Source organism: Anaerostipes butyraticus (assembly GCF_016586355.1).
Taxonomy (GTDB): domain Bacteria; phylum Bacillota; class Clostridia; order Lachnospirales; family Lachnospiraceae; genus Anaerostipes; species Anaerostipes butyraticus.
The window spans coordinates 1-52,697 of record NZ_BLYI01000002.1; the positions used below are offsets into that span (position 1 = coordinate 1).

Genomic DNA, 52,697 nt, shown 5'->3' on the forward strand with positions numbered 1-52,697 from the left:
TATTCTATCATCTCGAAGTTTGTTTGTCAAGAACTTTTTTCAAGATTTTTTCTATCGTTCTGATCAATCTCTGTCAGCAACTTTTATAGAATATCATGTCTCAGTGACTTTGTCAAGCACTTTTTTGTTCTTTTTTATCTTTTCGATGATTTGTTTCCGTCTCTCTCAGAGACAGCTTAGTTATAATAGCACGCCAGATTCTTTGTGTCAACTACTTTTTTCAATTTTTTCATCTTTTTCTCAATTTTATTTCTTTCCTGTTACATATTGTATTATCCATACAAAAAACCGCACGTTTCAAAAACAAAACGTGCGGTTTGCCTGACTATTATGAAATATTGATTCCTGTACTGTTTTCAAGCATCTGTGTAAATGGATTGTTCTCTACAAAAATCTCCATAATGCTTCCCGGTCTTACTATCTGGGAATACTGCGTATTCAATCCAACCACCGGCATTAAGGAAATAAAGAAACATACAAACATAATAACCAGAGATCCTTTTGCAAATCCCAGGATGCCTCCTGCTGCCTTGTTGATGAATCCGATCCCCGGCAGATTGTTGATCTTATTGATAAATCGAATTATAAAAGAAAAAATAATCCGAACCACAATCGTTACCAGCACGAACGCAATAACATAGGCAATCTGATTCGTCAGAAAATTCTGAGGCTGTCTTACAATGTATTGAGAAACCGGATCCCTGAAATAATCCGCCAGGTAATATGCTATTGCGAAGGTTAAAATCCATGCAGCTAATCCAAGCGCCGCATTCAGAAATCCTTTTCGATATCCACTGACCACCTGAATCAATAAGTACAACAATAAAATAATTAAAATAATTTCTCCCATATGTAACTCTCCATTTCTACCGCAGACTGATCAGTTCCATTCCGCTTTCATAAGAAACCAAATACCTGCGGGCTTTTCCTGTTGGTGATATATCTAAAACTCTCTTATCAAAATCATGGCGAAACATCTCGTGACCGGCGAAATTCAGAATGGAACAATGATAACTTCCTATTAGAAGCAATTCTCCATCTCCCAGTGACGCTTTGTTAAATTCATAAGAGAAACCATGTGACATAATCTGCCGTCCGGCCCTGTTATATACTCTTGCCTCATACTGTTCTTCTGATTCCTTTGCCTCCACGATCAACGCTGCATAATCTTCATTAACCGCAATGCTTTTAATCGATTCATTGATCTCTATCTCTTTTTTCATTGACGGTTTACTTCCCGCCTTAAAAATCACCAGTTCATTATCTCCTATGGCACTGACTCTGGAATTTCCCATATAGCTTACTTTCGGTATCACAGTGTCTTTAAAATCAAATCCGGCAACCAGACGGTCTTCTTTTTCTTTTCCCTCATTTCCAAAATTGTAAAAAGCAATCCTGCTCTTCGTCTCAATTCCATCAACAACAAGATAGCTGACCACCAGATTCTGTCCATCCGATGATACATCAATATCCATCGGATAACCATTCTGCGTTGGAGTCGTTTTAATGCTGACCAGCTTTTCCTGTGCTGCATCATAAAGCTCAATATAGTTTCCGTCATCTCCCTGAAGCATCAGCGCGATCACTCCCTGTTCAGCAACCTCTGCATCAATAATAGGATAAGATACCGTCAGACTCTTCATATTTCCTGTATCATCCAGAAGTTTTACTTCATTTCCGCTTTTCGATGCAACCACAATATAATCTCCACAGTAAGAGCTAATTGGATTTCTGACCGAAAAAGTCTTATTCCATTCTGTCTCCCCTTTGCTGTTAAGAAAAGAAATGCCATCCTCATTATAACAAATCGTGCCATTCTCATAAGCAAATGACTGTGTTGAATCTGACATCTCTTTTGAAATTTCTTTTGTGCTGCTCATCGTATGATAAGTACGGTAACGATATATTAAAAACGTCATAATGCAGAGAATTGCCAGCCCGATAAGAAGAATTTTTCGATATTTTTTCTTTTTCTCCCGAAGCACGATTGCATTCTGGACGCTTTCACTGCTGTTAACATAAAGAGAAAAACCTGATTTCGTCTTTTGTTCCATAAAGCTCCTTCCATTCTCTGTCCATCTTTTCATTTGATAGTAATTTATTATACAATATCAGACATCTTCCGTCCAGTAGAAAGCCCGCTGACAGCCTGTCCGCCGTCCGCCGTCCTTTCACAGTTCTTCAGCTGTTCGGAATGAGCAGCTTCTGTCCCGGGTAAATATGATCCCCGTCTTCGATGCCGTTTGCATTTTTGATCTGCTCCACTTTTTTCTGTGTTCCATACATTCTCTTGCTGATTGATACCAGAGTATCCCCACGCCTTACCGTATATGTCTGAGAAGAATTGGTATTTCTTGCAGAGGCTGCTGTTGTAGCAGCTGTTTCCGATGTTTCTTTCCGGGTGCTTGTCTCTTTTTGTGTGGAAGTTTCCTCCGTATCCTGAGTGGTTTCCTCTGTTTCTTCTTCCGTTTCTAACGTTGATGGAATCTCATCATCCTCTTCTTCTTTTGAAATCTGATTTTTCACTCCATCTCCCATTGTCTGAACCGCTCCGCGCACCATATCTTTTAAATCCACCGATGTATCATTTTTTGCATAATAATACATGGTTCCTCCTACGACCAGCACCATTGCGGCGGCTGCGGCAGATGTAACTTTTCGAAGCATTCCTCTCCGATTGCTGGCTTTTGCTGTCTTGGAAATCTTTTCTCTGAACTGACGGATCACTTTTTCATCCCGTTTTGCTTCCAGCATATTTTCATAAGACTGTGCTTCCCGGATTTTCTGGTTCCGTTCTACCAGATAATCCTGCATCATAGGATTTCTTTCATAATATATATAGTATCCGTTCTGCCTAACCAGATCCTGACCTCTGTATACATAAAAAGCATCTTCCTGCTCCAGATGATCTACCATATAAAGTACTTTTCCCTCACCTGGAAAATTTTCAAAGTGGGTCTTCTTAATTTTATCATTAAGCCGGACAGAAAACCCCATTCGTGACAAAGCCCATCCTATCACTTCCAGATCAGGGAAAAATCTGTCTTTCTGCTGATAGATCTCCCTCCATACCGCATCGTCAAAAACAGCTTCATCCAAATCCAGCTCCAGATTCTGTCCCTCGATGGCTCCACGTACAAAAATCACAGTATCATTACTGATATTTTTCTTTTCACCAAATAAAATTGCTCCACGCACAAAAGTATTTCGATCCATCGCAAGAGCATTTAAAAAGGTAATCACGTAATCTTCAATATAAACTTTTGTATGACCTACCGGACTCCCAATCTGCCGGATATTTTTTGGCAACTGCTGTTCTGTCTTCACAAAAAAGCCTCCCTTTCTTCTATAATAAGGAGACTTTAGCATATTGTTTTTATTTTTTTTATCAAACCTCGTCGAAAGAATCCAACTTTTTTTCTACATACTTTCTTTCCTTTTGTATAAACTAGGAAGACAAAACAATCACAAATACAGACTGAAATCCGGAGGACTTTTATGCTATTTTCCAACAAAATCTCTTATTATCAGCCTGCGGATGCTCATGCATTCCAGGATTTTCAGGAAGATCTTCAAATCCTGATCAAAAAATATCACAAAAAGAAACAGCCTCTGGTCATCGTCTGCATTGGTACAGACCGGGCAACCGGAGACTGTCTGGGTCCGCTTGTGGGACAATATCTTCAAAATCATTCTTCTCTCTGCTCCGTATACGGCAGTCTCTCACGGCCTGTCCACGCTCAGAATCTGGAACAGACCATTCACAAAATCCACAGTCTTTACGCAGATCCTTTTATCATTGCGGTAGACGCATGTCTTGGCTGCAAAGAACATGTCGGATGCATTACGCTTTCTGCCATGCCTCTGTTCCCTGGGCAGGGAGTTTCCAAGGTTCTGCCTCCCATCGGCAATATCTCCATCACAGGCATCGTAAACCGTACTTCTGACCATAATGAAAAAATGATCCAAAATACACGTTTACAGATTGTAATAAAACTGGCTTCTTTTATTTCATCCGGATTAGAAAATATCTTTATATATCCAGCTTCATATCACCGTTTTTAATGATTCCTGCTCTTCTCATCGCTTCGGCAATAAAATATGTTAAAACAGCCGGCGCAGCCGCATACATGATAAAAATCAAAACGGCAGATCCCATGCCTTCTTCCATCATATGATAACCGGAAACTGCTCCTGACAGTCCCATTGTTCCCATAACCGCGCCAAGAGAACTATTGGGCATTTTCAGCAAAACTGTAGAAACCGCTCCTAAAATTCCACTGGATACAATCGATGGAATCCATATCCAGGGTCTTCGAAGAATATTCGGGAGCTGAAGCATGGATGTTCCGATTCCCTGGGCCAGAAACCCTCCAATTCCATTTTCTCTCAGTCCTGCTGCTGCGAATCCCACCATCTGAGCGCTGCATCCGATTGCTGCTGCTCCTGCCGCAATACCTGAAAGGTTCAGCATAGAAGCAACCGCAGCCGGATTGACCGGAAGTGTACATACAATTCCCATAAGAACAGCAACAACAATTCCCATAAGCCACGGTTCCTGCTGTGTTCCCCACTGGATCATTTTTCCTATTTCTCCAATCAGTCCTTCTATATAAGGACTGATCAGAATTCCTGCTCCTCCGCCAATTATAATCGTCAAAAACGGAGCCAAAAGCCTTGCCGGTCTGATCTGTCCCGCAATGATCCTGCCAATCTCAATTCCTATATATGCAGCTGCAAAAGCTGTCAAAGGCTGTCCCGGTCCATCCAGCACTATCTTTCCATCTGTCAGAATCGATCCATCTAGTATCTGTGTACTGTACGCACCAATCATCCCCGCTGCTGCAGCCGCTGAAGCTGTCAACGCTGATTCCCCAAGCTTATATGCCATTCCTGCGCCGATCGCCGCTCCGGCAAACACCTTAAGAGCAGCTGCACCGGTCTGCAGCATTCCACCGGCGTCTCCCCCAATCCAGTTCCCAATCTGCTGTAAAATCGTCCCTATGACAAAGGTACAAAACCATCCGGTTGTCATTCCGGACAGACCGTCTGCAAAAATTCTTCTTACTATTTTCATTCGTAATTCCTCCGCCTTTTTTTCAAGTATAACACACCATTTGCGCTTTACAAGGAAGAAAAATACTTCTATACTAAAGCCAAAGTAACTATTTATTATCATCTAGAAAGCAGGAACCTTATGTTTCGTATGTGGGGAAAAATCTTTAAAAAGAACCGCATGATTACCGATACGGTAATCTGTGTTGACAATGATTTAAATCGTACCAGGAAAGTCTACCAGGCACTGGAAGAAATGTGCTATGAATTTGACCTTCCTAAACCTCTCTGGCTGGAATCCAATAAACAGGATTTTATCCGCAGCAGCAAAACCCGATTTACGAGAGACAGTTTTATAGAAGAAATCGACTTTGATTACCTTGAAATCCAGGTAATTGAAGAGTAATTTTTTCAAAGATTATTTACAGTTCTCGCCTATTTGAGTATACTTACTGTATAAGGAAAATAAATTTCTTATAAATATGTTTTGAGAAAGAGTGGATATATGAAGCGACAAACGCTGCGCCCGGTCGGCAGTCAGGTAACAGAATATATTGCCCATCTTTATAAAGAATACGCCGGTAAATTATTCTATGCCGCATTTAAATATACTTCAGACAAGCATACAGCTGAGGAGGCGGTTCAGCGAGTTTTTGAGAAAGCTCTTATGTACCCGCAAAGTATTTTGAATGTTCCCGAAGAAGAAATTCTCTACTTTCTTTCAGCAATGCTTCGCAATGTCATGTATACCATGGCTGATGAGGAGAAAAAGAATTCCCATCTTTCTCTGGACTACGAAGATGGAAATGAATCTTACCACTTGGAAGACCCGGAAAATGCTTATTTACGATTCATTAATCTAGAATCCGTCAAAGAAAAGCTTGCAAAACTGAAGCCGCCATTGTGTGATACGATGTTATTCCATTATGTATATGGGTTTAAATACAGAGAGATTGCCAATATGTTTCATATTTCTGAACGTGCCGTGGCCAAACGAATTGCTTTAGCGAAGAAAGAATTAAGAAAGATGTTTCGAAAAGAGGATTTCTATGAAAGATAACAAGAAGAAAATTGAAGAACAGGAACAACTCCTGGATCATTTGATTGAATATGGTGGGAAACAATATATAGATGACGAAATTCAGAAATTTGACGAACTTCCGGAAATGGACATTCCTAAGGACTTCGATGACCGTATGGACAAGATGTTCAAAGATGCTTATCGGAAAGAAGTCCGCAAGGAACGACTTCATCTGGGCAAAAAAGTTGCCGCTGCCGCAGTGATCGTCATTGGAGCTGCATCTGTGACGGCTATGAATGTAAAAGCATTCCGAGAGCCTATATTAAATTTTATCTTTCGTCAAAACAGTACTCTAAAGAACAAAACTAAAGTTGATGTTAATGAGAAAGATAATAATATAGAAGATCAAATCCAGTTTGATTATATTCCCAACGGATATGAATGTACAAAAATTCAAACTTCAAATAATAATGATCATATTATATACAATTATCAAAAGGAAAACTCTTTTTTATATATTACAATTCAATTAGATCAAAAATATGACAATTATATTAACCAATCCGAATCTGGGAATTACAGCAAAATTTCTATTAACGATCAAACATTTTATTTTCTAAAAGATACGCAAAATACTCTTCTTTTTTATAATCATAACGCTATCTTTACTATTACCTCTAATGAATCACAATCGGAAATGATCAAAATAGCACAAAATGTTAATTTTAAAAAATAAGGCCAGAAGGTCTTATTTTTTTACCCTTTCTATTCAAATCAGTTTTTATGACAGTAAGGATAGAAAGGATTTTTTATGAAAAAATTTCGAAAAGCAATTGCTCTCTGTTCTCTTTGCTCCCTTGTCCTTCTGTCATCCTCCATTACTCCCGTCTCCGCAGCCAATGACTGGGATGGCTTTCAAAATGTTACCATTGGCTTATCATTCGGTACTTTAGGACGAGCTGATTTTTATACCTCTGTGATTCCCAGTGTTGGAACTTATTATTCAACCATTACAATGAAACTGCAGCGATATTCTGGCGGATCCTGGCATACTTTAGCCAGTGGTACTCATGGTGAAACTGGAAGCAATTTATTTAGCAGTTCCTACTATGTAACAAAAGGCTACACTTACCGTGTTCACAGCACTGTTACAATTTACAAATCCAAAGGCGGCGCTAAAATCAACAGCGACACCTTCACCTATAAAAACAGCTATAAATAAATCTTAATTCCACTATTAACTCTGTTTTTTTAATCCTTACTCGTCGTTCTCTTATCTAAGGCAGACTTCGTCTGTCTTTTCGACGTTTTATGGAAAATATGGATATTATTTGAATAAAAAACCTATGTTTTTTATTTTTTTTCGATTTTAGTTCCCTTTTTTCTTCTTTTTAAGGTTTATTAAATGAGAGGGATTTAAAAGAGACCCAATGAAACTATTAACCTAGCAACACACATGCCTACAATCATTACCTAGCCACTCAAATTTTTTACAGATTGGAGGCGAGAACCTAACAATTCTTTTTCTAAATATCTCTGGGTCTCCAATCCCTCTCATCATTATCATATAAAGAATTGATCCTTTCTTCAACCTGTCAAAAAAAGCATCAGCGCTTTTACAACAGCTGATGCCTTTATTGAGAATTACAAAATTTTAGGCTGATGAATAGTTATATGTATATTCTTTTCTTTTACCATTTTCTCATATGTTTTTTTAAAGATTTGAGGTTCTTTTATTATCTTTTCTTTATCATATATAAAAAAATATATATTTTTTTCACTATAATGTATCATATCTGCTGCTATCTCTTCTTTCAATTTTCCTAACTGCATCGAAGGCCTGGTACATTTAACCTCTATCACCGTCTCAGAATCAAGAGAAATATCTGTTCTAACAGTTGCATATCCCATATCCTGATTTACTTCTGTTCTTGCCATCGGATATAAAGGCTTGAGATACGCAAATAACAAATGCTGTACATCATATTCATTTTCTATCTTTAATGCAGACAATTGTTCTTTTCTAATTCCGGCCCTTTTATTGGGATCTCTTTCTATTAAATTTTCTAGAAATAAGTCATAATGCTCTAATACTTGAAGCAGAATATTACTTTCTTCGTTATCAAGAAATTGCTCTATATAAGAAATAACCCTCTCTCTTGCCACCATCATTCTTTCTTGTGTATCTTTTTTGGAATACTCATTTGGAAGATAGTATGCTCTTCTTTCAAATTCTTTTATGCCTTCCGCACTCATCCCATCTTGTTTCAAATATTGTTTAAACAAAGTTACATTCATTTCAAATGTCTGCTCATTATCAGCTTTTTTAAAAGATGCCAAAGCTTCCTCTATACTATGAAACTCATTCACCGTTTCTATTTCCTCCCCAACGCAGATAAAACAAAAATAATGGATCCAAAATATACAAAGTTCCTTCTTTCCAATCTAATACTCTGAATATATCTTCCCGTCCATTTAATAATTCCTGCAGCTTTGACAGACTCGATTTAATCGTCTGAGGAGTCGGCCCTTTACAGTCCTCTTTTAACAAATGATATATTCTTTCTTTCACATCCTCAAATTTTAATTTCATAATTGGTGGATTTTCCGCAATTGATTTTACAATTAATTCGTAAATGTCACAGCTCTCTCCCTTTTTGGTTAGAAAATGATTTCTTCGTTTTCCTCTTGTACTAGGTCCTCTTTGTATTAATGTAATGACATCTCCGTACTCAAAATTGGCTGTTGTATAGCGATATGCCTTTTCCAGAATTTCCTCTTTCACTTCTAATGAAGTATCATCAGATATCTCTAAAATAGTACAGATGTTCAAACATATATATTGCATCAACTGAGGAGAAGACAGACTTTCCACCGCAATTTTTTCAGCTATACTATCTTCAATTTTAATATTCAATATCGCAAATCCAACTTTCGCAATTTCCTTTAAATCCTGTACTTCCCATACCTCCATATTTATCAGACTAAGCCGGCCAGATAGATCCGCATTCTGACGTATTGCTTCGTCTGCTCTATGAGGTAAAGAAACGACAATGGCTTTAAATCCCCTCCGGATTGCATCTTTCAATTGTTGTGCAATTTGAAGTCGTTTTTTTACAGGTGCATAATGAAAATCATCAATGACCAAAACCAGATTTTCTTTTTTGTAATATTCGATAATCTTATCTTTTGTCAGCGAAAAAGTTTCTTTTTTTGTATCTTTCGTATCCTCATTTTTTCTTTCCGAAAAAAATTGTCCTTCATAAGATAATCCGGCTTTTGCGGCAACTAATTTCCAAAAATCTGTATCGTCATTGAAATCTGCACCTGAAATCTCTACAATCTTTTCAAATCCAATTACTTTTTCACACAGGATTGTTTTTCCCATTTTAGATGGTCCCACCAAGGATGTCAAAAACCCGGAAACTCGTATTGCCTGCTTTAATCGAAACTCATATGATAAATCTGATGTTTTAGATTTTCTTGATATATAAGTATATTCAGGAAACGCTCCCGGCCTAAATACATCTTCTGCACGTAATTCCATACTCAAACCTCCTTTTCTAAAATTATATCACATTCTAACGCATTTTTATTGGTTTTTAATGATTTTTAAAGTATTTTAACCATTTTTACATAATTTAATCATTTTTAATTGGTTTTATCTTTTTTATAATATTTTTAATTCTTCTAATAAACAGTGAAAGGCCAGGGCTTCCAACTGCCCTGGCCTTTCATCATCTGACACTATTGATTCTTTGTTGTACTACCAAATCCACCATTGCGCACCTCATTTGCGTGATCGTCTTCCGTAATCCCATACTGGAAGAAAATCCCCTGAACCATACCGCTTCCCTGTACTATCGATATGGTTCTTTCTTCGTTGGTGTCATTGGTTAATTTCACAAAAATATGTCCTTCATTATCTGAGAAATAATAATCACTGTCAATGATTCCCACTGTATTGTTCATCTGAAGGCGGTACTTAAACCCCAGTCCGCTTCTTGGAAAAATGCACAATACCCAGTCTTCTCTCATAGAAACCCTGATTCCTGTCGGAATCTTAACAGTCTCTCCCGGCTTCAGTTCAAAATCCACCGGGCTGAAGAAATCATATCCCGCTGATCCCTTCGTTGCTCTGCGCGGCAGTTCAATTCCGTCATAAATCTCCTGAATCTCTTCCGGCAGAGTATCTGGAAATTCTTCTTTCCAGCTTTCCTCAAACTGATGAAAACTTACTTTGTGAAACTTAGCAATTCTGTTCATGTCTTCTCCTAAAGTCTCTTTGAAAGTCTTTCATTCTCAAACTCTGATTTATCCTGATCCTCAGAGAATGAGAATCCCCATTTCTTTGATATCCGTATCATAGATAACGGATACATATATTTTATCAAACAAACTTTCCTCTTTCAATAGTCTGGCAGTTTTTTCAGGGAAAGAAATTCAAATCCCTTTTTCTTCAAATGCTCTATAACGGTCTCCAGAGCCTCTGCATTGGACTGGGAGACATTATGGATCAGCGGAATTGCCCCATTATGAGCATATCGATCAAAATGCTCAATGACATATTCTTTTCCTGGCTGATTGTTCACATCAAAATCTACATAGGCCATACTCCAGAATATCGTTTTATACCCCAGTTTTTTTGTAAGCTTCAGACTCTGCTCGCTGTATTCTCCCATTGGCGGCCGGATAAACGGATCCATCTCATATCCTGTCGCCTCTTTACAATATTCTGCACAGTCATAAATTTCCTGTTTGTTATCCCGGTCGGAAAGACTTGGCATACTCTTATGATGCACCGTGTGATTTCCTACCACATGTCCTTCTTTCTTCATACGCTTCACAAGATCTGGATTTTCCCGGATAAAAGGTTTGGTTACAAAAAAAGCTGCAGGCACCTTTTTTTTCTTCAATACATCCAGAATTTTAGGTGTAAAACCGTTTTCATATCCGCAGTCAAAGGTCAGATAAATCCGCTTTTTTTTCGAATCGGAAGCTTTCGGATCCATATAATACGCATCATACTTTGACAGATCAATTTTATCCGATACCTCTGGAGGCTGATTTCCTTCTCTCCGCTTCAGCCACCAGCCTTCTTTCTCCTGAGATAATGTCATCAGCGCCTCTTCCGTCGTTTTCACTTCTTCCTTTTTGCGGTCCGAAGTTTTGTCTCCGCATCCACACAAACACAGGAAAATGCCTGCAGCCGCAGCAATTCGAATCCAATGCTTCATTTTCTTGTTCCATTCTTTTTTACTATTCTATGAAGCATTTTCCTTTTTATAATTCATTGATAAAATCTTTCAGTGTCTGAATATCTTCCGGAGTCAGCTCCAGTTCCCTGGCGCTTGCAATCTGCTCCCAATGTCCTGCAATTTTCCCAGCTTCCTCTTCTTCTTTTTCCAGATTCTCCTGATTCTTCTTTTGTCTCCGGACATCTTTTTCTTTTTTCTTCATGGATTTATTCACACGATTCGGCAGTACATTTTCCAGATAATTGATCAGATTCGTCCGAATCATCCGTTTCATGTGTTCCATCTGAAACAGAGAATCTATCATAAAAATAAGAAAGCCCGCGACAGCACTGAGCATAAGACTCCTCAGCCAGAGGAAAATATCCGTCCCCTGGGCAATTCCTCTCGCGGCGCCGGCACATCCCAGCATCATACACAAAATCGCACAAAGGCCGGGGATTTGTTCCCAGACTGTGATCGATATCCCCAGAAGTCTGTGATTTTCAAAATATTGATCCACAATACAGCCTGTGTTATGCACATCCGCGTCCAGCTGATAATAATTTTCAAATTTTTTCTTCAACACCCCGATCCATCGTCTCTGAGGCCTGTCCATCTCCTCCGATGCAATCAACAGGTTATGGTAGCTTTTCCAGACCATAATTTTGGATACAATCCCTATGATCAGTGCAGCTGCCAGTCCTTGTACAAAAAAAGTTTCTCTTAAGATCTCCATACTCATCTCTCCTTTTATTTTCTTTATCTATCATTATAAAAGGAGAGGAACGGAAACTTAAGAGAAACCATCCTACAAAGTTAGACTATTCCTTGTCTAATATTCCAAGAACAAGCCGAACAATATGCAAAATTGCCATCTTTTCAAATTCTTCATAACTTCCTGCTGCTTCCTGATCTGCTTTGTCAGAAATTGCCCGCAGAATCAAAAATGGAACATGATTCAGATACGCAGCCTGTGCCATGGCTGCTCCTTCCATTTCCGCACAGTAGCCTTTAAAATTTTCGATCAGCTGATGTTTTTTCTCATTATCAGAAATAAACTGATCTCCACTTACAACTCTGCCTACAAAACACTGGATGTCCGGATTGACTTCATGACATACTTCTTTTGCAGTCTCCACCATCTCCTGATCTGCCTGAAAAACTGAAGTTTCCATCCGCGGAATCACGCCTGGTTCATAACCGAATCCAGTGGCATCCATGTCATGCTGCAGGGCGTCGCTGGAAATCACAATATCTCCTACTTCGATATCTTTGTACAGGCCTCCGGCAACACCGGTATTGATCAAATGGGTTACATGGAACCGGTCAATCAGTATCTGCGTGCACACTGCCATATTTACTTTTCCAATTCCACTCTGTACGACTACAACATCTTTTTTTCTCAGCTTTCCTTCATAAAAAGTCATGCCTGCCAGAGTATCTTCTCTTTTTTCTTCCATCTGTTCGATCAGCTGGCTGACTTCTTCTTCCATTGCTCCTATAATTCCAATTTTCATAAATTTTCCTCCCGATATGTCTTCTTATCTGTCAGCATATCATAATTCTGCTGTTTTCGTCCATTTTTTCTAAAGATTTGCACTGGAAGAATTTTCTTGACATAGAAAATTTGTGTAGTATAATGTAATTGAAATTTTAGTTAGTTGCAGCTAACCTCTATATTTCATTATCTAAGGAGGAAAGAAAAAGTAAGAAATGAAAGTTCAAAATTTAAAATTTACAAAATTAGCTGTTTCCATTATGGCTTTGTTTCTGATGCTCTCATTTGCTGCATCTACCTGTTTTGCACAAGATTCTGATGGAGGGAAAACACCCCCTTCTGTTACAATACAGCGCAATGATCCGACTGGTGATTTTGCCGTAATCCCGTCTTCCAATGCAGAAGAATGGGTAAAAAGTGTGTCCGGTGTCACAGTAAACGGCATTTCCTATTCAAAAGGATACGTAACCTGGAATCAGAGATGGAATGAATATGGCATTTACGGAGCTTATGGATGGGAATTAAAAGGCATCACGATTGGAGAAGGATGGGGAAATGATGATACCGGCGTATGCATCATCCATGCTTCCGGCTATGAAGATCTGATCTTAATTCTCAATAAGGATTCTTATACCGGTTTTGTTCACACAACACATACTGGCGGAACTGCCACCTGTCAGGAACAGGCAGTGTGCGAAATCTGCGGTCAGTCATATGGCAGTCTGGCGGCTCACACCTTTACTAAATATGTCTCTGACAACAATGCCGCATGCACAGAAGACGGAACTAAGACTGCCGTGTGCGATGTATGCCATACAGCGAAAGATACGATCACAGACGAAGGATCTGCCAAAGGTCATACGTATGATGAAGGCAAGGTGACAAAGGAGCCGACAACAGCCCAGGCCGGAGAAAAAACTTACACCTGCACCGTATGCGGAGCAGTCAAAACAGAGGAAATCCCGGTGATCGAAACACAGGATCCTGAAGATCCTTCCAGCCCGGATGACACAAAAAATCCATCTGTTCCTGAGCCTCCTAAGACGGAGACTTCCGATGATCAATTAAAACCAGTCCAGGGATCTGATCACAGTAAAAATCCTGCTGCCACTCAGGAAGAAACCAGCAAAACATCCCCAAAAACCGGCGACGAGGCTCCATATGATGTATGGCTTATGCTATTTATCGTATCTGCTGCCGGAATTGCAGGTACTCTGATCTATAAAAAGAAATTAAGATAACAAAATCATCAAAGTTCCCTGTAAATATGGAAAAATCCGTTTCAGATTTTCTCGAAAAAACTGAAACGGATTTTGCTGTTTTCAATTCTTTTCTTTATACATCCGACAATATACTGATAACCTCTTGCTTGCTTCTGGCTGTTCTAAGCTTTTCCACATTTTCCATATCCGAACATGTAACTGCCAGTTTGGCAAGAATATCCAGATGTTCATCATTGACGCCGGCAATTCCAATGATAATGTAAGCTTTCCTGTCTTCTCCAAAGTCAACGCCATCCGGCACCTGGATCAATGACACTCCGGAAGCCTTGATATATTGTTCTGAACCGGCAACCCCATGAGGAATCGCTACTCCATTTCCGATATATACTGATACTTTTTCATCTCTCTCAATCATTGCGTCAATATATTCCGTTTCTACACATCCTCTGTCATACAGCATCTTTCCGGCCTTCCGAATTGCCGCAGTCTTATCGTTAAAGGATTCATTTAATAAAATACTGTCTTCATCAAACACTTTACTCATAGGCAATACCTCATTTCTGTTCTATTCATTTCTTTTTCTGTTTTCATTTTATCATGGTGCTTTCATGCAAACTATCAAAAGCAATGCTAGATTTGTCAAATTTCCTGATGACAATTCTTTCTTTATGGAGTATGCTCATTTGTGCTATAATAGTGTGATGATTGAACTTTTATCATTCATCTATGATTACGATTAGGAGGAGAAACTTATGGTATATAAGACAAAAGGTACTTGTTCCAGTGCCATTGAATTTGAAATAGAAGACGGAATTCTTACAGATATTAAATTTATCGGCGGATGCCAGGGGAACACAACCGGTGTTGCAGCCCTTGCCAAAGGTCTTCCGGTTCAGGAAGTGATTGACAAGCTTTCCGGCATTCAGTGCGGATTCCGCGGAACTTCATGTCCGGATCAGCTGTCCCGGGCATTAAAACAGTATGAAGAAAATCATTAATCAGGGGAGGAGATAACATGAAACGCATTGTTTTAACCGGAGGCGGCACTGCCGGCCATGTAACACCGAACATGGCTCTTGTTCCAAAATTGATCGATGAGGGATATGATATTGCCTATATTGGTTCTTATGAAGGCATGGAACGTAAACTGATTGATGATATCGGAGTTCCTTACTATGGTATTTCATCCGGGAAACTCCGCCGGTATTTTGACCTGAAAAATTTCACTGATCCGTTCCGTGTCATCAAAGGCTACTTTGAAGCGAAAAAAATCCTTAAAAAGCTGCATCCAAATGTAGTATTTTCAAAAGGCGGATTTGTCACAGTTCCTGTCGTTATTGCCGCTAAAAAACTTCATATTCCGGTCATCATCCATGAATCTGACATGACCCCGGGTCTTGCCAATAAACTCAGCATTCCAAGCGCAAGCAAAGTATGCTGCAACTTTCCTGAGACCATAGAACATCTTCCAAAAGGCAAGGCTGTGCTTACCGGATCTCCAATCCGTCAGGAATTATTCCAGGGCAGGAAAGAAACCGGCCTTAAACTCTGCGGATTCCAGGCAGACAAACCGGTTCTTCTGATCATCGGCGGAAGTTTAGGTTCTGTGGCAATCAACAATGCGATTCGACACAACCTGGATGAACTGCTGAAAACCTATCAGATCATCCATTTGTGCGGGCGCGGCAATCTGGATCAGTCTCTGGACACAAGAAAAGGCTATCGCCAGTTCGAATATGTCAAAGATGATCTGAAACATTATTTCGCATGTGCCGATGTTGTCGTATCCCGCGCAGGTGCCAATGCCATTTGTGAACTGCTTGCTCTCCGCAAGCCAAATGTACTGATTCCGCTCGGACTCAATGCCAGCCGCGGAGATCAGATCCTCAATGCAAAATCCTTTGAAAAACAGGGATACAGCTATGTCCTTCAGGAAGAGGATGTCACAAGCGAAACGCTTCTGAATGCCGTCAACACAGTATACAGTCAGCGTCAGACATATATCAATGCCATGAACCAGAGCAAACTGGCAAATCCGATCGAAACGATCGTAAATCTTGCCAACGAACTGGCCTCCGGCAGATAACGCATCAAAAAAATCCAGTGTTCTCTTACTTTGAGTCCACTGGATTTTTTACTATGAAATTTGATGCCAGTAACAAAAGGTATCCTTTCCTTTTTTCTTACTCTCATACAGCGCCTGATCAGCTCTTTCCAGGCACTGATCATACCCCAGTTTTTCTGCTGTCAGACTGCAGATTCCAATACTGCATGTAATGGACGCCGCTTTGATCTCTTTTATTTTCTCTTTTATAAATCCGAGTCTCTGATCGATCGCTTTTTCCGGCATTCCTTTCACAAATACAACAAACTCATCTCCGCCAAATCTGCCTATTGCATCGCTTTTACGAAACGCTTCTGTTAAAATTTTTGAAAATTCTTTCAGGACCTGGTCTCCAGCCTGATGTCCTCTGGCATCATTGATTTTCTTAAAATTATCAATATCAAACACCAGAAGCGCGCATTTTTCTGTCCTTTTTCTGCGCTGGATTGCTTCTCGTACTAACATTTCAAAATTTCTCCGGTTCATTACATTGGTCAGCGGATCTGTCGCTGCTGCCCGTTCCTGCTCAAGATATTTTCTTTTTGTCTCGTCAATATCTTTAATATAGAAAAGTCCGTATATTTTCCCGGATTCCCCTTCTTCAAACACATGGATCACCAGTTCCATCCAGTGATAAATGGAATCTCCCACCAGACGGCGAAACTGACATGTGATTGTATTTTTTCCTTCCCGGTACATTTTTTTAATCTTTTTAAGATCCATACTTTTTGTATAGAGGTTAAAATCCTGTTCTATAACCACTTCTTTGATATATTTTTTACCCAACGACTGAAAGTTCAGATGCTTTTCCTGACCTTCCTGTGCATATCTCTTCCAGATTCCGCCGCTGTTGTGGATAATCCCCGAATCCAGATCCACTTCCATATATCCTGTCATCTCAGAAAGCAGTGTCTGATAGAAATCGCTTTTGATCAGATATTTCTTTTCCACGACCATCGTATCTTCCGTATCTTTTGATGATATACGAATGATATCTTCCATTATCCTGCCGTATCCCTCCAGCACCACTGTATTCCCTTCTCTTGCCGTAAAAATTCCGGTCCAGCATAATCTGATTTCTCCTCTTCTTGGATGATTCCATCCAAACTCAGCCTCCATCGGCTTCTGAACCGCAATCATGATCTGAATCACCCAGTTTACATAGTCCCGGTCTTTCTCCGCAACTCTTTCAAGCCAGTAAAGCCATCGCTCTTCTCCTCCCATATCCACAGGAATTCCCAGAAGAGAGAACATTTCCTCTTCTGCTTCCAGAACATGCCGGCCGGTAGTCTGATCAATTTCAATTTTCCATAATCCCGGCCGGATCGTTTCAGGCATATTCCATGATCCGGTCGATCGTTTTGGCCTGATCTCATGTTTTGCTGACACATTTCTCACCCTTTCTCCCTCAACAGGCATTATCTTATCTTACTCCATCCTCAGTTTCAAGACAGTTTCCCATGTAATATCTGCCTTTCTATTCACAATCTTCCTTTTCTGAAATAACGCGGTCCATTCTGATATCCAGTTCATCCACCGGTATCCGGTCCATCATCAGTTCTCCCCAGCATAACGCTGCCTTCACAAACCGGGTATCCGCCAGATATCTGTCATAATATCCCGCTCCATGTCCAAGTCTCCGGCCCGTTTGATCTGCGGATACACATGGGATCAATGCCAGCTGGATTTCCTCTTTTTCTATCTTTCTGCAGGATGAATCCGGCTCCATAATGCCATAGGCTCCCTTTTTCAGCTGAGAAAATGATGTAATTTCCCTGACTTCCATGATACCGTCTCCAATGCACACCGGTACTCCTACTTTCTTTCCATGCTCAAGAGCATGCCCTATGACAGGCCATGTGTTTACCTCATCCTCTGTGCTGACATAGCAGAAAATAACCTCTGCATTCTGATATTCTTCCATCTGCTGCACTTTCTCTAAAATCACCTGACTGGCTTTTTCCCGATAAAAATCGGAAAGTCTGTTCCTGATCGTGCCTGCCAGATATCTTGCTTCCTGTTTTGTCATCTCTGATCCCCTTCTTTTTCTATTTTAAGATACAAAAATGAGCCTGGCATTTTTCCAAATGCTCAGACTCATTTTAACATATTCTGATACCGTTTTTATAATTGTTTATATAATTCCATGATCTTTTCGCCGGTTGCCAGATCCTCTGAAAAGGCGCTGGCGCTTCCTGCCGCTGTTCCCATTTTCAGTGCTTCTTCATAATTACCATTGCTCTTTAAATATCCGGTAATAAATCCTGCCACCATAGAATCTCCTGCCCCTACAGAATTCTTTACTTCACCTTTCGGACAAGGACCCATGTGCACATCTCCATCTTCTGTTACCAGGATCGCACCATCACCTGCCATGGAAACCAGAACATTCCTTGCTCCCTTTTCCTGAAGCTTCTTCGCATGTTCGATGATCTCATCATTATCTTTTAATTCAATCCCAAACATCTCACCTAATTCATGATTGTTCGGTTTGATCATAAATGGATGATATTTCAGTACATTCAGTAAAAGATCTTTCGTTGCGTCTACTACAATCTGAATATCTCTGCCCTGGAGCCGTTCCATGATTCTTTCATAAATGTCTTCCGGAAGACTTGCCGGAATGCTTCCTGCCAGCACCAGCATATCTCCATCTTTCAGCTGATCGATCTTCTGAAACATCTGTTCCAGTTCATCATCATGAATGACTGGTCCCTGTCCGTTAATCTCGCTTTCCTCATTTGACTTGATCTTGACATTGATCCTTGTCATCCCTTCTCTCAGGCGGATAAAATCTGGCTGAAATCCCAGTTTTTTCGCTCCCGCTTCGATGGCATCTCCGGTAAATCCTGCAATAAATCCAAGACCTACACTGTCAATTCCAAGATTAGACAATACATTGGATACATTGATTCCTTTGCCTCCGCAGTACACATCCTCTCTCTTGGTACGGTTTACCTTTCCCAGTGTCAGATCGTCTACTTTGATTACATAATCAATTGCAGGATTAAATGTTACTGTGTATATCATGAAAATACCTCCTTGATCGTTGTCAGTGTCTCATATCTTTTATCATCCAGCTGTTCTGTAATGATTTCCGCATCCTGAATCTCCGCAAATCTTACAGAAGATATCTGATTGAATTTACTTTTGTCCGCCAGTACAAATGCCCTGCTGCAGTGATGCAGTGCTTTTTTCTTTACCGCCGCTTCCTTAGGATCCGGAGTGGTAAATCCCTTCTCCAGATCAACTCCGTTGGTTCCAAAAAATCCTTTGGTAAAATTGTACTTTTCCAGATTTTCCAGGGCATCCTCACCGATGATTGCCTCTGTTACCGCTTTCATCTCGCCTCCCAGCAGAAATACCCGGTATCCGGCATTCATAAGCTTTCTCGCATGACTGATTCCATTGGTAATATAAACTGCTCCTTTTTCCGTCAGAAAATCGATCATAAGCTCCGTTGTCGTCCCCGCGTCAATATACACAAAGTCTTCCGGTCCGATACATCCGGCGGCATATTTGGCTATTGCTCTTTTTTCTTTCAGATGTTTCCCTGATTTCTGGGCAACCGCTTCTTCTCTCGACAGCACAGATTTTACTGCTGTTGCTCCTCCATGAACTTTGATCAGCAGCCCCTGATCATTCAGCGCCGTCAGATCCCTTCGAATCGTCGATTCTGATATATTCAGCTTCTTGGTAAGTTCTGTCACGGTCACCGACTGTTCTGTCCGCAGTATTTCCAAAATCTTCTCAAATCTTTCCTGAGCCAGCATCTTATCACCTCTGTATCATTTATATGTTTATTATATCACCTCTTCAATCAAAGTCAATCATTTTCTTTCATAATCAGTCATTTATTCACTTTTACGATCTGTCCCGCAGCATATTTTTACTGCCAAAATAAGTTGCTGCCATATATCCTCCATAAATACATAAAACTGCCGCAACTGATTTAAATACTGCGCCGGCAACATCCATATGTCCCAGCTGAGAAATCACAATGGAGACAATTCTGATTGCCACATAGGAATGTACCAGGGCAAGACTCATCGGAATCAGGAAATATGTGATAATCTGTGCCTTTATGGCGCTTCTGATCATCTGGTCTTCCGTTCCCAGCCTTGCCAGAAGCCGGTATTTTGGAAGATTGTCCGCATTCTCACTGAGCTGCTGCAGCGCCAGAACCGCCGCACTGGTGATCAGAAATACAATTCCGATATAGATCGCAATATAGATAATAATCGTACTAAGTCCAGCCCCCTGTTCATAGACCTCTTCCCTGGAAAAGGAAGACTGAAACGGTCTCTGATTTCCGGATGGAGATATCTGGTCATCGCCGTATACATCTTCGATCTCATGGCTTAAGACTTCGGAATGACCGGAATACGAAGATTTCCAGAGGATATTAATATAACCGAAAACCGGCTTTATCTGCATTTTATCCATCACATCGTCCGGCAGGATCAGCGTTCCCGCATCCATCTGAATGGATGTATTCACATACACATCCGTGAGCATTCTTCCCAGCGGCTTCATTTTCTGTCCATTGATTGTCAGTTCCTGCCCGTCATCTACCGCATCCTGAAACGCGTCTTTTACATTTTCAAAATTGCAGCTGACAGCATACTGATTCTTCTTCAAAGTAATGGGATCTCTTCCCTTTATTTTCAGAAAGTTATTGTAATCGGACAGCCGGATCAGAGATATATTTTCGTCCATCAGCTCCTCCACCTGTTTTTTCGGATAACTGCTCAGTGATTCCCTTCCCTTCAGAAATGGTTCCATGGTCAGATTCCGGTCTGTCCCGTCTTTCTGATAATACAATGTTATAGTGTTTACAGGTTCCGCATATTTCTCAATTTCAATTCCATCCCTCTTAAGATCGTTCAAAACTTCGTCTCCGCTCTTCAGATTCCCATCTTCATCTGAATTGACATACAGAGAATAATCAAACGGCGACACTGCCTCCAGATTGCTGTTCAGCGTCTCTGCCATGCCGGTTCCCGTGGCGAATGCACAGATGGCAAGAAACAGCATCAGGCACAGCATGGACATGGAAATAAAGGTCGTCGTAATCTTTGAATTCAGCTGCCGGAAAATAAACAGATTCAATCCCCGGTAATAAAAACCTTTTCTTCCTTTCACCAGATTCAGGAAACATCCAGACAGAGAAAAAAAGAATAGAAAAGTTCCCGCAATTCCCAGTACAATACTGAGCTTAAACTGCCAGTCTACCTGCATCATTCCATTTTCCCAGATATTGTAATATGCCGCTCCCAGGCAGACAATGGATATGATAAACAGAACGACTGAAATCCACAGATTTTTGATTCTCATTTTCTGATTTTTCTTTCCGGAATGCAGCAGATCGATGATCTTATATCTCGATATGGATACTCCGTTAAATAACATAACAATCAGAAATATCAGCACAAAATACAGGATGGTCTGCAGAAAAGCCTCTCTGGAAAAGATAAACTGAAATTCTTTCATTTTTACCGCAAACATTTTTGCCGTCAGAATGGAAAATCCCTGTGACAGAAAAATACCTGCTGCCAGACCTGCTGCCAGGGCGAAAATTCCGATAAACAGTGTCTCCAGAATCAGAATTCTGGACACCTGTCCTTTCTCCATTCCCAGCAGAAGATAAATTCCCATTTCCTTATGACGGCGCTTCATCAGATACTGATTGGCATAGATGATCAGAAGTCCCAGGATCACCGCTACAAAAATGGAGATTCCGCTGATCATTGTCTGAATGAGTGCCAGCATAGATCTCTGACTTTCATTGATTTCCAGGATCGCCTGCTGGCTGTGAATAGAATTAAACAGATAAAACAGACAGATTCCGAACGCCAGTGTCAGAAAATAGATGGTATAGTCTTTTATACTCTTTTTTACATTATGCAGTGCGATCTTAAAATACATTGGTACTGTCACCTCCCAGCAGAGTCACAACCTCAATGATCTTATCAAAAAACTGTTTTCTGGAGTCGTCTCCCCGAATCAGTTCGTTGAAAATCTTGCCGTCTTTGATAAACAGGATTCTCTTACAGTAGCTTGCGGTAAATGCATCATGAGTTACCATAAGAATGGTTGCATTCAGTTCCAGGTTCAGCGTTTCAATGCTGTCAAGAAGCATCCTCGCAGATTTGCTGTCCAAAGCTCCTGTCGGTTCATCTGCCAGGATCAGAGACGGATTGGAAACAATGGCTCTGGCACACGCGGTTCTCTGCTTCTGTCCTCCGGAAACCTGATAAGGATATTTCTCCAGGATATCTCCGATCAAAAGACGCTCCGCAATGGATCTGACCCGGTCTTCTATCTCTTTTGCCGGCGTCTTCATGATGGTCAGAGCCAAAGCAATATTCTCATATATGGTCAGTGTATCCAGAAGATTAAACTCCTGAAAAACAAATCCCAGCTGCTCTCTTCGAAATCTGGACAGCTGCTTCCCTTTCAGTTTCGTAATATCCTTTCCATTGACCAGGATCCTTCCGGATGTCACTTTGTCAATCGTTGAAATGCAGTTGAGCAGTGTCGTCTTACCACTTCCGGAGGCTCCCATAATTCCTACATATTCTCCCGGCTCCACATCAAAGCTGATCCGGTTGATCGCTTTCGTTACATTTCCTTTATTTCCATAATATTTTTCTATATTCTTTACCTCAAGAATCGGCTTCATGTCTATGCACTCTCCTTCTTTCTTTTTTTCAGCTTTCCGGTCTCTCAGCTTAATTTTAATATATCATCAGCAAATCTCTTCTTCCATCGAATTTGCTTACGCTTATCTTACAGTTCTGTCACTTTTCATCCATCATTGTTTTTTCATCTGAAAACCATTATACTTGAATTAAAGAAAAATCTATACGGAGGTGGCATCGTGTATCTGAAAAATGAAGATGTAAAAATGGAAGCAGTTGAAAATGCCCGCGGCGGCAAAGGAACCATTTATAAAACCAGTTTTCTTACGAAAACAGAAATGAAAAACAGCAGCCGTTTATTTGGCAAGATCGTAATTCCGCCAGGATGTTCTTTTGGATATCATGAACATCAGGATGAAGGAGAAGCCTATCATATTCTCCAGGGCACTGGTCTTTACAATGATAATGGAGAAACCTATGAAGTTCATGCCGGTGACACAACTTATACTATGAGCGGCTGTGGACATGGTATTGAAAATATCGGAGATGAAGATCTGGTTTTGATCGCTCTGATTCTTCTGGACAAATAATCTGCATAGGATGAAAAAAATCAGCCATACTATCTTTACGAAAGGGGCTGATTTTTTATGGAGAAAAAGAAAAAACGCCAGTTAACCAACGAAGAAATTGACGAACATATCTTTGACTACTGCAGTGTTTGTTCCGCATCTGACTGCACCGGCCTGATCCGGGTGGAGCCAGCCACAGAAGAAGAGGATGAAGCTTATCTGGATCTGTATCCTTATAAACCTCCTTTCATTCCTGAAGATGTGGAACCGGAAGAAGATTCTTAAAAACAAACGGGAAGTCCTCCTCTGCCGGATTATGACTTCCCGTTGTCTGATTATGCTTCAAATGGATGAAAGACCGGCTGCATCCGGTCAAAAGTGCAGATTCCCTGAAATCCGATTTCTTTGAGCAGTTCCTGCATTTCTTTCACATCTTCCCCAATCCTCTCTTCATTATGGGCGTCCGATCCAATGGTAATGACTTCTCCTCCCATTTGATGATACAGCTCAAGAATCTCTCTGGAAGGCATCAGACTCTTTAACTTGTAAGCTCTGCTTGATGTGTTGAGCTCGATTCCCCTGCCATCCGGAATGATCACTTCAAAAATCTGTTTCACTAAATCCTGTATTTTTTCAAACGGATACTCTCCCTGAAGATCATATCGTTTGATTACATCCATGTGTGCGATCACACTGTAATTCTTATAAATTTTTACTGTTTTCAGAATCTCTTCATAATATCTTCGATTATACTCTTCCTGCGTTTTTCCCTTCTGAAAATCCTGTCTCCAGAATTCTTTGTCATCTACCTGATGGAAAGAAAGCAGTACAAAATCAAAAGGATATTTTTTAAATGCTTCTTCATATTCCGGAACCGTATGAACCTGAACCCCAAATTCAATTCCCGCTTTCAGGCAGATCTGATCCTGATACTTTTCCTTCATTCTGAAGAATTCCTCAAAATAGCTGTCATAATCACATTGATCTACTGTCGGGATTCCATAATCGACATGCTCAGTGAAACAAAGTTCATCCAGACCTGTCTCAATGGCTTTCTTTATTTCCTTCTCCATCGGGCAGTCAGTATCTTCACTAAAATAAGAATGTACATGATAATCTGCTAACATTCAAAACCTCCTGATTATTCTTCCTTTTTCAGAAATGTCATGGAATTTCTCGGGAATCCGATGCGGACTTTGGTCCAGGCCCCTTCTTCCGATTCAATGGAAAAATGAAGCCCCAGCTTCCTCGAAAGACAGCTGCACAGATATAATCCCATTCCTGTTGATTTTGCATATTTTCGTCCTGTAGTTCCAGTATATCCTTTTTGTGTTACTTTTGGAAGGTCTCTCGGAGAAATTCCTATGCCATTATCCGTAATTTCCAAAATAACCTGTTCTGATAATTCTCTTTCCCGAAACTCTATCTGACAGTCTCCCTCTCTCCTGTATTTTACTGCATTGATGATAATCTGTTTCAAAATAAACTCAATCCACTTTTCATCACTGTAAATTGTCTTTTCCAGATTTTCCATTCTGACTCTTACTTTTGATTTTATCAACAGTCTGGCATTGGTCCTTAACACTTTTTCCACAACTTCTTTTATATTCAGTTCCTTTACCATGTAGTCTTTCTCAACGCCGCTGCTTCTGGCATAATACAGCGCCTGATCCAGATAGTAATCTACCTTTTCTACTTCTTCTGCCATTTGCTTCATCCGCTCATCCGGATGATTTTCCGCTATCAGTTTCATTGCGGCAACCGGGGTCTTTACTTCATGGATCCACATCTCGATATACTCCCTGTATTCCGCGGACTGCCGTTTATAATTCAAAAGTTCATCATTTGCATCTTTACAGATATCCTGCATATAATTCCAGAACATTTTTCCTTCCATAAATTCTGGTTTTCCCAGCATTTCCGAAATGAGATATTTATGATCCATTGTTCCAAAATATTGTTTCAGATCATGATAAAATCTTCTCTTCCTCATATAGTCATAGACAGCCGCAATGAGCATACATAAAATACCAATACATGCAATGTAGATGACTGCAAACGTATCCAGATTCAGAGTAAGTAAAATAAATATAAGAATCACAAAAAACAGAATCTGAAGAATAAAATTCATCTTATAGTCTTTGACATACTCTCTGACCGTCATACTATATACCCCTGGCCTCTCTTTGTATGAATCTGATTTTTCCATCCAATGGATTCCATTCTTTTTCTCAGGCGATTTACATTAACAGTCAGAGTATTATCATCTATAAATTCATTAGACTGCCATAACATTTCCATCAATTCATCTCTGGAAACAATGCTCCCCTGATGCTTTATTAATGTATACAAAATACGTATTTCATTTTTCGTCAGTTCGATTTTTCTTCCCTCATATTCTGCGGTGCTGTCGTTCAAGCATACTCTCAGTCCTTTACACACAATTGCATTTTGCGTCTCTGTTTTCTGACTTCTTCTTAGAATTGATTCAATCCTTGCCATCAGAATCTGGGTATTATATGGCTTTGTAACAAAATCATCTGCTCCCAGATTCATACTCATTAATTCATCCATTTCACTGTCTCTGCTCGTTACCACAATAATCGGGACATCTGACCGGCTTCTGATTTCCCTGCAAATATAATATCCATCAAGAACAGGCAGATTGATATCTAAAAGTATCAAATCTGCCTGTTCTTTTATACAATCTTCAATTATTGTTTCATAGTTCGTCAGAGATTTTGCTTCATATCCATATCTGGATAAGAAGCCGCACAGTTCATCACGGATCGGTTTATGGTCTTCTATTACTAAGATTTTCCCTTTTTCCATTATCCGCTGCCTCTGCTTTCTGTCTTATTTTTTTGGTATCATTGCTTCCATTCCGCCCATATACGGCCGTAATACTTCTGGAATCCGAACACTTCCATCTTCCTGGAGGTTGTTTTCCAGGAACGCGATGAGCATTCTTGGCGGAGCAACAACTGTATTATTCAGTGTATGAGCAAAGTAGTTTCCATTTTCTCCTTTGACTCTGATTCTTAATCTTCTTGCCTGAGCATCTCCAAGATTAGAGCAGCTTCCTACTTCAAAATATTTTTTCTGTCTTGGTGACCATGCTTCTACATCCACAGATTTTACTTTCAGATCTGCAAGATCTCCGGAACAGCATTCCAGTGTTCTTACCGGAATATCCATAGAACGGAATAAATCTACTGTATTTTTCCACAATTTTTCATACCAGTCTTTGCTTTCTTCCGGCTTGCAGACAACGATCATTTCCTGTTTTTCAAACTGATGAATTCGGTAGACTCCTCTTTCTTCAATACCATGAGCTCCCTTTTCTTTTCTGAAGCATGGAGAATAACTTGTCAATGTCCTTGGAAGTGATTCTTCTTCTAATGTAGTATCAATGAATTTTCCAATCATAGAATGCTCACTGGTACCGATCAGATACAGATCCTCTCCTTCAATTTTGTACATCATGGCATCCATTTCATCAAAACTCATAACTCCTGTTACGACATTGCTTCGAATCATAAACGGCGGAACACAATAAGTAAATCCACGGTTGATCATAAAATCTCTTGCATAAGCAATCACTGCAGAATGAAGTCTGGCAATATCTCCCATCAGATAATAAAAACCATTTCCTGCTACTTTTCTTGCACTGTCTAAGTCAATTCCGTCAAAACTTTCCATAATGTCTGTGTGATATGGGATTTCGAAATCCGGAACAACCGGCTCGCCAAACCTTTCAACTTCCACATTTTCACTGTCATCTTTTCCGATCGGTACGGATGGATCAATGATATTTGGAATCGTCATCATGATCTTTTTGATCTTCTCTTCTACTTCTTTTTCTCTCTCAGAGAGCTCTTCAATCCGATCTGCAAAGGATGTTACCTGCTGTTTTACTTCCTCTGCTTCCTCTTTTTTTCCTTGTCCCATCAATGCGCCAATCTGTTTGGACATCTTATTTCTTTTTGCTCTCAGACCCTGTACTTCCTGTTTAATTTCCCTGTTTTCTTTATCGAGTTCGATCACTTCGTCAACTAAAGGAAGTTTCTGATCCTGAAACTTATTTTTAATATTCTGTTTCACGATCTCCGGATTTTCTCTCAAAAATTTAATATCTAACATAATTTCCTCCAATAATGATTATATTTTACTGATTGATACAGTCTTCTAATGTTATAATTTCTTCTTTTGATAAAGCAGTTTTGGATTCTCCATTTACAATTTCTTTTGCATAAACATAGGCGCCGTTCTGACTGTTCATTCCATTTAATAAAGTTCCATTGTTATTGTCATCCAGAAGGCCGATCACAAAACTTGTCTCGCCTCCCATATCAGGAAAGGCATTGTACTTATACACTTTCATTTTAGAAAATACATGAGAGTACTGTTTTCTCATTTTATTCATGTCCCGGTCAATTCTTCTCTGTTCTCCTACAATATCATTCATGACATCAAAGTTTTCATAAATTTTTTCTTCCATGGATTTTCCATCATGACCAGTCATAAAAATCCTGTATCTTTTTTTCAGACGGCTGACTTTCACCAGCAAGATGATGATCAGCAGAAAAGCAAGTAAAAACGCACCCGAAAGCCCCAGAATCAAATACAGGGGATCGATGCTCCTTAACATGTCTAACATTTTATGTGTTCCTCCTAAATTGATCGAATCATATCTACAATTCTCTCCAGTTCATCTCTGGAATAGTATTCGATTTCAATCTTTCCTTTATTATTTTTTCTATTTTTAATGCTGACTTTACTTCCAAGGATCTGCTTCATTGATTCTTCCAAATCTTTATACAGAAATTGATACTCTGTATCTTCCTTCGCTTTTTCTTTCTTTGGACGATTCAGATCCTTTACCATTTTTTCAATGTCCCTTACACTGAGCTTCTCGTCAAATACTTTCACTGCAATCTCATACTGCAGATCTCCGTCATGGATCGCAAGCAGCGCCCGTGCATGTCCTGTGCTGATCATCTCTTCTTCCAGCATATCCTGTACTCTCGGATCAAGTTTTAAAAGTCGAAGCGAATTCGTAATCGCAGCACGGCTTTTACTTACTTTTTCAGCAATCTGATCCTGTTTTAAATGATGCTCTTTCATAAGTCTCTGATAAGCCAGTGCCTCTTCGATTGGACTTAAATCCTCTCTCTGAATATTCTCAATCAGAGCGATCTCAACAATCTCATTTTCATCAAAGTCTCTCACAATGACTGGAACCTTGTCTACTCCTGCTATTTTGGCAGCTCTCCAGCGGCGTTCTCCTGCAATGATTTCATAATATCCATCTTTTTTCTTTACAAGAAGCGGCTGCAAAACCCCATACTGCTGAATGGAATCTGCCAGTTCCTGCAGACTGTCTTCATCAAATTGATTTCTTGGCTGATCTGGATTTGGTTCAATTTCGTTAATTGAAAGTGTCATCTCCGGATATTCAGATTTTTGTTTTGTCATCTCTGCTATATCTTCCATCTTTGCATCTGGAATTGGAGCGCTTGGTATTAATGTATTCAGTCCTCTCCCAAGTCCTTTTCTTTTTCCTGACACTATTCCATCCCTCCATTTTCAATTACTTCTTCCGCAAGAAATCCATAACTCTCCGCCCCTACTGAACTTGGATCATAAAGATTAATCGGGAGTCCATGACTAGGAGCTTCAGCCAGTCTTACATTTCTTGGGATGATGGTCTTATAAATATTCTGGTTCAAATAAGATTTAACATTCTCAACAACCTGCAGCGAAAGATTCGTTCTCGCATCATACATTGTAAAAACCACACCCTCAATAGTTAATTTTGGATTCAGGCTCTTTTGGATCAGTTCAATCGTATAGATCAGCTGAGTCAGTCCATCCAGTGCGTAAAATTCACATTGAATTGGTACGATTACCGTATCCGCTGCGGTCATTGCATTTACTGTCAGCATTCCAAGCGCCGGCGGGCAGTCAATAATGATAAAATCATAATTATCCCTGATTTTTTTCAGATTTTCCTTCACAATATACTGCATTCTATCCACAGTCATCAATTCAATCTCTGCACCAGCCAGATTGCGGTTTGCAGGAAGAAGTGATAAATTATCGAAAAGTTCTTCTCGAATACATTCCTGGATAGAATATTCATCTGTGATTACTTCATATATGGTCTTATCCAGATTATTTTTGTCCAGGCCTAATCCTGTCGTTGTATTTCCCTGGGGATCCATATCAATAATCAAGGTTTTCTTGCCTCGGGCTGCCAAAGCTGCTGAAAGATTTACGGCTGTGGTCGTCTTTCCCACGCCTCCCTTTTGATTCGCAATAGCAATAATTCTTCCCATATGATTCTCCTTTTAGAACTCATTATAACACTATTGTTTTTTCTTTTCTATATGTTTCACGTGAAACATTTGTATAAAAAAAAGATATCATTCAAAAAATGTTTCACGTGAAACATTTTTTGAAATCCCATAAAGAAAGAATTCTGCTTTACAATATTTTTCGTCTGCGGCGGACTGCTGCTTCTTCATAATATGATCCTTACGGAGCATTTTTATTTTATAAAAAACCATTTCCATGAAATAGAAAAAGCAGCGCAAATGCGCTGCTTTTTCTATATACATTTTTACATCTGCTCCGGACACTGAATTCCTAATAATTCCAAAGCATCTGAAATAATATTTTTTGCAAGAATAACAAGTTTGACTCTGGCTTTCATAAGATTCTCATCTTCTATGTTACACTGGTTCTCATGATAAAAACGATTAAATGCCTGAGCTACTCCCATCACATATCTTGATACTACAGATGGTTCCAGACGATCCGCTGCTGTTTTAACTGCTTCAGGGAATTTTTCAATTTCCTTTAAGAGTGCTACTGATGTCGGATCTGTAATCAGAGAAGGATCTATTTCTCCAACTTCTGTCAGTCCTGTTTTTCTTAAAACACTGGCTGCTCTTGCATACGTATACTGAACATAAGGCCCTGTTTCTCCATCAAAACTATGAATCTTATCCCATGTAAATGTTACATCTTTAATTCTCTGATTATACAAATCATTAAAGATAATTGCACCGATTCCCACTTTATGAGCCACATCATCTTTATCTTCAAGATCCGGATTTTTCTCTTCAATAATCTCCTTGATCTTAGAAACAGATTCTTTCAAAATATCTTCAGCATAAACAATATTTCCGCTTCTTGTAGAGAGTTTTCCTCCTTCCAGACTAACAAGTCCATAAGGCACATGAATCAGCTGATCCTTTGCCCACTCATATCCCATCAGTTCTACAACTTTAAATACCTGCGCAAAATGAAGTTTCTGCTCCAATCCGGTAACATAAATACATTTATCAAAATGATACGTATTCTTACGATAGAAGATTGCTGCCAGATCTCTTGTTGCATAAATAGAACTTCCATCCTTCTTTGTAATCAGACACGGAGCCATATCATACTCATCGAGATCAACGATCATTGCGCCTTCGCTTTCTTTCAGAAGTCCTTTTTCTTTTAATTCTTCTACCACTGCTCCGGTTTTATCCCGATAGAAACTTTCTCCGGTATAATGATCAAAATCTACATTTAATATCCGGTAAATTCTTTTATATTCTACCAGACTGATATCTTTAAACCATTTCCAGATAGAAAGAGCTTCTTCATCTCCCTCTTCCATTTTTACAAACCATTCTCTTGCCTGGTCATTCAAAGAATCATCTTTTTCTGCTTCTTTATGGAATTTTACATACAGATCCAGAAGTTCCGGAATTCCTCTCTCTTCTACAGCTTCTTTGCTTCCCCATTTTTTATAGGCTACGATCAGCTTTCCAAACTGGGTTCCCCAGTCCCCCAGATGGTTGATGCGTTCCACATGGTATCCAAGTTTTGTAAAAATATGATACAGCGAATTGCCAATGATTGTTGTACGAAGATGTCCTACATGGAAATTTTTCGCTACATTTGGTGAAGAATAATCGATACAGATCGTCTTCCCTTTTCCTATATCCGAAGATCCATATCCCTTCTGAACCTTGCCAAGTACTTCTTTCACAAAGACTTCCTTATTTACATAAAAGTTCACATATGGTCCTGCTGCCTCAACTTTTGAAAGATCATCAGATTCCGGGATCTTCTCAGCAATTTCCTGAGCAATCATATTCGGCGCTTTGCGGAATATTTTTGCCAGCTGAAAACATGGAAAGGCAAAATCTCCCATATCCTCTTTTGGAGGGATTTCCAGAATATCAGAAATCTTATCCTTATCAAGTTCCTCTATCGTCTGATCTAATAGGCTGATTATTTTCTCTTTCATTTTTTTCTCCTTTTTGTTTTTATTTCATTAAAGCCTGTATGATAACCGAATTTGTCTTCCATCTCACAATAGAAAATTCTTTTGTCAATTCTTTATCTAAAGTATACTTTTTATTTTTAAAAATCGAGATGTCTCCTGGTATTTTCGGCTTCATCTGAAATCTTATTAATGTTTTATCCTCATCGATATACGTTTCGATATTTATGACGTAAACTCCGATTTCATATAACATAAAACGAATCACAGCATAAAATCCTTTTAAAAAGGACAGATGAAGCAGCACATCAGACAGATCGTCTGTTTTTTTGTAATTGATTCGTACGTCCGGATGAACCGCCTTGACATGTTCTATCAGCTTCCAAAACGCAGGAAGAAATGGTATGATTTCATCTTCACTCTGATTCCCGGTACTGGAAACAAAATAATTTTCTTCCAGACCTTTCAAATATCCGGACAGCATATGAATCTTATCTTCTTCTTCCTGTATTTCTTTTTTCCTGCTCCTGATCCTGGCGTCAAGTTCCGAAGTGTCCACCATATTATCTTCTTTTTTGGTTTCTTCCTCAAAATCGAGGGGAGAAAAGACTTTTCGAATCTGATAGATCCGATTTTGATCTGATACATCTTTTACCTTACGATCTTTTTCTTTCTGATCCTGATACAGTTCTCTCGATAAAAGTTCTTTTGTCTTATAGTGTTCACTGACCTCCTGTGTCAGATAATCATAAATCTGATTGATTAAATTATCTTTATCCATTTTCTTTTCCATTTAAACCACCTTTATCTCTATCATAAACGAAAAAAAGAAGAAAGCAAAGTATTATTGTATCAAAAGCAAGTTTATCATATAATAGTATCATAGAGTATAAAAGCTGGTACCCGACACAGAAAGGAGTTACCTATGAAAAAATATAATAAACTGAAAAATTTGGCAGTGCTTGCGGTGCTGACCACAGCAGGCATCTATCTGATCAATCGTGCCATCTTTTTTATCTGCAGTTTGAAAGATGCTCTGCCATCCACAAATGCTAATACGTATCAATGGAGATTTGGCAATATCTTCTATACAAAGCAGGGACATGGAAGTCCGATTCTCCTGATTCATCAGCTTAACAGTGGAAGCAATGAATTAGTTTACCGGGATATGATCCATCCTCTTGCCAAACATCATACTGTCTATACCATGGATCTGATCGGCTGCGGTCGCTCTGACAAACCTAAAATCACCTATACCAGTTATCTCTACGTACAGCTGATCAATGATTTTATCAAAGACATTATACACGAGAAAACAGATATTATTGCCGCCGGCAATTCCTGTTCTATCGTTGTACAGGCCTGCAATATGGAAAAAGAAAACTTCAACAAACTGCTGTTTATCAATCCTGATAACATGTCAGTTTCAAAACATTTCCCTGGCCGACGCAGAATGCTTCTGAAATATATGCTGGAATGCCCGATTTTTGGTACCTTTACCTACAATATCATTCATTCCATGCCAATGGTGGAACATCGCTTCTATAAAAAATATTATCAGAATCCATCCAATGTAAAAGCTTCATATGTAAATGCTTACTATAATGCGGCTCATCTGGGCGGATCCCGATGCAGATATTTATATGCCAGCCTGAAATCAGGATATATTGACTGCAACCTGATGAATGCCCTTAAGAATGTAGACAACAGTATTTACCTTGCTATCGGTCAGAATATACCGGATGCTCAAAATACACTGGAACAATATCAGGTCGTCAACCCTTCCATCGAAGGAAGCTTTGTTCATAATACAAAATATCTTCCTCAGCTGGAGGATCCTGAGAGTCTGCTGAATATATGCCGGATTTTCTTTTAATGAATCGGCTCTTTTGATGGCAGCCCCGCTTTTCTCGGAAAGCGTTTTGGGGCTGCTTTCTTTTTTCTTATTTTCAGTATCGTACGATGAATATCCGTTCCCGGAATCTCAAAGGATACTACATCTTCCATTTCTCCTCCAAGAATCTTCACTGCTTTTTCTGATTCTTTTATTTCCTGACTTACATCACCGGATTTATACGGCAGGAAATATCCTCCTGCTGATACATATGGAATACAGTATTCTGACAAAACAGAAAGATTGGCAACGGCCCTGGAAACCACATAGTCAAAGTTTTCCCTGTATTTTTTCTGTTTTGCAAAATCTTCTGCACGGCCGTGCAGGGCTTCAATTCCCTCCAGCCCAAGTGCGTCAATGACTTCCTGCAGGAATCGAACTCTCTTATTCAAAGAATCCAGCAAAAGAATTTTCATTTCCGGAAATGCGATCTTAAGAGGAATCCCTGGAAATCCTGCCCCTGTTCCAAGATCCAGGAGTTTTTTTCCAGATGTTTCCAATCCGGTTTTTACAAAAGCCAGACTATCCACAAAATGTTTATCTATAACTTCCTCTTTTTCTGTAATAGCGGTCAGGTTCATCACTTTATTCTTCTCAACCAGCATTTCATAATATTTCTGAAAACAGGCAGTCTGACTGTCATCCAGAAACAGCCCCATCTGCTCAGCTTTTTGTCTTAATCTTTCCATTTTTATCTCCTGTGATGCATCTGTTCCAGATAAATCAACAGCACCGAAATATCTGCCGGCGAAACACCTGAAATTCTTGAAGCCTGCCCGATGGACGCTGGTCTGATCTTAGATAGTTTCTGTCTTGCCTCAATCCTCAGACTTCCAACATCCTCATAATCAATATCTTCCGGAATTCTTTTCTTTTCCATTTTCTTAAACTGTTTCACCTGTGACATTTGACGCCGGATATATCCTTCATATTTTATATTGATATTTACCTGTTCCTGAACATCTTCCGGCAGCGCAGGACGCTCAGGATCAATTGGCGCAAGCGCCATATAATTAAGTTCCGGACGGCGGATCAGTTCCTTGATCGATGCTCCAGATTTCAAGGCTGTACTTCCAAGAGATTCCAGAAGACTCTGTACTTCTTTTCCCGCTCCGATATTTACATGATCAAGCCGTTTTTCTTCTTCCTCTATCTGCTTTTCCTTTTTCAAAAGATGCTCATATCTTTCATCATCAATCAAACCAGCTTCGTGACCGATTTTGGTCAGCCGCAGATCTGCATTATCCTGTCTGAGAAGCAGACGGTATTCTGCTCTGGAAGTCATCATGCGATATGGCTCAAATGTTTCTTTCGTTACCAGATCATCAATCAGAACTCCTATATAAGCCTGAGAACGATCTAAAATGATCGGATCTTTTTCCTGAATCATCCGTGCCGCATTGATTCCGGCCATCAGTCCCTGAGCTGCTGCTTCTTCATAACCGGAGCTTCCATTAAACTGTCCTGCGCTGAACAGGCCCTGAATCGCTTTAAATTCCAGAGATGGTTTTAACTGCGTTGCATCAATGCAGTCATATTCGATCGCATAGGCATTCCGTATGATTTTTGCATTCTCAAGCCCCGGAACACTGTGATACATGGCATACTGCACATCCTCAGGGAGAGAACTTGACATTCCTCCCACATACATCTCACTGGTATATTCCCCTTCCGGCTCAATGAATACCTGATGTCTTGGTTTGTCCGGAAATTTTACGATCTTATCCTCAATCGACGGACAATAACGTGGCCCTGTGCCTTCGATCGCTCCGGAAAACAGCGGAGAACGATCAATATTCTCTCTGATAATCTGATGTGTTTCCTCGGTCGTATACGTAAGCCAGCATGAAATCTGATCCCGTCTGATATCCTCTTCCTTATTGGTAAAACTAAATGGAACGATCTTCTGATCTCCAAACTGCTCTTCCATCTTATCAAAATCAATCGTATTCCGGTCAATTCTCGCCGGCGTTCCTGTCTTAAATCTCCGCATGGAAATTCCATTGGCTTTTAATGACTCCGTAAGATAATTTGCTGCCTGAAGGCCATTTGGTCCTGTCTCATTTGTTACATCTCCATAGATACATCTCGCCTTCAGATAAGTACCTGTTGTGAGAATTACTGCTCTGGCATGATAAACAGCCCCGGAATAAGTTTTAACGCCTGTGATCTTTTTGTCTTCCACAAGGATATCTGTTACTTCTCCCTGACGCACCGTCAGATGATCTGTATTCTCCATGACTTTTGTCATTTCCATGGAATACATCTTCTTATCTGCCTGAGCTCTCAAAGAATGAACCGCCGGACCTTTCGACCGATTGAGCATCTTTGACTGAAGATATGTCTTATCAATATTTTTCCCCATCTCACCGCCAAGCGCGTCTACTTCCCGTACCAGATGTCCCTTAGAACTTCCTCCTATGTTAGGATTACACGGCATCAGTGCAATGCTGTCCATGCTGACAGTAAAACAGATAGTTTCAAGTCCAAGCCTTGCGCATGCCAGAGCCGCTTCGCATCCGGCATGCCCTGCTCCTACAACGACAACATCATATGTTTCTTCTAAATTTCTCATTTTTATTTACCCATACAAAACTCTGAAAAAATTTCGTTTACAAGATCTTCACTAACAGATTCTCCTATAATGAATCCCAGCTGCTCATAAGCATCCAGGAGATCAATAGAGAAGAAATCCTCCGGCATGCCCTTCTCAATACTGTTCAGTACAAGATTCAGGCTGTCCAGCGCATTTGATACTGCGTTTTTATGCCGGACATTGGTAATATATATTTCATCATTAAATGTCACTTCGCCTCGGAAAAACATTGTATTGATTTTATCATACAGTGCATCCAGTCCTTTTTTCTCTTTTGCTGATATCTCAACAATATTTTCAAAACCTTTGTCTTTCAGATCCTGAGCCTTTACAACCGGTTCCAGATCCGACTTATTCATAAGAGCAATGGTCTGCTTTCCATGGATCAGAACGGAAATCTGTGTATCCTCTGAAGTCAGCGGTACAGAAGTATCTACCACATACAGAATCAGATCTGCCCGTTTCAGAAGTTTTTTGGCTCTGTCAACTCCCATTCGTTCTACCAGATCATCCGTCTCTCTGATTCCCGCAGTATCAATGATATTTAAGGTAATGCCATTGATCTGTATTGACTCTTCCAGGGCGTCTCTCGTTGTTCCTGCAATGTCTGTTACGATTGCCCGGTCTTCTCCAAGAAGCATATTTAGGAGAGATGATTTTCCTGCATTTGGTTTTCCGACAATCACTGTCTGAATTCCTTCCTTCAGAATTCTTCCATTGTCTGCGTGATCCAGAAAATATTTTAATTCTTTCATAATTTCCAGAATCTGCTCTTTCAGTTCATCGGCAAACCCATCAATCGAATAATGTTCGGGGTCATCCAAAGCGGACTCGATAAATGCCACGCTGTGAATGATCTTCTTTCTGATAGATACGATTTTATCTCCCAGAACACCCTGAAGCTGTTTCAGAGATGATTTTAGGGCGAACTCATTTTTGGAATGGATCAAATCCATCACAGCTTCCGCTTCTGACAGATCAATTCTTCCATTCAGGAAAGCACGTTTTGTAAATTCCCCAGGTTCCGCCGGACGGGCTCCTGCTTTTACAACCGCTTCCAGAATTTTTTTCATCACCATGGTTCCGCCATGACAGTTAATTTCCACAACATCTTCCGTTGTATAGGAATGAGGTCCTTTCATGACCAGAACAATACACTCGTCCAGCATCTTATCCCCGTCATATGCATAACCATAATGCGCTGTATAAGATGGAACTTCTTTCATACTTTTCTTTTTCTTTGCCTTAAATACTTTTTCTATAATTTCCAGGGAATCATCCCCGCTGATTCTTATAATTCCGATGCTGCTGTTTGTCATCGGAGTTGCAATTGCTGCAATTGTATCTGTTTTCATTTTCACATCCTCAAAAAAAGCTGCCTAAACAAGGCAGCCTTTCATTCTTATTTTTTAAGCATAACAACAACTTTACGGTAAGGGTCTTTTCCCTCACTCTTTGTGATAACATCCGGATCCCTCTGAAGGGCAGAATGAATAATCCTTCTTTCGTTCGGATTCATAGGCTCAAGATAAATTGGTTTTTTATTCTTCTTTACTTTGTAAGCAATGCTTCCTGCCAGTTTCTCTAAAGTCTGCTGTCTTCTTTCCCTATAATTTTCAGTATCCAGTTTAATCTTAATGTAAGATTCACTTTTCTTATTAACGAACAGGCTGGTCAGATACTGCAGTGCATCCAACGTCTGTCCGTGTTTTCCGATCAACGCTCCCATCTTTTCTCCGGAAACATTGATATTTAAAACATTGTCCCTGCGGTTATAATACAGGTTCAATTTTGGATTCAGTCCCATTGCTCTTAGAACTTCATCCAGATATTTTTCTGTACTCCGGGTAATCTCATCAAGATTTTCCGGAACCTTACTCTTTTTCTTTTCTTTTTGAACAGAAGCGTCTTTCTGTTTTGGAGCCGGTTTCTTATTCTGAGTATTATTCTTTTTCTCCGGCTTCTTTTCCCGCTTCTTTTCTTCTTTTTTCGTTTGCTTTTGCGGCTTTGCAGGTGCCGGCTTCTCCTGCTTCTCAGCCACAGGCTCTTTCACCTTTTCCTTTATTTCAATAATTGCCGGTTTCCTGAATAGTCCAAAAAAACCATTACTTCCTGGATCAATGACTTCATAATCAAGGTCGGTACTTGGAATTCCTAATTCCATTGCGGCATTCATGACTGCATCTGATTCAGTTTTTCCAGTAAATCTCCTAGATGACATGTTATTTACCTCCCTTTTTCCGGTTCAGTGCATTCGCTTTGGATGCAATTCCTCCTTTAGAATTTCCGGTGTAAGCCACATTTTTTGTGGATTTCACGTTTGCGCTCTTCTTAATGTCACCGCCCTGTGTCTGCTGCTGTGCAGATGCTCCCAGCATCCTTTCATACATAGAAGGACCTTTTTTCTTTTTCTTCTTCGCTGCTTTTTCACGGCTCTTGGCAATGATCTTATCCATATCCGCATGATTATAATATGCATGGAACATCATCTGCTGAATCCACTGGAACAATGCGCTGGCCGTCCAGTAAACACCTAATGCTACCGGCAGAGACAAACACATAAACAATGACATAAGAGGCATTGTATACATCATACTCTTCGTCATTCCAGCACCTGGCGTATTCTCATCCATCTGTGATGTAGACATTGATGTCTTCGCACTCAGAAACTGGAAGATAAATGAAAGGATCGGAACGATCAGCAATGGACTGATTCTGAATCCAGGAGTTGCATTAATATCAATTCCGGTTCCTGGAATCAACTCATAAATATTTGCATGTGTTTTAATATCTGCGGCAATCTGAGGAATATATAATTCCACAGCACGCACAACATAATACAGAGACATGATAATTGGAAACTGGATCAGAGTTGTAGCGCAGCCTCCGGTCGGACTGGTTCCATACTTATCATATACCTTCTGCATCTCTTCCTGCTGCTTCATCATAGAAGCCTGATCTCTTTTATTTCTGTATTTCTTCGTAATCTTGTTGATCTCCGGCTGTGCTACCTGGTTGATCTTTAAAGATCTCTGCTGCTTCATAGTAAGAGGCAGAATAATAATCTTTGAAATCAATGTAAACAGAATAATACACAAGCCGACATTATAAATTCCTATAGAAGATAATCCGACATAGATTCCTTCCATAATCCATCCAAAAACTCTTACAATAGGAGATAATATGCCTCCCGTGCTCACACTCTGAGCTTGCGACAACAACATCATTTTTCGTACCTTTTTCCTTTCCTTACTTCCGGAACAGGATCATATCCACCCTTGGAAAAGGGGTTGCATCTTAAAATACGATAAACTGCCAAAAGGCTTCCTTTTATAACTCCGTGCTTTTCCAAAGCTTCAATGGCATATTCCGAACAAGTTGGAACATAAATACATGTTCCTCTTCCCTTTAATTTCGATAAATGTTTCCTATAAAACTGAATGATTGCAATTAATATCTTTTTCAACTTCATCAACTCTTTTTAAATGGTGCAGACCTGCCAGATGCATAAATGCGCTTTCCATTTTATGATAATCAATATCTTTTGCCGTATTTCTTGCAACTATTACAATATCGTAACCATTCTTCAATTTTTCCTGATTTAATCGGTAACTTTCTCGAATCAATCGTGTCACACGATGTCTTACTACGCTGTTTCCAACTTTCTTGCTGACTGAAATCCCTAATCGATTGTATCCAAAAGAATTCTTTTTATAATAGAATACCAGATATTTATTAGCTTTCGATCTTCCTGTGCGGTAAACCAGCTGGAAATCCATCGTTTTCCTTAATGAATGATAATGCTTCATAATCTCTTCCTTATTAATAGAGAAAAGAAAAGGCCACATCTCTGCGACCTAAGCTGATAATCTATTTCTTCCTTTTGCTCTTCTGCTCTTAAGAACTTTTCTTCCGTTAGCAGTACTCATTCTTTTTCTGAATCCATGCACCTTAGATCTCTGTCTTTTCTTCGGCTGAAATGTCATTTTCATCTTCCAACACCTCCTTAACTCTCATTATTATACAAATACGTATCTCTATCCGCTTTTACGCACACAAAAAATACGTTTTTTTAAAGAACATCAAACCTATTATAGACAAAGGCTCATAGGAATGTCAAGCAAATAATTCGTTTTTTTCAGATAAATACGTGCACCCATAGATATTGTGGATGTTGAAAATGTTATCCACAATTTGTGGGTAACATGTGCATAACTTGATGATAAAATGTGAATATAATCTTCATTTTTTTACCAGAACTCTGATTTTTCCTTGCTTTTCGGCATGTGCAGAGTGTGGAATGAGTTATCCACACCCTGTGACCAACTATCCACATAATTTTTCAATCCTGTGGAAACAATCATTGAAAAAAAAACAATTTTGTTATACTATAAACATAGTGCACCCATATGCACTTTTATAAAAATTTGTAGAAAGGGATCTGGATTATTCATGAAAAATAACATTGAAAACATCTGGGACGATGTACTCATTAAACTGGAACAGGAACACGATGTCTCCAGCGCAGCCATCAATGCCTGGATCAAACCTCTTCATATTGAAGATGTTCAAAATAACAATATTATTCTATCTCTGGATGCAAAATATGGAGAACGAGGCATTCAGTTTATTAAAAAGAAGATGTATGACTTCTACATTTCTCTGGCGATACAGGATTTAACGGGAAAAAAATATGATATTATATTTGAACTCGAGAAAGACGGCGCTTCCGAGAAATCTTCCACAAAAGAACCTGTACAGGATGATAATAATCTGAATCCCCGCTATACTTTCGATACATTCGTCATCGGAGATAACAATCAAATGGCTCATGCAGCCAGCATTGCGGTTGCCGAAGCTCCGGCTGAAGCCTACAATCCTTTATTTTTATACGGCGGCGCCGGACTCGGAAAGACTCATCTGATGCACTCCATTGCTCACTACATCATAGAACATGACAGTAATCTGAATGTTTTGTATGTGACCAGTGAAGATTTTACAAACGAAGTCATTAATTCCATCCAGCACAAAAAGCAGGAAGAGCTTCGAAATAAATACCGCAGTATTGATGTGCTGCTGGTCGATGATATTCAGTTTATTATAGGAAAAGACAGCACTCAGCAGGAATTTTTCCATACATTTAACGCTCTTTATAACTCAAAAAAACAAATTATACTTTCTTCAGATAAGCCGCCAAAAGATCTGGATGTCCTGGAAGAAAGGCTTCGCAGCCGGTTCAGCTGGGGCCTGACAGTAGATATCCAGCCGCCGGATTATGAGACAAAGATAGCAATTCTGCGCAAACGGGCCGAATTGGATCATATTTATATTGATGATGAAATTTTTGACTACATAGCCACACACATCAAATCCAATATCCGTGATCTGGAAGGCGCTTTAAATAAGATTAAAGTATATTCCAAATTAAATAAACAGCCGATTGATCTGGAACTGTCAAAGATAGCTCTCCAGGATCTGATTGATAATAAAAGCAAACAGAAAATCACACCTGAACTGATCCTGAAAACCGTGGCAGAGCATTACAATATTCAGACAAGTGATATTATTTCCAAAAAACGAAGCCACGACATTGCCTATCCTAGACAGATCTGTATGTATCTCTGCAAAAAACTTACAGATACTTCTCTTGTGAAAATTGGGGAGGTTATCGGCAAAAGAGATCACTCTACGGTCATACACGGAGTAGAAAAAATTGAGAAAGATTTAAAGAAAGACTCAAATTTACAGAATATTATAGATGTAATTACGAAAAAGATGGAATAAAGGCAAGTTATCCACAAATTCTGTGGATAACTTGTGGATATCCTGTGAATTGCTAATTTTCCCCATTTTTGAAATGTTGATAACTTTGGGCTTATCCCCCGGCTATTCTGCCCTTTTTCACAATTTATCAACCTGAAAAAACCTTCAAAACCTTTATATTCAGCGATTTTTTAAGGTTATCCCCATATTCACACCTACTACGGCTAAGACTACGACTGTTAATTATTTATTTAAACCAACTTCACACCGAAAGGAGTTATTCACATTTATGAAAATCATATGTAAAAAAAGTGATTTAGTTCATGGAGTCAGTATTGTTTCCAAAGCTGTTTCAAACAAAACGACTCTTCCTATTCTTGAATGTATTTTAATAGAAGCCGAGGCTGGAACCATCACTTTTACAGCGAACGATATGGAACTTGGCATAGAAACAATCATTGAAGGAAACATCATTGAACAAGGAAAAATAGCTTTAGATGCCAAGTTATTTTCAGAAATTGTCCGAAAACTTCCGGATAACGATGTAACAATACAGACAGATCAGGATTTTAAAGCAATCATTACTTGTGAAAAAGCCTGTTTTCATATTATTGGCCAGGAAGGAACAGAATTTCCTTATCTTCCTGAAATTGAAAAAGAACAGAGCATTACATTATCTCAGTTTTCATTAAAAGAAATTATCAGACAGACAATTTTTTCCATTTCAGATAATGATAATGCGAAACTTATGACAGGTGAGCTGTTTGAAGTGAAAGACAATCAGCTGAGCGTAGTTTCGTTAGACGGCCACCGCATTTCCATTCGAAAGCTTGAATTGAAAGGGAATTATGACGATTTCAAGGTTGTCGTTCCAGGAAAGACACTTCAGGAGATTGTTAAAATAATATCAGGCGAAACAGAAGATGAAGTTTCCATTTATGTAACTGCGAAACATATCTTATTTGAATTTGATAATACAAAAGTTGTCTCAAGACTGCTGGAAGGGGAATATTATAAGATAAGCCAGATGCTGTCCAGTGACTATGAGACTAAGGTTGTGATTAATAAAAAAGAATTTCTGAATTGTATTGATCGTGCGAGCCTTCTGATCCGGGAATCCGATAAGAAACCAATTATCATTAATATTACGGATCATTCTCTGGAACTGAGTATTTCTTCATTTTTTGGATCTATGGAAGAAAATATCATGATCCAGAAGGAAGGACGGGATCTTTTGATTGGTTTTAATCCAAAATTCCTGATGGATGTCCTTCGGGTTATTGATGATGAAGAAATCCATATTTACTTTGTAAATCCAAAAGCACCATGTTTTATCAGGGATGATGCCGGAACATATACGTATCTGATTCTTCCTGTTAACTTTAACCACTAGAGAGGCGTTATAGTATGAATGAGTTTAAAATCAAAGATGATCATATTAAATTAGGACAGGTTCTGAAAGCAGCCGGACTGGTTGGGTCCGGTGTTGAGGCCAAGATTGTGATTCAGGAGGGCCAGGTTAAGGTAGACGGTGAAGTGGATACCAGACGGGGCCGGAAACTGTTCGGAGGAGAGATTGTTTCCTTCGAAGGTGAAGAGATTCGTATCGTGAAATAGTTGGGAGAATTATGTTTATCAAGTCTTTAGAATTAAAGAATTATAGAAATTATGATGAACTATCTATGGATTTTTCCAGCGGGACAAATCTTCTGTATGGCGACAACGCTCAGGGAAAGACCAATATCCTGGAATCAATTTATCTGGCAGCTACAACGAAATCCCACCGGGGAAGCAAAGACCGGGAGATGATACAGTTTCATGCTGATGAGGCGCATATCCGGCTTCAGTATCAAAAACAGGGGATTATCCATCAGCTGGATATGCATCTGAAGAAGAACCGAGCCAAAGGAGCAGCGATTGACCGGATTCCAATACGACGTTCCAGTGATCTTCTGGGACAGATTCCGGTCATCTTTTTTTCACCGGAAGATTTAAAGATCATTAAAAACGGTCCAAGTGAACGCAGGAAGTTCATGGATCTTGAATTATCACAATTGGAGAGTTTATACTTATATTATTTATCAAAATATAATAAAATATTAATGCAGAGGAATAATCTGTTAAAACAGATCAGATTTCAGGAAAATCTGATCGACACTTTGGAAGCGTGGGATATCCAGCTGGTAAAATACGGGTCTGAGATCATTCGTTACCGGCAGGAGTTTATCCGGCATCTGAATCCTATCATATGCAGCATTCACAGACGTCTTACGGGACAGCAGGAAGAGATGAAGATTGAATATGAGAACAGTGCGGCATATGATACATTTTTGACGGAATTAACAAAAAAGAGAAAGGTTGATCTTAAATATGCTACAACCAATATCGGACCTCACAGAGACGATATTAAGTTTTTGGTAAATGACATAGATATCCGCAGATTTGGATCACAGGGACAGCAGAGAACAGCGGCTCTGTCTTTGAAACTGGCTCAGATCCAGCTGGTGAAAGAAGTCCTGAAGGATTCACCTATCCTTCTTCTGGACGATGTACTGTCGGAATTAGACAGTCACCGTAAGGTATATCTGCTGGAAGGAATTAAAGATATCCAGACATTTATTACCTGTACTGGATTGGATGAGTTTATTGATCAGCATTTGCCAATTCAGCGTATGTTTCAGATCAAAGCAGGAAAAATTGTAAAACAGAATTAGGAGGAAACTATGGGTACACAAAAAGAAGGGGAATATGGCGCAGATCAGATTCAGATTCTGGAAGGTCTGGAAGCTGTGCGTAAAAGGCCTGGGATGTACATTGGAAGTACGTCTGAAAAAGGACTGCATCATCTGGTATACGAGATTGTTGATAATGCGGTCGATGAGTCCCTGGCTGGATTCTGTGATACTATCTTTGTGACATTGAACAAAGATGGATCGGTAACCGTAAAAGATAATGGCCGAGGCATTCCTGTGGGAATTAATAAAAAGAAGGGTGTATCCAGCGTTGAAGTCGTGTTTACGATACTTCATGCCGGCGGAAAATTCGGCGGCGGAGGATATAAGGTATCCGGAGGCCTGCACGGAGTGGGCTCTTCTGTGGTAAATGCCTTGTCCAGCTGGCTGGAAGTTAATGTAGCGAAGGAAGGACATATTTATAATCAGCGGTATGAGAAGGGAAAGGTATGTTATCCTTTGAAAGTTGTAGGAGATACTGATCAGACCGGGACAACGGTTACTTTTATGCCGGATGATACGATTTTTGAGACGGTTGAGTTTGATTATAAGACATTAAGGAGGAGACTCAGAGAGACCGCCTTTTTGACGAAAAATTTGAAGATCATCCTTGCGGATGAAAGAGAGGAGGAACGCGTAGAAGAGACGTTCCACTATGAAGGCGGAATCAAGGAATTTGTCACATATCTGAATAAAGGGAAAGAAAGTCTCTATGACCAGGTAATTTATTGTGAAGGAGAGAAGGACGGCGTCTATGTGGAAGTCGCCATGCAGCATAATGACTCTTATAATGAGACGTCACTGAGTTTTGTAAATAATATTATTACACCGGAAGGTGGAACACATTTATCTGGATTTAAGAATGCGCTGACCTCTTCATTTAACGATTATGCAAGGAAAAATAATCTGTTAAAAGAAAAAGAGGATAACCTGTCAGGGGAAGATATCCGCGAAGGTCTGACTTCGGTCATCAGTGTTAAGATAGGCGAGCCTCAGTTTGAAGGGCAGACAAAACAGAAACTTGGAAACAGTGAGGCAAGAGGAGCCGTCAATAGTGTCGTATCTGAGCAGCTGACATATTTTCTGGAACAGAATCCACAGGTTGCAAAAGTAATCTGTGAGAAAGCGGTTCTGGCTCAGAGGGCAAGGGATGCTGCCAGAAAAGCAAGAGATCTTACGAGAAGGAAAACTGCTCTGGATGGAATGAGTCTTCCGGGAAAACTGGCGGATTGTTCCGACAAAAATCCGGAAAACTGCGAAATCTATATTGTTGAGGGAGATTCTGCGGGAGGTTCTGCAAAAACTGCGAGATCCAGAGCAACGCAGGCGATTCTTCCTCTTCGCGGAAAGATTTTGAATGTAGAAAAAGCAAGGCTGGATAAAGTTTTGGTCAATAAGGAAATACAGGCAATGATTACAGCCTTTGGAACCGGAATCCACGATGATTTTGATATCAGCAAACTGCGTTATCACAAGATCATTATCATGACAGATGCCGATGTGGATGGAGCGCATATCGCGACGCTGCTGCTTACGTTCCTGTATCGTTTTATGCCGGAACTGATCAAGCAGGGCTATGTATATCTGGCACAGCCGCCGCTGTACCGGATCGAAAAGAATAAGAAATACTGGTATGCTTACAGTGATGAAGAACTGAATCAGGTTTTGGAAGAAATCGGAAGAGACAATAATAATAAAATCCAGAGATACAAAGGTCTGGGAGAGATGGATGCAGAACAGCTGTGGGATACGACAATGGATCCGGAAAAACGAATTCTCCTGAGAGTAAATCTGGATGAAGACTCCGCTTCAGAAATCGATCTGACATTTACAACACTGATGGGAGATCAGGTTGAGCCAAGGAGAGAGTTTATTGAAGCAAATGCGAAGTATGTAAAGAATCTTGATATTTAGGAAGGAAGAAGAAAATGGATGAAAATACAATTTTTGATAAAGTTCATGACATAGATCTGAAAGAGACCATGGAAAATTCTTATATTGATTATGCCATGAGCGTTATTGCCTCCAGAGCTCTTCCGGATGTAAGAGACGGTCTGAAGCCGGTACAAAGAAGAATCCTTTATGCAATGATCGAACTGAACAATGGTCCGGATAAGCCTCATCGTAAATGTGCCCGTATTGTCGGTGATACAATGGGTAAATATCATCCTCACGGTGACAGCTCTATTTACGGAGCGCTGGTTAACATGGCTCAGGACTGGTCTACAAGGTATCCTTTGGTTGACGGACATGGAAACTTCGGCTCCGTTGATGGTGACGGCGCAGCGGCCATGCGTTACACAGAGGCAAGATTAAGCCGGATCTCCATGGAACTTCTGGCTGATATTAACAAAAATACAGTAGATTTTATTCCGAACTTTGATGAAACAGAAAAAGAACCATCTGTACTTCCGTCAAGATTTCCGAATCTTCTTGTGAATGGAACACAGGGAATTGCAGTTGGAATGGCAACCAATATACCTCCTCATAACCTGAAGGAAGTCATCAATGCAGTCATTAAGATCATAGATAACCGGGTTGAGGAAGACAGGGAAACGGAAATCGAAGAGATTCTGGATATTGTGAAAGGACCGGATTTCCCGACAGGAGCAACAATCCTTGGAAAAGGCGGAATTAATCAGGCTTACCGCACAGGAAGAGGAAAGATCAAAGTGCGTGCCGTAACGGATATTGAGCCGATGGCCAATGGAAAGCAGAGGATTATCGTAACGGAACTGCCATATATGGTAAACAAAGCAAGACTGATCGAAAAGATAGCTGCTCTGGTAAGAGAAAAGAAAATCGAGGGAATCACAGAGCTGAGAGACGAATCTGACCGCAGTGGAATGAGGATCTGCATAGAGCTGAAGAGAGACGCCAATGCCAACGTCATTTTAAATCAGCTGTTTAAGCATACACAGCTTCAGGATACGTTTGGTGTGATTATGCTTGCTCTGGTGAACAATGAGCCGAAGGTCCTGAATCTTTTGGAAATGCTCGGCTATTATCTGAAGCACCAGGAAGATGTAGTAACACGGAGAACAAAGTACGAGCTGAACAAGGCGGAAGAGCGGGCGCATATTTTGGAAGGTCTGCTGATCGCCCAGGATCATATTGATGAAGTCATTAAGATCATAAGGGAAGCCGCTAATATCCAGTCTGCAAAAGAACAGTTGATGGAACGTTTTGGACTTACAGATGCTCAGGCTCAGGCAATTGTGGATATGCGTCTGAGAGCTCTTAATGGATTGGAACGCGCCAAGCTGGAAAAAGAATATAATGAACTGATGGTACGCATCAATGAATTAAAAGCAATTCTTGCAGATGAAAAGGTGCTTCTGGGAGTGATTAAAGATGAACTGACACTTATACGTGATAAATATGGAGATGAAAGAAGAACACAAATTGGATTTGACGTAGATGATATTTCCATGGAAGATTTGATTCCGAAAGAAAATGCAGTCATTACTATGACAAAATTAGGTTATATCAAGCGTATGACGGTAGATAATTTTAAGAGTCAGAATCGTGGCGGAAAAGGCATCAAAGGAATGCAGACGATCGATCAGGATTATATCGAAGAACTGTTTATGACGACGACACATCACTATATTATGTTCTTTACCGATACCGGAAGAGTTTACAGACTGAAGGCATATGAAATACCGGAAAGCAGCCGTACAGCGCGGGGAAATGCAATTGTGAATCTGCTTCAGCTTCAGTCGGGAGAAAAGATAACGGCAGTTATTCCTGTGGAAACATATGAAGAAGGCAAATATATCATGATGGCAACAAAGAGCGGAGTTGTGAAGAAGTCATCTGTTATGGATTTTGCAAATATCAGAAAGACAGGGCTTGCAGCAATTACTCTGAAAGACGATGATGAGCTGATTGAGGTGAAGATCACGGATAATACCAAAGATATTTTCCTTGTGACGAAAAACGGACAGTGTATACGTTTTCATGAGACAGATGTCAGGTGTATGGGAAGAACAGCGATGGGAGTCCGTGGAATCAATCTTGCCGGAGATGATGAGGTAGTCGGCATGCAGCTGGATTCCCAGGGAGAAGATCTGCTGATTGTTTCAGCCAAAGGACTTGGAAAACGTACGAAGATGGAAGAGTTTACACCGCAGCATCGCGGCGGAAAAGGTGTGAAATGTTACAAGATCACAGAAAAAACAGGCGATGTTGTTGGAGTCAAGGCTGTCAATGAATATAATGAGATTATGATGATCACCACGGAAGGAATTATCATCCGGACCAAAGTTGATGGAATATCAGAGCTGGGAAGGAATACATCCGGAGTGAAAGTTATGAATGTTGATGAAAATGTTCAGGTGGCCAGCATTGCAAAGGTACGCAGTGAGGAAGTAGAAGAAGAGTCAGAAGAAAAAGAATAGAATGAAATCAGAAATTGGAGCACAGGTTTATTGTCTGTGCTCCAATTTCGTTATATAATAAAAAAAGAAAACTACGCCAGAGAAAATAAGGTCGGAGGAATTTGTATGAAAAAAACGAGATCAAAGATTATTATCATTGTCTGCATTTTGATCGCTGCTGTCATTGGTGTTTTCTTTTTTAGAAATGCATCTCAGATTCGGGCGGCAGAAAAAGATCTGGAAGAAAGCCAGACACGTTTTGGAAAGTGCTATCTGTACGATCATGAAGATGAATATAATCGTCTGGTAGGGCAATGTCAGTCAGCAATTAATCAAAAAGATCTGAATGCGGCGAAGAAAGCGCAGACAGAGCTGGATGATCTGGAAAAAGAAGTTGTAGCGGAGAATAAAGAAAAGGCTGACGCTTATTTTAAGGAGTTAAAAGAGAGTGATACATCCAAAGCATATGACAGTGAATTAAAAAAGATTGACAGTTATGAGAATGAACTGGAATCCTGTATTCAGAAAAATGATTTTAAGTCAGCTGACGATGTTAAAAAGGAATGGCAGAAATTATTAGCAGAGATTCAGATTGAATATGATAATCTGGACATCCAGGTGGTGCAGGTAGACACATCAGATTATCCGAAAGTAAAGATATATTTGGATATCAGAGATAAGACTACAGATGAAGTTCCATCTGGTTTGAAAAAAGGATATTTCTGTCTGGAAGAAAAAACAGGAAGCAGTGAATTTGAGCGTAAGACCATTACAGATGCAGCGCAGCTGGATCAGAAAGAGGCATTAAATATCAATATGGTTGCGGATGTCAGTGCAAGTATGAACGGAACTCCGCTGACAAAAGCAAAGAGTATCATGAATAATTTTCTGGATAGTGTCCAGTTTAACATTGGAGATAAGGTAGAACTGACAACATTTTCTACCGGAGTGCAGCAGGCAGTGGAATTTACGGATGACAAGACTGCCATCAGCCAGAAGATTTCTGGTCTTACTACAGACAATATGACGAGCCTTTACGACGCCTTATTTGCTGCAGTTAATACAACGGCAGTTCAGGATGGTGCGAAATGTGTTGTTGCGTTTACTGACGGAAAGGACAATTACAGTCAGTGCAGCGCGAGTGATGTGATTGAAGTTGCCAAAAAATATAAAATTCCGGTTTTTATCATAGGAATCGGAAGTACAATCAATACAAGTGAACTCCAGAGAATTGGTACTGAGACCAATGGATTCTATAGAAATATTAACAGTATTGATAATATGGCAGACATTTATCAGGAAATTTACCGGCAGCAGAAAGAAATGTACATGGTAGAGTACAATACGGAAGGACAGAACAAATCAACGTCCCGCCAGATTATGATTGAATACCAGGATCGAAAAATCGGAGGAAAAGAGTATTCCTCTTATGATCCGGATACATTAATGTCTGCCACAGGGTCTACGACAGGACTCAGTGAGCCGGAAAAAGTAATGCATGAATACCTGAATGGATTTGTAAAAGCAATTAATGAGCATAATTTCAGTTACATTGAAAAATATCTGGTAAAAGGCGGAGCGGTTTATAACGAAACCAAGGATTATATTAAAAAAGATATCAAAGAAGAACTGCTTTCCTGCAGCTTCCTTGATGTCAGCTATCCGACAAGTGATTCCTGTATCGTGCATATGCAGGAAACTTATAAAATACAGAATACTAAAGAACCATTGCATATGAGAACAATTGAGAGCTATTACAAACTTTTGAAACAAAGCGACGGAAGCTGGAAGATTGATTCTTACCCTCAGAGTATGAAAGTAGTCAAAAAAATAAAATATTAGAAATGTGGAGGCGGTTATGAGAACGATTCATACAGACGAAATTATTAAAAACATTAAAGAAATGTGTATGGAGGCGAATCTCTATCTTACAGACGATATGAAGCAAAGGCTGAAAAAGGCCGGAGAAGAAGAGACCAGCGTTCTTGGCAGACAGATTCTTGGACAGCTTCAGGAAAATATGGAGATTGCGGACGCGGATCAGATTCCGATCTGCCAGGATACCGGAATGGCAATTGTTTTTTTAAACATTGGCCAGGATGTTCATATTGAAGGAATGGCATTAAAGGATGCAGTCAATGAAGGTGTCAGACAGGGATATGCCGAAGGATATCTCCGGAAGTCGATTGTAAAAGATCCTTTGATAAGAGAGAATACGAAAGATAATACTCCGGCAGTCATCCATATTGATATTGTGCCGGGAGAAGACGTAGAAATTACAGTCGCTCCAAAAGGATTTGGAAGTGAGAATATGAGCAGGATTTTTATGCTCAAGCCGGCAGATGGCGTCGAAGGAATTAAAAAGTCTGTGCTGGAAGCAGTAAGAGACGCAGGTCCCAATGCCTGTCCGCCCATGGTCATCGGAGTGGGATTAGGAGGAAGTTTTGAAAAAGCAGCCCTCTTGGCCAAAAAAGCACTTACCAGAAATCTGGATCAGGAATCAGAATATCCTCATATTGCAAAATTAGAGAAAGAATTATTGGAAGAGGTCAATGATCTGGGAATCGGGCCGGGAGGATTTGGCGGTAATACAACAGCTTTAGGGCTGAATATAGAGACATATCCGACTCATATTGCAGGAATGCCTTTGGCAGTTAATATTTGCTGTCATGTAAACAGGCATGCTCACAGAGTGTTATAAAGGGAGGCATATTATGGAAAAACATTTGAATGTTCCGGCAGATCCAAAACAGTTAACGCAGTTAGAAGCAGGAGATTATGTTTATTTGACCGGAACTATTTACACAGCCAGGGATGCGGCGCATAAAAGAATGTATGATGGCCTGAATCAGGGAGAAGCATTGCCGGTCGATTTGAAGGATCAGTTTGTATATTATTTGGGACCGACACCGGCCAAAGAGGGACAGGTCATTGGTTCTGCGGGACCTACAACCAGCAGCCGTATGGATAAGTATACGCCGCTTTTGTTAGATAAAGGATTAAAAGGAATGATTGGGAAAGGAAAACGGTCTCCGGAAGTAATCGACAGTATGATCAAGAATGGAGCTGTATATTTTGCTGCTGTAGGAGGAGCCGGGGCTCTGCTTTCAAAATGTATCAAAGAATCAGAGGTTATTGCGTACGATGATCTGGGAACAGAAGCAGTACGGAAACTCAGAGTAGAAAATTTTCCAGTCATCGTCGTGATTGACAGTAAAGGCCGGAATCTGTATGAGACTGCTGTGAATGATTTTAAAAATGGAAAATAAACAGAAAAAGAGATTAGAAGTGAATTCTAGTCTCTTTTTCATATTAGAAAATCATGGATCTGAATAAGAAAAAAATATGATTATTTTTATGGAAAATCTATTGACAAAATTCATGGGGTTTGATAAGATATTCAAGCGTTGTAATTGACGTAATGCAATATATGAATAATATTTAGGCATTTGCAGAAGTACTCAAGTGGCTGAAGAGGCGCCCCTGCTAAGGGTGTAGGTCGTTCACGCGGCGCGAGGGTTCAAATCCCTCCTTCTGCGTTTTAAATCTTTCGAAATGAAAGATTTAATTTTTTTTGAAAAAAGTGTTGACAAACACAAAAGGCTATGATATGTTTAAATAGTTGCGTCTCTAAGAGAGACAAAAACAGATCATCGAAAAGATAAAAAAGAACAAAAAAGTGCTTGACAAAG

At 39.8% G+C, this 52,697-nt stretch carries 54 protein-coding genes and 1 tRNA gene; 21 read left to right on the forward strand and 34 right to left on the reverse strand.

The annotated features are described in order from the left end of the window. Positions 1–328 precede the first annotated feature (328 nt). The 3 genes from JMF81_RS00010 to JMF81_RS00020 all read right to left on the reverse strand — a co-directional run bounded on the left by JMF81_RS00010 (position 329) and on the right by JMF81_RS00020 (position 3,327). The gene (locus tag JMF81_RS00010; protein ID WP_201309474.1) at positions 329–850 is read right to left on the reverse strand and encodes a CvpA family protein; all 522 of its coding nucleotides are present in this window, start codon (positions 848–850) and stop codon (positions 329–331) included. Positions 851–866: 16 nt separating this feature from the next. Beyond that, positions 867–2,054, reverse strand: coding sequence for a DUF5711 family protein (locus JMF81_RS00015; RefSeq protein ID WP_201309475.1), 1,188 nt, complete (start codon positions 2,052–2,054; stop codon positions 867–869). Between the two features lie 127 nt (positions 2,055–2,181). Further along, positions 2,182–3,327: a LysM peptidoglycan-binding domain-containing protein gene (locus JMF81_RS00020; protein ID WP_201309476.1), complete on the reverse strand. Its 1,146-nt coding sequence runs from the start codon at positions 3,325–3,327 to the stop codon at positions 2,182–2,184. A 171-nt stretch (positions 3,328–3,498) separates the two neighbouring features. Here JMF81_RS00020 and yyaC point away from each other — a divergent pair, with 171 nt between their 5' ends. Beyond that, entirely contained in the window at positions 3,499–4,065 is a 567-nt protein-coding gene (gene yyaC, locus JMF81_RS00025) for a spore protease YyaC (RefSeq protein ID WP_201309477.1), read from the forward strand. Here yyaC and JMF81_RS00030 read toward each other — a convergent pair. Then, on the reverse strand, positions 4,034–5,077 hold the full coding sequence (locus JMF81_RS00030) for a PTS sugar transporter subunit IIC (RefSeq protein ID WP_201309478.1): 1,044 nt from the start codon (positions 5,075–5,077) through the stop codon (positions 4,034–4,036). The genes yyaC and JMF81_RS00030 overlap by 32 nt on opposite strands. A 120-nt stretch (positions 5,078–5,197) precedes the next feature. Here JMF81_RS00030 and JMF81_RS00035 point away from each other — a divergent pair, with 120 nt between their 5' ends. The 4 genes from JMF81_RS00035 (at position 5,198) to JMF81_RS00050 (ending at position 7,298) form a co-directional block, all read left to right on the forward strand. Beyond that, on the forward strand, positions 5,198–5,461 hold the full coding sequence (locus JMF81_RS00035; RefSeq protein WP_201309479.1) for a hypothetical protein: 264 nt from the start codon (positions 5,198–5,200) through the stop codon (positions 5,459–5,461). Positions 5,462–5,560: 99 nt separating this feature from the next. Further along, entirely contained in the window at positions 5,561–6,115 is a 555-nt protein-coding gene (locus JMF81_RS00040; protein ID WP_201309480.1) for an RNA polymerase sigma factor, read from the forward strand. Continuing rightward, a complete protein-coding gene (locus JMF81_RS00045) occupies positions 6,105–6,812 on the forward strand; it encodes a DUF4367 domain-containing protein (RefSeq protein WP_201309481.1) in 708 nt (235 codons plus the stop codon). The genes JMF81_RS00040 and JMF81_RS00045 overlap by 11 nt, the downstream gene beginning before the upstream one ends. 75 nt (positions 6,813–6,887) lie before the next feature. Then, positions 6,888–7,298, forward strand: a complete 411-nt coding sequence (locus JMF81_RS00050) for a hypothetical protein (protein WP_201309482.1) — start codon at positions 6,888–6,890, stop codon at positions 7,296–7,298. Positions 7,299–7,720: 422 nt separating this feature from the next. On the opposite strand, the gene JMF81_RS00055 is transcribed toward JMF81_RS00050, so the two are convergent. From JMF81_RS00055 to JMF81_RS00080, 6 genes are all read right to left on the reverse strand, one after another. Next, positions 7,721–8,446, reverse strand: coding sequence for a PD-(D/E)XK nuclease domain-containing protein (locus JMF81_RS00055; RefSeq protein ID WP_201309483.1), 726 nt, complete (start codon positions 8,444–8,446; stop codon positions 7,721–7,723). Then, positions 8,439–9,623, reverse strand: coding sequence for an ATP-binding protein (locus JMF81_RS00060; RefSeq protein WP_201309484.1), 1,185 nt, complete (start codon positions 9,621–9,623; stop codon positions 8,439–8,441). The genes JMF81_RS00055 and JMF81_RS00060 overlap by 8 nt, the downstream gene beginning before the upstream one ends. Before the next feature lie 200 nt (positions 9,624–9,823). Beyond that, positions 9,824–10,342 (reverse strand): dCTP deaminase/dUTPase family protein, encoded by a 519-nt coding sequence (locus JMF81_RS00065; protein WP_201309485.1) that lies wholly within the window; start codon positions 10,340–10,342, stop codon positions 9,824–9,826. A 143-nt stretch (positions 10,343–10,485) separates the two neighbouring features. Next, positions 10,486–11,313 carry a delta-lactam-biosynthetic de-N-acetylase gene (locus JMF81_RS00070; protein WP_201309486.1) on the reverse strand — a complete coding sequence of 276 codons (828 nt, stop codon included), beginning with the start codon at positions 11,311–11,313 and terminating at the stop codon, positions 10,486–10,488. Positions 11,314–11,359: 46 nt separating this feature from the next. Continuing rightward, positions 11,360–12,049 (reverse strand): hypothetical protein, encoded by a 690-nt coding sequence (locus JMF81_RS00075; protein WP_201309487.1) that lies wholly within the window; start codon positions 12,047–12,049, stop codon positions 11,360–11,362. A gap of 85 nt (positions 12,050–12,134) precedes the next feature. Next, positions 12,135–12,830 carry a 5'-methylthioadenosine/adenosylhomocysteine nucleosidase gene (locus JMF81_RS00080; protein ID WP_201309488.1) on the reverse strand — a complete coding sequence of 232 codons (696 nt, stop codon included), beginning with the start codon at positions 12,828–12,830 and terminating at the stop codon, positions 12,135–12,137. Between the two features lie 196 nt (positions 12,831–13,026). Here JMF81_RS00080 and JMF81_RS00085 point away from each other — a divergent pair, with 196 nt between their 5' ends. Continuing rightward, complete coding sequence (locus JMF81_RS00085; RefSeq protein WP_201309489.1) at positions 13,027–14,052, forward strand: hypothetical protein; 1,026 nt, start codon at positions 13,027–13,029, stop codon at positions 14,050–14,052. A gap of 94 nt (positions 14,053–14,146) precedes the next feature. Here the strand turns inward: JMF81_RS00085 and JMF81_RS00090 are convergent, their stop codons facing one another. Beyond that, on the reverse strand, positions 14,147–14,578 hold the full coding sequence (locus JMF81_RS00090; RefSeq protein ID WP_201309490.1) for a PTS sugar transporter subunit IIA: 432 nt from the start codon (positions 14,576–14,578) through the stop codon (positions 14,147–14,149). A gap of 208 nt (positions 14,579–14,786) precedes the next feature. Between JMF81_RS00090 and JMF81_RS00095 the strand changes: the two genes are divergently transcribed. Together JMF81_RS00095 and JMF81_RS00100 are read left to right on the forward strand one after the other, a co-directional pair. Then, positions 14,787–15,032 (forward strand): TIGR03905 family TSCPD domain-containing protein, encoded by a 246-nt coding sequence (locus tag JMF81_RS00095; RefSeq protein ID WP_201309491.1) that lies wholly within the window; start codon positions 14,787–14,789, stop codon positions 15,030–15,032. A gap of 17 nt (positions 15,033–15,049) precedes the next feature. Further along, on the forward strand, positions 15,050–16,120 hold the full coding sequence (locus JMF81_RS00100; RefSeq protein ID WP_201309492.1) for an undecaprenyldiphospho-muramoylpentapeptide beta-N-acetylglucosaminyltransferase: 1,071 nt from the start codon (positions 15,050–15,052) through the stop codon (positions 16,118–16,120). 51 nt (positions 16,121–16,171) lie between these two features. On the opposite strand, the gene JMF81_RS00105 is transcribed toward JMF81_RS00100, so the two are convergent. The 6 genes from JMF81_RS00105 to JMF81_RS00130 all read right to left on the reverse strand — a co-directional run bounded on the left by JMF81_RS00105 (position 16,172) and on the right by JMF81_RS00130 (position 22,823). Next, positions 16,172–17,536 carry a GGDEF domain-containing protein gene (locus JMF81_RS00105; protein WP_201309493.1) on the reverse strand — a complete coding sequence of 455 codons (1,365 nt, stop codon included), beginning with the start codon at positions 17,534–17,536 and terminating at the stop codon, positions 16,172–16,174. Between the two features lie 79 nt (positions 17,537–17,615). Beyond that, on the reverse strand, positions 17,616–18,167 hold the full coding sequence (locus JMF81_RS00110) for a 5-formyltetrahydrofolate cyclo-ligase (protein WP_201309494.1): 552 nt from the start codon (positions 18,165–18,167) through the stop codon (positions 17,616–17,618). Between the two features lie 95 nt (positions 18,168–18,262). Beyond that, positions 18,263–19,168, reverse strand: a complete 906-nt coding sequence (gene pfkB, locus JMF81_RS00115) for a 1-phosphofructokinase (RefSeq protein WP_201309495.1) — start codon at positions 19,166–19,168, stop codon at positions 18,263–18,265. Next, a complete protein-coding gene (locus tag JMF81_RS00120; protein WP_201309496.1) occupies positions 19,165–19,911 on the reverse strand; it encodes a DeoR/GlpR family DNA-binding transcription regulator in 747 nt (248 codons plus the stop codon). The genes pfkB and JMF81_RS00120 overlap by 4 nt, the downstream gene beginning before the upstream one ends. 91 nt (positions 19,912–20,002) lie before the next feature. Then, a complete protein-coding gene (locus JMF81_RS00125) occupies positions 20,003–22,066 on the reverse strand; it encodes an FtsX-like permease family protein (protein ID WP_201309497.1) in 2,064 nt (687 codons plus the stop codon). Continuing rightward, positions 22,056–22,823, reverse strand: a complete 768-nt coding sequence (locus JMF81_RS00130; protein WP_201309498.1) for an ABC transporter ATP-binding protein — start codon at positions 22,821–22,823, stop codon at positions 22,056–22,058. Before JMF81_RS00130 ends, JMF81_RS00125 begins: the two co-directional genes overlap by 11 nt. Before the next feature lie 198 nt (positions 22,824–23,021). On the opposite strand from JMF81_RS00130, the gene JMF81_RS00135 reads away from it, so the two are divergent. Together JMF81_RS00135 and JMF81_RS00140 are read left to right on the forward strand one after the other, a co-directional pair. Beyond that, complete coding sequence (locus tag JMF81_RS00135) at positions 23,022–23,372, forward strand: cupin domain-containing protein (RefSeq protein ID WP_201309499.1); 351 nt, start codon at positions 23,022–23,024, stop codon at positions 23,370–23,372. A 57-nt stretch (positions 23,373–23,429) separates the two neighbouring features. Continuing rightward, positions 23,430–23,636, forward strand: coding sequence for a hypothetical protein (locus tag JMF81_RS00140; protein ID WP_201309500.1), 207 nt, complete (start codon positions 23,430–23,432; stop codon positions 23,634–23,636). A gap of 50 nt (positions 23,637–23,686) precedes the next feature. On the opposite strand, the gene JMF81_RS00145 is transcribed toward JMF81_RS00140, so the two are convergent. From JMF81_RS00145 to JMF81_RS00185, 9 genes are all read right to left on the reverse strand, one after another. Beyond that, the gene (locus tag JMF81_RS00145) at positions 23,687–24,478 is read right to left on the reverse strand and encodes a histidinol-phosphatase HisJ family protein (RefSeq protein WP_201309501.1); all 792 of its coding nucleotides are present in this window, start codon (positions 24,476–24,478) and stop codon (positions 23,687–23,689) included. A 14-nt stretch (positions 24,479–24,492) separates the two neighbouring features. After that, positions 24,493–25,515, reverse strand: a complete 1,023-nt coding sequence (locus JMF81_RS00150) for a sensor histidine kinase (RefSeq protein WP_201309502.1) — start codon at positions 25,513–25,515, stop codon at positions 24,493–24,495. Then, positions 25,512–26,183, reverse strand: a complete 672-nt coding sequence (locus JMF81_RS00155) for a response regulator transcription factor (RefSeq protein WP_201309503.1) — start codon at positions 26,181–26,183, stop codon at positions 25,512–25,514. Before JMF81_RS00155 ends, JMF81_RS00150 begins: the two co-directional genes overlap by 4 nt. Positions 26,184–26,207: 24 nt before the next feature. Continuing rightward, on the reverse strand, positions 26,208–27,494 hold the full coding sequence (gene serS / locus JMF81_RS00160) for a serine--tRNA ligase (protein WP_201309504.1): 1,287 nt from the start codon (positions 27,492–27,494) through the stop codon (positions 26,208–26,210). 25 nt (positions 27,495–27,519) lie between these two features. Next, positions 27,520–28,011, reverse strand: coding sequence for a DUF4446 family protein (locus JMF81_RS00165; protein WP_201309505.1), 492 nt, complete (start codon positions 28,009–28,011; stop codon positions 27,520–27,522). A 14-nt stretch (positions 28,012–28,025) separates the two neighbouring features. Further along, the gene (locus tag JMF81_RS00170) at positions 28,026–28,922 is read right to left on the reverse strand and encodes a ParB/RepB/Spo0J family partition protein (protein WP_201309506.1); all 897 of its coding nucleotides are present in this window, start codon (positions 28,920–28,922) and stop codon (positions 28,026–28,028) included. Beyond that, positions 28,922–29,692, reverse strand: a complete 771-nt coding sequence (locus tag JMF81_RS00175) for a ParA family protein (RefSeq protein WP_201309507.1) — start codon at positions 29,690–29,692, stop codon at positions 28,922–28,924. The genes JMF81_RS00170 and JMF81_RS00175 overlap by 1 nt, the downstream gene beginning before the upstream one ends. Positions 29,693–29,976: 284 nt before the next feature. Then, positions 29,977–31,662 carry an arginine--tRNA ligase gene (gene argS / locus JMF81_RS00180; RefSeq protein ID WP_201309508.1) on the reverse strand — a complete coding sequence of 562 codons (1,686 nt, stop codon included), beginning with the start codon at positions 31,660–31,662 and terminating at the stop codon, positions 29,977–29,979. Positions 31,663–31,681: 19 nt separating this feature from the next. Then, a complete protein-coding gene (locus JMF81_RS00185) occupies positions 31,682–32,431 on the reverse strand; it encodes a hypothetical protein (protein WP_201309509.1) in 750 nt (249 codons plus the stop codon). 132 nt (positions 32,432–32,563) lie between these two features. On the opposite strand from JMF81_RS00185, the gene JMF81_RS00190 reads away from it, so the two are divergent. After that, positions 32,564–33,514, forward strand: a complete 951-nt coding sequence (locus tag JMF81_RS00190) for an alpha/beta fold hydrolase (protein WP_243282489.1) — start codon at positions 32,564–32,566, stop codon at positions 33,512–33,514. Here JMF81_RS00190 and rsmG read toward each other — a convergent pair. The 8 genes from rsmG to rpmH form a co-directional block, all read right to left on the reverse strand. Next, the gene (gene rsmG, locus JMF81_RS00195) at positions 33,511–34,221 is read right to left on the reverse strand and encodes a 16S rRNA (guanine(527)-N(7))-methyltransferase RsmG (protein WP_201309510.1); all 711 of its coding nucleotides are present in this window, start codon (positions 34,219–34,221) and stop codon (positions 33,511–33,513) included. The genes JMF81_RS00190 and rsmG overlap by 4 nt on opposite strands. Positions 34,222–34,223: 2 nt before the next feature. Beyond that, on the reverse strand, positions 34,224–36,107 hold the full coding sequence (gene mnmG / locus JMF81_RS00200) for a tRNA uridine-5-carboxymethylaminomethyl(34) synthesis enzyme MnmG (protein ID WP_201309511.1): 1,884 nt from the start codon (positions 36,105–36,107) through the stop codon (positions 34,224–34,226). 2 nt (positions 36,108–36,109) lie between these two features. Further along, on the reverse strand, positions 36,110–37,483 hold the full coding sequence (gene mnmE, locus JMF81_RS00205) for a tRNA uridine-5-carboxymethylaminomethyl(34) synthesis GTPase MnmE (RefSeq protein WP_201309512.1): 1,374 nt from the start codon (positions 37,481–37,483) through the stop codon (positions 36,110–36,112). A 47-nt stretch (positions 37,484–37,530) separates the two neighbouring features. Further along, positions 37,531–38,349 (reverse strand): RNA-binding cell elongation regulator Jag/EloR, encoded by an 819-nt coding sequence (gene jag / locus JMF81_RS00210; protein ID WP_201309513.1) that lies wholly within the window; start codon positions 38,347–38,349, stop codon positions 37,531–37,533. A 1-nt stretch (position 38,350) separates the two neighbouring features. After that, positions 38,351–39,277: a YidC/Oxa1 family membrane protein insertase gene (locus JMF81_RS00215; RefSeq protein ID WP_243282490.1), complete on the reverse strand. Its 927-nt coding sequence runs from the start codon at positions 39,275–39,277 to the stop codon at positions 38,351–38,353. 74 nt (positions 39,278–39,351) lie between these two features. Next, positions 39,352–39,594 (reverse strand): membrane protein insertion efficiency factor YidD, encoded by a 243-nt coding sequence (yidD, locus tag JMF81_RS00220; protein ID WP_201309515.1) that lies wholly within the window; start codon positions 39,592–39,594, stop codon positions 39,352–39,354. After that, positions 39,557–39,937, reverse strand: a complete 381-nt coding sequence (gene rnpA / locus JMF81_RS00225; protein ID WP_201309516.1) for a ribonuclease P protein component — start codon at positions 39,935–39,937, stop codon at positions 39,557–39,559. Before rnpA ends, yidD begins: the two co-directional genes overlap by 38 nt. 48 nt (positions 39,938–39,985) lie before the next feature. Continuing rightward, a complete protein-coding gene (gene rpmH, locus JMF81_RS00230; protein ID WP_008392981.1) occupies positions 39,986–40,120 on the reverse strand; it encodes a 50S ribosomal protein L34 in 135 nt (44 codons plus the stop codon). A 460-nt stretch (positions 40,121–40,580) separates the two neighbouring features. Between rpmH and dnaA the strand changes: the two genes are divergently transcribed. The 10 genes from dnaA (at position 40,581) to JMF81_RS00280 (ending at position 52,544) form a co-directional block, all read left to right on the forward strand. Further along, positions 40,581–41,912 (forward strand): chromosomal replication initiator protein DnaA, encoded by a 1,332-nt coding sequence (gene dnaA / locus JMF81_RS00235; RefSeq protein WP_201309517.1) that lies wholly within the window; start codon positions 40,581–40,583, stop codon positions 41,910–41,912. 268 nt (positions 41,913–42,180) lie between these two features. Beyond that, complete coding sequence (dnaN, locus tag JMF81_RS00240) at positions 42,181–43,284, forward strand: DNA polymerase III subunit beta (protein WP_201309518.1); 1,104 nt, start codon at positions 42,181–42,183, stop codon at positions 43,282–43,284. Between the two features lie 14 nt (positions 43,285–43,298). Beyond that, a complete protein-coding gene (locus JMF81_RS00245) occupies positions 43,299–43,508 on the forward strand; it encodes an RNA-binding S4 domain-containing protein (RefSeq protein ID WP_201309519.1) in 210 nt (69 codons plus the stop codon). Positions 43,509–43,519: 11 nt separating this feature from the next. Further along, positions 43,520–44,605: a DNA replication/repair protein RecF gene (recF, locus tag JMF81_RS00250; RefSeq protein ID WP_201309520.1), complete on the forward strand. Its 1,086-nt coding sequence runs from the start codon at positions 43,520–43,522 to the stop codon at positions 44,603–44,605. Between the two features lie 9 nt (positions 44,606–44,614). Further along, on the forward strand, positions 44,615–46,537 hold the full coding sequence (gyrB, locus tag JMF81_RS00255) for a DNA topoisomerase (ATP-hydrolyzing) subunit B (RefSeq protein WP_201309521.1): 1,923 nt from the start codon (positions 44,615–44,617) through the stop codon (positions 46,535–46,537). Positions 46,538–46,551: 14 nt separating this feature from the next. Continuing rightward, positions 46,552–49,026, forward strand: coding sequence for a DNA gyrase subunit A (gene gyrA / locus JMF81_RS00260; protein WP_201309522.1), 2,475 nt, complete (start codon positions 46,552–46,554; stop codon positions 49,024–49,026). A 105-nt stretch (positions 49,027–49,131) separates the two neighbouring features. After that, the gene (locus JMF81_RS00265; protein ID WP_201309523.1) at positions 49,132–50,847 is read left to right on the forward strand and encodes a vWA domain-containing protein; all 1,716 of its coding nucleotides are present in this window, start codon (positions 49,132–49,134) and stop codon (positions 50,845–50,847) included. A 16-nt stretch (positions 50,848–50,863) separates the two neighbouring features. Next, complete coding sequence (locus JMF81_RS00270; RefSeq protein WP_201309524.1) at positions 50,864–51,706, forward strand: fumarate hydratase; 843 nt, start codon at positions 50,864–50,866, stop codon at positions 51,704–51,706. A 13-nt stretch (positions 51,707–51,719) separates the two neighbouring features. After that, positions 51,720–52,274: a Fe-S-containing hydro-lyase gene (locus JMF81_RS00275; protein ID WP_201309525.1), complete on the forward strand. Its 555-nt coding sequence runs from the start codon at positions 51,720–51,722 to the stop codon at positions 52,272–52,274. Between the two features lie 182 nt (positions 52,275–52,456). Then, positions 52,457–52,544, forward strand: a tRNA-Ser gene (locus JMF81_RS00280). Positions 52,545–52,697: the final 153 nt, after the last annotated feature.

What these genes read in the sequence shown, in the direction of transcription:
- JMF81_RS00010 (WP_201309474.1), bottom strand. Translation starts at nt 850, where the DNA reads ATGGGAGAAATTATTTTAATTATTTTATTGTTGTACTTATTGATTCAG.
- JMF81_RS00015 (WP_201309475.1), bottom strand. Translation starts at nt 2,054, where the DNA reads ATGGAACAAAAGACGAAATCAGGTTTTTCTCTTTATGTTAACAGCAGT.
- yyaC (WP_201309477.1), top strand. Translation starts at nt 3,499, where the DNA reads ATGCTATTTTCCAACAAAATCTCTTATTATCAGCCTGCGGATGCTCAT.
- JMF81_RS00030 (WP_201309478.1), bottom strand. Translation starts at nt 5,077, where the DNA reads ATGAAAATAGTAAGAAGAATTTTTGCAGACGGTCTGTCCGGAATGACA.
- JMF81_RS00035 (WP_201309479.1), top strand. Translation starts at nt 5,198, where the DNA reads ATGTTTCGTATGTGGGGAAAAATCTTTAAAAAGAACCGCATGATTACC.
- JMF81_RS00040 (WP_201309480.1), top strand. Translation starts at nt 5,561, where the DNA reads ATGAAGCGACAAACGCTGCGCCCGGTCGGCAGTCAGGTAACAGAATAT.
- JMF81_RS00045 (WP_201309481.1), top strand. Translation starts at nt 6,105, where the DNA reads ATGAAAGATAACAAGAAGAAAATTGAAGAACAGGAACAACTCCTGGAT.
- JMF81_RS00050 (WP_201309482.1), top strand. Translation starts at nt 6,888, where the DNA reads ATGAAAAAATTTCGAAAAGCAATTGCTCTCTGTTCTCTTTGCTCCCTT.
- JMF81_RS00060 (WP_201309484.1), bottom strand. Translation starts at nt 9,623, where the DNA reads ATGGAATTACGTGCAGAAGATGTATTTAGGCCGGGAGCGTTTCCTGAA.
- JMF81_RS00065 (WP_201309485.1), bottom strand. Translation starts at nt 10,342, where the DNA reads ATGAACAGAATTGCTAAGTTTCACAAAGTAAGTTTTCATCAGTTTGAG.
- JMF81_RS00070 (WP_201309486.1), bottom strand. Translation starts at nt 11,313, where the DNA reads ATGAAGCATTGGATTCGAATTGCTGCGGCTGCAGGCATTTTCCTGTGT.
- JMF81_RS00075 (WP_201309487.1), bottom strand. Translation starts at nt 12,049, where the DNA reads ATGGAGATCTTAAGAGAAACTTTTTTTGTACAAGGACTGGCAGCTGCA.
- JMF81_RS00080 (WP_201309488.1), bottom strand. Translation starts at nt 12,830, where the DNA reads ATGAAAATTGGAATTATAGGAGCAATGGAAGAAGAAGTCAGCCAGCTG.
- JMF81_RS00085 (WP_201309489.1), top strand. Translation starts at nt 13,027, where the DNA reads ATGAAAGTTCAAAATTTAAAATTTACAAAATTAGCTGTTTCCATTATG.
- JMF81_RS00090 (WP_201309490.1), bottom strand. Translation starts at nt 14,578, where the DNA reads ATGAGTAAAGTGTTTGATGAAGACAGTATTTTATTAAATGAATCCTTT.
- JMF81_RS00095 (WP_201309491.1), top strand. Translation starts at nt 14,787, where the DNA reads ATGGTATATAAGACAAAAGGTACTTGTTCCAGTGCCATTGAATTTGAA.
- JMF81_RS00100 (WP_201309492.1), top strand. Translation starts at nt 15,050, where the DNA reads ATGAAACGCATTGTTTTAACCGGAGGCGGCACTGCCGGCCATGTAACA.
- JMF81_RS00110 (WP_201309494.1), bottom strand. Translation starts at nt 18,167, where the DNA reads ATGACAAAACAGGAAGCAAGATATCTGGCAGGCACGATCAGGAACAGA.
- pfkB (WP_201309495.1), bottom strand. Translation starts at nt 19,168, where the DNA reads ATGATATACACAGTAACATTTAATCCTGCAATTGATTATGTAATCAAA.
- JMF81_RS00120 (WP_201309496.1), bottom strand. Translation starts at nt 19,911, where the DNA reads ATGCTGGCTCAGGAAAGATTTGAGAAGATTTTGGAAATACTGCGGACA.
- JMF81_RS00125 (WP_201309497.1), bottom strand. Translation starts at nt 22,066, where the DNA reads ATGTATTTTAAGATCGCACTGCATAATGTAAAAAAGAGTATAAAAGAC.
- JMF81_RS00130 (WP_201309498.1), bottom strand. Translation starts at nt 22,823, where the DNA reads ATGAAGCCGATTCTTGAGGTAAAGAATATAGAAAAATATTATGGAAAT.
- JMF81_RS00140 (WP_201309500.1), top strand. Translation starts at nt 23,430, where the DNA reads ATGGAGAAAAAGAAAAAACGCCAGTTAACCAACGAAGAAATTGACGAA.
- JMF81_RS00145 (WP_201309501.1), bottom strand. Translation starts at nt 24,478, where the DNA reads ATGTTAGCAGATTATCATGTACATTCTTATTTTAGTGAAGATACTGAC.
- JMF81_RS00150 (WP_201309502.1), bottom strand. Translation starts at nt 25,515, where the DNA reads ATGACGGTCAGAGAGTATGTCAAAGACTATAAGATGAATTTTATTCTT.
- JMF81_RS00155 (WP_201309503.1), bottom strand. Translation starts at nt 26,183, where the DNA reads ATGGAAAAAGGGAAAATCTTAGTAATAGAAGACCATAAACCGATCCGT.
- serS (WP_201309504.1), bottom strand. Translation starts at nt 27,494, where the DNA reads ATGTTAGATATTAAATTTTTGAGAGAAAATCCGGAGATCGTGAAACAG.
- JMF81_RS00165 (WP_201309505.1), bottom strand. Translation starts at nt 28,011, where the DNA reads ATGTTAGACATGTTAAGGAGCATCGATCCCCTGTATTTGATTCTGGGG.
- JMF81_RS00175 (WP_201309507.1), bottom strand. Translation starts at nt 29,692, where the DNA reads ATGGGAAGAATTATTGCTATTGCGAATCAAAAGGGAGGCGTGGGAAAG.
- argS (WP_201309508.1), bottom strand. Translation starts at nt 31,662, where the DNA reads ATGAAAGAGAAAATAATCAGCCTATTAGATCAGACGATAGAGGAACTT.
- JMF81_RS00185 (WP_201309509.1), bottom strand. Translation starts at nt 32,431, where the DNA reads ATGGAAAAGAAAATGGATAAAGATAATTTAATCAATCAGATTTATGAT.
- JMF81_RS00190 (WP_243282489.1), top strand. Translation starts at nt 32,564, where the DNA reads ATGAAAAAATATAATAAACTGAAAAATTTGGCAGTGCTTGCGGTGCTG.
- rsmG (WP_201309510.1), bottom strand. Translation starts at nt 34,221, where the DNA reads ATGGAAAGATTAAGACAAAAAGCTGAGCAGATGGGGCTGTTTCTGGAT.
- mnmG (WP_201309511.1), bottom strand. Translation starts at nt 36,107, where the DNA reads ATGAGAAATTTAGAAGAAACATATGATGTTGTCGTTGTAGGAGCAGGG.
- mnmE (WP_201309512.1), bottom strand. Translation starts at nt 37,483, where the DNA reads ATGAAAACAGATACAATTGCAGCAATTGCAACTCCGATGACAAACAGC.
- jag (WP_201309513.1), bottom strand. Translation starts at nt 38,349, where the DNA reads ATGTCATCTAGGAGATTTACTGGAAAAACTGAATCAGATGCAGTCATG.
- JMF81_RS00215 (WP_243282490.1), bottom strand. Translation starts at nt 39,277, where the DNA reads ATGGAAGGAATCTATGTCGGATTATCTTCTATAGGAATTTATAATGTC.
- rnpA (WP_201309516.1), bottom strand. Translation starts at nt 39,937, where the DNA reads ATGAAGCATTATCATTCATTAAGGAAAACGATGGATTTCCAGCTGGTT.
- rpmH (WP_008392981.1), bottom strand. Translation starts at nt 40,120, where the DNA reads ATGAAAATGACATTTCAGCCGAAGAAAAGACAGAGATCTAAGGTGCAT.
- dnaA (WP_201309517.1), top strand. Translation starts at nt 40,581, where the DNA reads ATGAAAAATAACATTGAAAACATCTGGGACGATGTACTCATTAAACTG.
- dnaN (WP_201309518.1), top strand. Translation starts at nt 42,181, where the DNA reads ATGAAAATCATATGTAAAAAAAGTGATTTAGTTCATGGAGTCAGTATT.
- JMF81_RS00245 (WP_201309519.1), top strand. Translation starts at nt 43,299, where the DNA reads ATGAATGAGTTTAAAATCAAAGATGATCATATTAAATTAGGACAGGTT.
- recF (WP_201309520.1), top strand. Translation starts at nt 43,520, where the DNA reads ATGTTTATCAAGTCTTTAGAATTAAAGAATTATAGAAATTATGATGAA.
- gyrB (WP_201309521.1), top strand. Translation starts at nt 44,615, where the DNA reads ATGGGTACACAAAAAGAAGGGGAATATGGCGCAGATCAGATTCAGATT.
- gyrA (WP_201309522.1), top strand. Translation starts at nt 46,552, where the DNA reads ATGGATGAAAATACAATTTTTGATAAAGTTCATGACATAGATCTGAAA.
- JMF81_RS00265 (WP_201309523.1), top strand. Translation starts at nt 49,132, where the DNA reads ATGAAAAAAACGAGATCAAAGATTATTATCATTGTCTGCATTTTGATC.
- JMF81_RS00270 (WP_201309524.1), top strand. Translation starts at nt 50,864, where the DNA reads ATGAGAACGATTCATACAGACGAAATTATTAAAAACATTAAAGAAATG.
- JMF81_RS00275 (WP_201309525.1), top strand. Translation starts at nt 51,720, where the DNA reads ATGGAAAAACATTTGAATGTTCCGGCAGATCCAAAACAGTTAACGCAG.